Below are 57671 nucleotides of genomic sequence, written 5' to 3'. Positions count from 1 at the left end.
CTGGACTAACAGGGGGGCAGGGCATGCGTCGTCGTCGACACGAAGAGCACGAGAATCACGAACGCTGGCTGGTTTCCTATGCGGACTTCATCACCCTGCTGTTTGCGTTCTTCGTGGTCATGTATTCGATCTCGTCGGTCAATGAAGGCAAGTACAAAGTGCTTTCCGACACCATGGAAGGTGCCTTCAATCAGCCGCAGCGCTCTATGGAGCCCATCCAGATCGGTGAGGAAATACCCCGCGGGCTGAGCCGCAGCGACGCGCCGGGCACAGCCGGTACCGATGCCGCAGCCAGTGAAACGACCGCTGCCGATCCGTTGCAGGAAATCACTGCGGCGATGGAGGCGGCTTTTGGTGAGTTGATCGCAGCCGGTGATCTGGAGCTGCGGGGTAACGAGTTATGGATCGAGATTGAGCTTAATTCCAGCCTGCTGTTTCCCAGCGGCGATGCCTTGCCGCTGGATGCCGGCTTTAATCTTATCGAAAAAATCGCCGGCATTTTGGCGCCTTATCAGAACCCGATTCACGTCGAAGGCTTCACCGATAATGTGCCCATAGGATCGCGGCTTTATCCTACTAACTGGGAGCTTTCGGCCGCTCGAGCGGCGAGTGTGGTGCGTATGCTGGGCATTGGCGGGGTCAATCCGGAGCAAATGGCGGCGGTTGGTTATGGCGAGTTCCGCCCGGTAGCGGATAACACCACCGAGGCAGGGCGCCGCGCCAATCGGCGGGTGGTATTGTTGATTTCCCGTCACCTGGATACACGGCACGAGGCGTTTCGTGGTGGCCAAGATGGAAGCATGGTTGGAAGCGTGGATGGCATGCGCGCCGCGCGCAGTGAGTCTGGCACGGCTCCTGCACAGTAAAGGATTCAATTGGCACCCGTGGGTGCAGCGTCATTTTGTTGTCGTAGGTGGGGTGCGCCGATATGTCGGAAGCATATCCCCGGAGGAAGGTTATGAAAGTCTGGGCAGTGGCCAATCAAAAAGGCGGCGTGGGTAAAACCACGACCGCAGTGGCGTTGGCTGGCCTGCTGGCAGACCAGGGGCAGAAGGTACTGGTGGTCGACCTGGATCCGCACGGCTCGATGACCAGTTACTTCGGGCATGATCCAGACAGCCTGACCAGTAGTGTCTTCAATCTGTTTCAGCACAAGGGTCAGGTTCCCGAAGGGCTGGCACAGGCGCTGCTATTGAACACCAGCCACGAGAATATTCGCCTGCTACCCTCCAGCACCTCACTTGCCACGCTCGAGCGGCAGTCTGCCGCGCAGGGTGGCTTTGGTCTGGTGCTGTCACGTGCGCTGGCGCAGCTCTGGGATGACTACCAGTTTGTGCTGATCGACAGCCCGCCGCTGTTGGGGGTGTCGATGATCAATGCGCTGGCGGCGTGCGAGCAATTGGTCATTCCGGTACAGACCGAATTCCTGGCGATGAAAGGTCTGGAACGCATGGTGCATACGCTGGACATGGTCAACCGCTCACGCAAGCAAGCGTTGCCGTACACCATAGTGCCCACCCTGTTTGATCGGCGTACCCAGGCGTCACTGAGTACCTTGCGGATGTTGCGGCGTGATTATCCAGATCACCTGTGGCAGGCTTATGTGCCTATTGATACCAAGCTGCGCGATGCCAGTCTGGCTGGCCTGGTGCCCTCCAGAGTGGACGCTGGCGCGCGTGGCGTGTTGGCCTACCGCGCTTTGTTGCGCTACCTGTTGGCTCAGGCGGTGCCGCGTCGTGAACAAGTGGCTTGATGCAATTACTGTTAATGCTGAGCGGTTCTCAGCCGATACTCATTGATAGCCTGATAGCAAATACATTTCCGTAAAAGCGAGCCATGACCAAACCCTTGCCCGTACAGCAGTTCAGCCCGCAACAGACCATTCAGAGTTATCTGGATGCACTGTTGCAGGATGCAATTGAGGATTTGAGCCTCGCCGAGGAGCTTGAAGCGCCCACTGCTGCTGCGCCGGTGGAGTACGCTGAACCGCCAACGGCGGAGATCAGCAGGGCGGTTCTTGAAACCACCACGGTCGAGGTTGCGGTGGTAAGCGTCGACGCGGTCGAGCTGCCGGTCGAGGTCGAAAGTGCGCCGCCTCTGGTTGAGCAACCGCAGTGGCGTGAGCAGCCGTTCGAAGCATTGTTGTTCAATGTGGGTGGTTTGACTTTGGCAGTCCCGTTGATTCTACTCGGGACCATTCATCCGCTGGAAAGCGAGATAACCCCGCTGTTCGGCCAACCTGACTGGTTTCTCGGCATCATGCCAACCTCAGCGGGTAACTTGAAAGTGCTGGATACCGCGCGCTGGGTCATGCCCGAACGCTATGTACCTGAATTGCAGAATGATTTGCGCTTTGTTATCTCGGTACAGGGTTATGACTGGGGCCTTGCCGTGCATGATGTGAGCAAGTCCGTAAAGTTGACACCCGAACAGGTCAAGTGGCGCTCGCAGGAAGGCAAACGCCCCTGGCTGGCGGGTACGGTGATTGAACATATGTGTGCGCTGGTGGATGTCTCGGCATTGGCAGGCTTGATTGCCGCCGGTGCAAAGACCCAGCAGGGCGCAAAAGGAGAGCGGGCACTGGCGTGAGCGTCAGGGCCTGATGATAATGAGTGACTTGGTACCGGCGTGTGAGCCGGATCGGCATCAATGAAGATCGGGAAGCTAGAGAATGAAAAACAATACCGCACAGGGCGCTGAAGATCCGATCCTGCAATGGGTGACCTTCCGCCTCGATAACGAGACCTATGGCATCAATGTCATGCAGGTGCAGGAAGTATTGCGCCACACCGAGATTGCGCCGGTCCCAGGTGCGCCCTCTTATGTGTTGGGCATCATCAACCTGCGGGGCAATGTGGTGACGGTGATCGACACGCGTCAGCGTTTTGGTTTGACCCCCGCACCGATCACCGACAATACCCGCATCGTGATCATCGAGGCGGACAAGCAGGTGGTTGGCATTCTGGTCGACAGCGTTGCCGAAGTGGTTTATCTGCGTCAGTCGGAGATCGAAACCGCGCCTAACGTCGGCACTGATGAGTCGGCCAAATTCATCCAGGGCGTGTGCAACAAGAACAACGAACTGCTGATCCTGGTCGATCTGGAAAAGATGATGACCGAGGATGAGTGGGCCGAGTTGCAGGGCTTCTGATCACCATGCTCGAGTCTGGCGCATGGCTTATGTTGTTACTGGGTTTGGGCCTCGGGGTATTGCTCGCGGCCTTCGTAGCTGTGTATCTGCAGCTCAAGCGCCTGGGTGGCAGGGTCATGCAGCAGGATAGCCAGCAGCTCGAACGCATTCAGCAACTTAAAACCGAAGTGCTGACTTACCAGCAAGGCAGTATTCGCATGGGTGAGGAGCTGGTTGCGCTACGCGACCAGCTCAAGCGTATCGAAGACAAACAGATGCGCATCGAACAAACCGACCCCCAGTCCCTGCCGTACAATCAGGCTGCCCGCCTGGTCGGTCTGGGCGCCAGTGTGGAGGACCTCACTCAATCCTGCGGGCTGTCCAAGGCTGAAGCCGAGCTGGTTGCCAAGTTACACGCCGCGCGTAAGCCCTGAGCGGTTCACAATCTCTAGATTTCCTCTTCTGGCTCCACAAAGCCGTCCGGCCTTTTGCCCTTGAGATACCAGGCAAAGGCAATGATCTCGGCAATAGTCCGGTATAGCGCTTCAGGAATCTGGTCGCCGAGCTCCAGCCGCGCCAGGACGCTGGCCAGTTCTGCGTTCTCGTAGATGGGCACTTCGTAGGCCATCGCCAGCTCAATAATCTGCTCGGCCAGATCACCCTCACCCTTGGCTGTCAGGGTCGGGGCCTGATCACCGTCATACACCAGCGCAATGGCTTCACGGGGCTTGTGCATCATGTCACCTCATCAATCCAGCGCTGTTGCAGCGCCTGATTGGGTTGTGGCGGCATGCCCTGGTGGCAACTCAGCTCCCCGACATCCAGCCCTTTCGCCAGCAAGCGGTCACGCAACAGACGCAGTTCGCCGTCTAGCAGGGAGAGCGTCTGTGGCTGTTCGGCCCAGAACTCACTGCTAACCCGCCCCTTGTAGAGCTTGGCGATCGCTTGCAGGCTGCCCAGCTGGTCCAGGTTAAAGGCCAGACGGACCTCCCAATGCGGAGTTTTTTCCACCTGCCGCGCCTCGGGTGCACTGTCATCGCGCTGAATGCGTACCTGTACATGACTGAACTGTTGGCCATCACGCACAGGAATTTCCAACTGCCAGACGGTCTGGCTGCTGCCATCGGAAAAGCTTTGCGACTGACCGAGACTTTGCAGTTGATGGTGCTGGATCCGCGACAGTAACGCCGCGGTCAGGCGCAGCAGGGCGCCGAGATCCGGCGCGTCGGTCATGCCTTGAACCACCCGGCTGGCTACTGGAAAGCTTTGTTCGGTGGCCCCGCCGGCGCCCTGTTTCCAGGGGCTGAAGGGCAAGGCCAGTTCCTTGATCGCGCCAGGTGATAATTGCTGCTGCAGACTGATGGCCAGGTGAATCAACGACGCCTTCAGATCGGCACCCGGTAGCGGCGGAGTAGCAGGGCTGACCGGCAAAGTGGATAGCGCGGCCAGCAACTTGCTCAACGCCGGGCTGGGATTAGTCCCGGCGGGAGCCGCAGCCGTTTCGGCGGCAGCACCCTTCAACAGTCCAGCCAGTTGCGCGAGGTTGGGTTCAAGAAAGGCGCCACTGCGCTGCACAGCCTGTTCCACGCCAGCGGGGGTCATCAGTTGCTGTAACGAAGCGACCTGCTGAAGCACCTGCTGCATGGCACTTTGCACGCTAGCCGGCATGGCTGGCGCCGCTACTCCAGGCGCGGCGCTCTGACCCGGGGTTTGGCCGAGACTCTGACTAAGCTTCTGCAAACTGTTGAATAAAGGCTCGGACGAGCCCTGACGTTGCAGGCTATCTTTCAACCCCTGCAACAACGCCAGGGTCAATTGCTGGCGGGCAGGGTCGGGAATGCGCAGCTCGCCCTGGCTGCCCACCAGCGCGGTAATCAGCGTGCCGGGATCCAGAGGCTTGCTGCTAGTCAGGCTCAGGCTGCTGCCACTGGCCGCGCCTTCCAGCAGCCGGGCAATGATCGCAAAACGTTGCTGCTCACCCTGCGCCAGCACTTGCTGGCTGACCACCTGGGCCTGGACGCTGGAGCCCGGTGGAAACACGGCGGGGTCAAGGCGCGTCAGCATTTCTGCAGCAGGTGCTTTGCCGGAGGGCTGCAGCACGGCCATTAGTTGGGTTTGGCTGATCGCCTGCAGCACCAGCGCTGCGCCGCTGGGTACCGCTCTGGGGCTGGTGGCCACTACCTGTTGTGCCGGCGCCGTAGTGTTTTGCGCTAAGCGCAACAAGAGTTCAAACTCACCTCCCTTTGGCGTACTGGTGAGTACTTCCGCGCGAGTGGTTTGCCCAGGTGGGAACAGCAGTGCGTCAATCGGACGCAGCAGTTGCAAAGCCACGGCGGCGGGGTCTGCCGGCCTGGCTACAGGCCCCGTTACTGAGGGGCTGGGCGTGCTGGGGGGTAGTCTGAAATCGGCGCTCATGTAGTCACATGTTGACGTAAATCACGGTCCTTGTCAGGGGGGCTGTATGTATAATGGCACAGCCTGCCGCAAGTACCCGCCGTTGCGCGTCGGTGCCTGGCCAAGCGGCCCTGTAATAGTTAGCGGCCGATTGTTGGCAAACATGAACATTTCCAGGCTCAGAGCCTGGCTACGTTAGGAATAAGGCTGGAGAACAGTTGAAGACACTGCCCATCACCTTGCATGAACTTGCCTGCGAACGCGATCAGCGTGAGTTGTTTGATGGAGTGTCTGTGCAACTGCAGCCGGGGGAAGTCTTGCAGGTCGCTGGCCCCAATGGGTCGGGCAAGACCAGCTTGCTGCGCATACTGGCCGGTTTGTTACTCCCGGCGGCGGGGGATATTCGCTACGGCGCTGAATCGGTTTTTCAGCCAGTCGGGCGTGAGCGTTGGCGGCATGATCGGTTGTTTATCGGCCATGCGCCGGCGGTCAAAGGTGCGTTGAGCGCTGAAGAGAATCTGGCTTGGCTGTGCGCCCTCAGTCAGCCAGTTGGCACTGCTGCGATCTGGCAGGCGCTGGAACAGGTTGGGCTGCGTGGATTCGAGGACGTGCCTTGCCATCATTTGTCCGCAGGGCAGCAGCGCCGTGTCGCGCTTGCAAGGTTGTATCTGGAGGCGCATCCGGTGTGGATTCTGGATGAACCTTTCACCGCGATTGACCGGGCCGGGGTGGCGACGCTGGAGCAGCATCTGTTGGCGCATGCAGCGCGCGGCGGCACGGTAGTACTGACTACGCATCACAGCCTTGATCACCTACCGGGGTTGCGTACCCTGGATCTGGGTCAGGTGGCTTGATGCGGCAGATCGTCTGGTTACTGTTCTGTCGGGAATGGCGTTTGGCCTGGCGCCGGCCGGGTGACTTGCTGAACCCGCTGGTGTTCTTTGCCATTGTGATCAGTCTGTTCCCGCTGGCAGTGGGCCCCGAGCCCAACATGCTGCGGACTATGGCGCCAGGCGTGATCTGGGTGGCGGCGTTGCTTGCCACATTGTTGTCGCTGGATGGCATGTTCCGCAGCGACTACGAAGATGGTTCGCTGGAACAGTGGGTACTGTCCCCACATCCCCTGGCGGTTATGGTGCTGGTCAAGGTGCTGCATCATTGGCTGATCAGTGGTCTGGCTCTGGTAATGCTCGCGCCGCTTTTCGGTTTGATGCTGTCGCTGCCAGTGTCGGTGCTGCCGGTGCTGTGTCTGAGTCTGTTTCTGGGCACGCCGGTGCTGAGTCTGCTCGGTGCGGTTGGCGCAGCGTTGACGGTAGGACTGAAAACCGGCGGGGTATTGCTGGCCCTATTGATCCTGCCCCTGTACATTCCGGTGCTAATTCTGGGGACCGGGGCGGTCGAGGCCGCCATGCAGGGTTTGCCGGTTGCAGGCTATGCCTTGTGGTTAGGCTGTCTGGCCGTGCTGAGTCTGAGTCTGGCACCGCTGGCCATTGCCGCGGGTCTGCGCATCGGGGTGAGTGAATGAGCGGAGAAGCGGGAAAATGAACTGGAGTTTTTTCCACAAGCTGGGTTCGCCCAAATGGTTCTATGACATCAGTAGTCGCTGGTTGCCCTGGTTCGTTGTGGCGACGGTAGTGCTGCTCGGCGTCGGTGTCGTCTGGGGTCTGGTGTTTGCGCCCCAGGATTACCAGCAGGGCAACAGTTTTCGGATTATCTATATTCATGTGCCTGCGGCTTTCGTCGCCCAATCCTGCTATGTCATGCTCGCCGTTGCCGGTATTGTCGGCCTGGTCTGGCGCATGAAGCTGGCTGACGTGGCACTGCAGTGCGCGGCTCCGATTGGTGCCTGGATGACCTTTCTGGCGCTGGTGACCGGCGCAATCTGGGGCAAGCCGACCTGGGGTACCTATTGGGTCTGGGATGCCCGCCTGACATCAATGCTGATTTTATTGTTCCTGTATTTCGGCATCATCGCCCTGGGCCAGGCGATCAGCAATCGGGAAACTGCGGCCAAGGCCACGGCGGTACTGGCCATTGTTGGCGTGGTGAACATTCCGATCATCAAGTATTCGGTGGACTGGTGGAACACGCTGCACCAGCCCGCCACCTTCAAGATTACTGAAAAACCGGCGATGCCCATTGAAATGTGGTTCCCGCTGCTGCTCACGGTGCTGGGTTTTTATGCCTTGTTCACCGTAAGCCTGCTGATGCGCATGCGCCTAGAGGTGCTGCGCCGGGAGCACAAAACACGCTGGGTACGTGACCTGATGGAGAAATCTTCATGACAAGCTTTGCTCAGTGGCTGGCCATGGATGGCCATGGCCCCTATGTCTGGTCGGCTTATCTGATTACTGCAGTAGTGCTGGCACTGAATGTGGTTCAGCCGATGCTGGCGCACCGCCGGTTGGTTGAAGTGGAAGCGCGTCGTCGGCGCCGGGGAGAGGTGTAATGCATCCGCAGCGCAAGAAAAAACTCTGGTTGATTCTGTTGGTTATGGCGGGGGTCGGCATTGCTGTGGCTTTGGCTCTGACGGCCTTGCAGCAGAATATCAATCTGTTCTATACGCCGAGCCAGATTGCCAACGGAGAAGCGCCGGTAAATGCCCGCATTCGCGCCGGTGGTTTGGTGGTGGATGGCAGCGTCGCTCGCGACCCTGACAGCCTTGCAGTGCAGTTTGCAGTGACCGATGGTGACAAGCAGGTGCTGGTCTCTTATTCAGGCATTCTTCCCGACCTGTTTCGCGAGGGTCAGGGCATAGTTGCGCTGGGCCGGGTGAATACCGATGGCATGCTGATGGCGGACGAGGTACTGGCCAAGCATGATGAGGAATACATGCCGCCGGAAGTGGCGCAGGCGATGGAAAAAGTTAATCAGATGAAGCGGGATGCCGACGCGGCATCCGGCTACTAAGTTGGAGGCAGGATGATTCCCGAGCTTGGCCAGATTGCGCTGATCATTGCCCTGGTACTGGCGGTGCTGCAGGCGACCGTACCTTTGTATGGCGCATGGCGCGGCGACTCCCTGGCCATGGGCTTCGCCCAGCCGGCGGCGATCGCCCAGTGCCTGTTTGTGCTGTTCGCTTTTCTCTGCCTGGTACACGCCTTCGTCACCAACGATTTCAGCGTGACCTATGTCGCACTCAACTCGAATTCGGCGTTGCCCTGGTATTACCGGGTCAGCGCGGTATGGGGCGGGCACGAGGGATCCCTGTTGCTCTGGGCACTGATTCTCGCAACCTGGACACTGGCCGTTGCGATTTTCTCCCGCGATCTGCCCGACGAGATGCTCAGCCGAGTGCTGGCCGTGATGGGCATGATCAGCGTCGGTTTTCTGCTGTTCATGCTGATGACCTCCAACCCCTTCGATCGGCAACTGCCGTTCTACCCGGCGGATGGCAACGATCTGAATCCGCTGCTGCAGGATTTCGGCCTGATCGTCCACCCGCCGATGCTCTACATGGGTTACGTCGGCTTCTCTGTGGCCTTTGCCTTCGCCATCGCCGCGCTGCTCGGCGGTCGGCTGGACGCGGCCTGGGCGCGCTGGTCGCGCCCCTGGACCATTATTGCCTGGGCTTTTCTGACGCTGGGTATCGCGCTTGGCTCCTGGTGGGCCTATTACGAGCTTGGCTGGGGCGGCTGGTGGTTCTGGGATCCGGTGGAAAATGCGTCCTTTATGCCCTGGCTGGTGGGTACGGCGCTGATCCATTCGCTGGCAGTGACTGAAAAACGCGGTGTGTTCAAAAGCTGGACGGTGCTGCTGGCGATTGCCACCTTCTCGCTTAGCCTGTTGGGTACGTTCCTGGTCCGCTCCGGGGTACTGACCTCGGTGCACGCCTTTGCTACCGATCCCGAGCGCGGCGTATTCATTCTCGGTTTTCTGCTGGTCGTCGTCGGTGGCTCGCTGTTGCTGTATGCGCTGCGCGCGCCGGTGGTCAAGAGTCAGATCGGCTTTGCACTCTGGTCGCGGGAAACCTTTCTGCTGATCAATAACGTGATTCTGGTGGTGGCCGCGCTGATGATTCTGCTCGGTACCCTGTATCCGCTGGTGCTGGATGCCGTCAGCGGTACGCTGGTATCGGTCGGCCCGCCGTATTTCAACGCGCTCTTCCTGCCATTGATGGCGCTGCTGATGGCGGCTATGGGCGTGGGCATGCTCAGCCGCTGGAAGGACACGCCGGTGAAATGGTTGTTCAGCCAGCTCAAGTGGGTGCTGGTCGGTGCGGCCATTGCCGCCGTCGCTCTGGCGGTATGGATCGGCGATCACCAACTGGCTGTCGGCAGCATGCTCCTGCTGGTGTTCTGGGTGGTTGGCATGAGCATCAAGGATATACGCAACAAGATTCGCCACAAGGGCACCGTCACCGGCCTCAGGGGCCTTACCCGCAGTTACTGGGGCATGACCTTCGCGCACATCGGCATCGCCGTCTGCGCAGTGGGCGTTGTAGGCGCGAGCCTGTTCGACAGCCAGCGCGACCTGCGCATGGTGCCGGGTGATCAGTTGGAGCTGGGTGGTTACAGCTTTCAGTTTGAAGGTGTGCGCCACCTGGAAGGCTCCAACTGGGAGTCGGACAAAGCGGTGGTCAACGTCTTCAGGGATGGTCGGCAGATAACCACCCTGCGTCCGGAGAAACGCCTGTACACCGTACAGAATCAGCTGATGACCGAGGCGGCGATTCACGCTGGTCTGACCCGCGACCTGTTCGTCGCCATGGGCGAACCGCTCGGCGGTGACGCCTGGGCCATGCGTGTGCACATCAAACCCTTTGTGCGCTGGATCTGGCTGGGCGCGTTGTTCATGACCTTTGGCGGCCTGCTGGCCGCCAGCGACAAGCGCTATCGGTTGCGCGGTCGTCAGCGCAAGGCTGCAGCAGTGGCTGTGGAGGGTAACGCATGAAACGCGCATTGATGCTGTTACCGCTGGCCGTGTTTTTACTGCTGCTGGTTTTCCTGTTCAAGGGACTCTACCTGGATAACGAAGACCTGCCATCAGTGCTGATTGGCAAACCTTTCCCTGCCTTCCAACTGAATTCGGTGCAGGAAGGCGAGGCGGACATCAGCATGGAAGACCTCAAGGGTCAGCCTTCGCTGGTCAATGTCTGGGCGACCTGGTGCGTTGCCTGCCGGGTTGAGCATCCGGTGCTGAATAAGCTGGCTGAACAGGGTGTGGTGATTCACGGCGTCAACTACAAGGATGACACCGAGTCGGCGCGCAAGTGGCTGCAGGACCTGCACAATCCCTACCAGTTGAATATCAGCGATCCCGAAGGGCGTCTGGGGCTGGACCTGGGTGTGTATGGCGCGCCTGAAACCTTCCTGGTCGATGCCGAGGGCGTGATCCGCTACAAATTTATCGGCGTGATCGACGAGCGCGTCTGGCAATCCGAACTGGCGCCACGTTATCAGGCGCTGGTCGATGAGGCTCAACCATGATCCGCCGACTGTTTTTGCTACTGGCCGTGTTGGCGTTTGTACCTGCCAGCCTGGCTGCGATAGATACCTACGAGTTTGATACCGAAGAGCAGCGCGCGCGTTTTTATCAATTGAGTGGCGAGCTGCGATGCCCCAAGTGTCAGAACCAGAACATTGCTGATTCCAATTCGCCGATTGCCAATGATCTGCGCCGCGAGATCTTTCGCATGCTTGATGAGGGGCAGAGCAATGATCAGATTGTCGAATTCATGGTCATGCGTTACGGCGATTTCGTCCGCTATAAACCGGCGCTGACGGCGCAGACCGCGGTGCTCTGGTTTGCCCCGGCGGTTTTTCTGCTCGCTGGTTTTATCGGCCTGGTGGTCATGTTGCGGCGCCGCCAGCGCGCCCTGCGTAGCACCGCCGATCAACATCTGAATGCCGATGAGCAGCAACGGTTGAAATCCCTGTTGGAGAAGAAGTCGCCCCATGACTGATTTTTGGCTATTGAGTGTGGTGTTGCTGGTAGTGGCTGTACTGGCGGTCATCTGGCCGCTGTGGAAACATCGTCAATACAAGCGGGTCGACCGTACTGCGCTGAACGTCGCGCTCTATCAGGAGCGCATGTCAGAACTCGACGCACAGGTGGCCGCTGGTGATCTCACAGTGGCGGCACGCGATTCGGCTCTGGAAGAAGCCAGTCGCCTGCTGCTTGAGGACACGGCGCGGGATGAGAGCGCCGAGCGCCCCCGGCGTCGCGGCGGCCCTTGGCTGCTGATCGTCTCCGCTGGTCTGCTACCGGTTATCGTGGTCGGTTTGTACTTTGCCTGGGGTAACCCGGCAGGCCTGAGCCTCTACCGGGAAATGCAAACCAGCCCGCAGCCGGAGAGTCTGGAAGCGATGATTGATCGCATGCAGCGTATTACCGAGGTCCAGCCGGAAAATGGCGAGGCCTGGTATATGCTCGGCAGGGCGTATCTGTCGGCGCAGCAACCCGATCTGGCAGTAGACGCCTTCGGCCAAAGCCTGGAACGTCTTGGCGAGCGCCCGGAAGTACTTGCGCAACTAGCCCAGGCACGCTATTTCGCCGCCGGTAACGAATTGGACAGCGCCGCGGTAGCGGCTCTGGACAAGGCGCTGGAACTGGAGCCCAACGAGCCCACGGCGTTGGGTCTACTGGGTATCGCGGCGTTTGAAAGCGCCGACTACCCAGGAGCCATCGAATATTGGCAGCGGCTGTTGACCGGCATGCGTCCGGGCAGCGACGGAGCGCTGGCTATTCAGGGTGGTATTGATCGGGCGCGTCAGCGAATCACTGCCGCAGGCGGTGAGCTACCGGCCCAGGCGGAGCAACCAGCCGGTGAGGTGATCACGTTGCGCCTTGAGCTGAGCGCAGAGGTGGCTGAGCAGGCCGATCCAGATGCGGTGGTGTTCGTGTTCGCCCGTGACCCTGCCGGCCCGCCGATGCCTCTGGTAGCGCGGCGCTTCAGCGTGGCGGATCTGCCGGTGGATGTGGTGCTCAGCAGTGCTGATGCGATGCTGCCTGACGTTGAACTCAGCGAAGGGCAGGTGCTGCAATTGACTGCGCGCCTGTCGCCGACCGGCGACGCGCTGCAGGGTACGCACCAGGGTCAGGTAGATGACGTTACCGTAGGTGGCCAGCAGGCAGTGCTGCTGACTATTGATCAAGCCCTGACGCCGGCTCCCTGAAATCCCGATTGCGTCGTGTAATGCACGGCGCAATCGGCCTCTTAATCTACCCTCTCAATCGACCCTCTCTAGACCCCGAATACCCAGCCCACCAGCGCGTAGCCGGCAAAAGTCACCAGCACTATGCCGATCAGGTTTAACGCAAACCCTGCCTTGATCATGTCACTGATATGCATATGCCCGCTGCCAAACACAATCGCGTTCGGCGGCGTGGCAACCGGCATCATGAAGGCGCAACTGGCGGCTATCGCGGCGGGTACGGTGAAGAAGATCGGCGACACGTCCTGGGACATGGCCAGCGCGCCAAGCAGCGGCAGGAAAGCGGCAGCCGTCGCAGTGTTACTGGTGACTTCGGTGAGGAAGATGATCACCGTAACCACCAGTCCGATCATCAACAGTGCCGAGAGCATATCCAGCACACCCAGGCTTTCGGCGATCCAGGTCGCCAGGCCGGAGCTGCTGATCGCACCCGCCAGCGCCAGGCCACCACCGAACAGCAGCAGTACGCCCCAGGGCATTTCCTTGGCCGTCTCCCAGTCCATTAGAAACACCCGGTCTCTTGCCCGTACGGGTATCAGAAACATGATGATAGCGGCGGCAATGGCAATAACGGTGTCGTTCAGCCAGGGAATCAGACTGGCCGACAGCAGTGGCTGGAATATCCAGGCCAGCGCGGTTGAGACAAATACGATGCCCACCAGCTTCTCGCCCAGGCTCATGGGGCCCAGCGCATGCAACTGCTCACGCAGGCCTTGCGAGCTATGCTCGGACTGCTCGCCAAGCCCGAAGTCCTTACGCGCCAGCCAGAACCAGATAGCTACCAGCATGGAAGCTGACACCGGCACGCCGATCAGCATCCACTGGGCGAAACCGATTTCGATGCCCTGATTTTCCGCCAGATAGGCTGCCAGCAGCGCATTCGGCGGGGTACCGATCAAGGTAGCAATGCCGCCCACGCTCGCGGCATAGGCGATCGCCAGCAGCAGCGCGGTGGCAAAACGGCGCACGGCCTCCGGATTGGCATTGCCCATCATGCTGATGACGGAGAGACCGATGGGCAGCATCATGATGGTCGTCGCGGTGTTGCTCACCCACATGCTCAGAAAGGCGGTGGCGATCATGAATCCGGCTATCTGCCGACGGGGCTGGCTTCCCACCGCGAGCAGCGTCATCAGTGCAATGCGCTTGTGCAGGTTCCAGCGCTGCATGGCCAGGCCGAGTACAAAACCGCCCATAAACAGAAATATGATCGGGTTGGCATAGGGTGTGGTAGCGCTGGCGACCGAGCCCAGGCCGAGTGCCGGAATCAGCACGATGGGCAGCAACGCGGTGGCTGGAATGGCGATGGCCTCGGTGGACCACCAGGTTGCCATCAACAGCATCATGCCCAGGGCCAGCCAGGCTTCGTTGGACATGCCACCCGGAGCGGGAAATACCAGGGTGGCGAGCAGGAACAGGGTGCCGAGGATCAGGCCGATGATACGGCTGGCTGGCAGACCCTGAGGGGCATCGGAGGATGCATCGATAGACATGGAAGGCTTCCGCTAACAGAGGTGATGGCGCTCAGGACTGAACGTCGTTAAGGGTAAAGGATAGCAAGGCGCCGGCCAGACCGATGGCGGATAGCAACACCAACATGCCGGCCGCGCCAATCAGCGAGCTGAGCAGGCCAAACAGACCGGTAAAGAGTAACAGCAAGCCGATGATGCTGTTGCCGACGGCGACATAGTCTGTGCGTTTATTGCCACCGGCCATGTCCAGAACGTAGGTCTTGCGGCCGACGCGAACGCCGGCATGGGCAATCCCCAGAACGAAGAAAGCGACCGGGAACAGCCAGGCGTGAATCATCTGCGGCAGCTCGACCCACAGGTGCACCGCCACCACTGCCGGGCCGAGCAGGCTGGCCAGGAAGGCCGCGCGGATCAGCACTTGCTTGCTCGATTTGTCAGCCATGCGCCCCCAGAACATGGCGCTCAAGCTGCTGGCCAGGCCATTGGCGACCAGAAAGGCGCCGAGCATGCCCAGACTGCTGTTCAGTTCCTGCCCGAGCAACACGTAATAGGGCGCGGACAACGCAGAACAGAGCAGCAACGCACGGGTAATCACAAAGCGCCGGAAGGGCGCGTCATCGCGCAGCAGACTGATCTTGCCCAGGGCCTGACGTACGGCGTTCTCACCGCCCTCAGTGGCGCCTGGCGCTTCGTCTATCAATGTGTAAATCAGGCTGGCCGCAACCCAGAGCAACGCCGAAATGACCAGCAAGGCGGCGTAGAACAGCGTGTTGTCGTCGGCAGGCGGCCAGATCATGCAATAGATGCCGAAAGCCAGGGCCAGCCACCCCGACAGGCTGCTGGCCAGGCCATTCAAACGACCGCGGCGGGTCTTGGGCACGGTTTTGCCAATCACATCCTTGCTCGCCACCGAACACAAGCCACGCGCCAGGCTGAACACCACCAGACAGCCGAGGATCAGCAACCCGGCCAGCAAGCCGGTGCTGAGCCATGCGGCAGCGCCCATCGCCAGCAGGGCGGCGGCCTGTATCAGGCTGCCGACGATCCATACCCTCTTGCGCTTCTGCATCTGCCTGACGTAAGCAGCTATGAACAACTGTGGCAGCATGGAACCCGATTCGCGGATCGGTACCAGCCAGGCCACTAGCGCCACGGGTGCCCCGACAATGCCCATCAACCAGGCCAAGGTAGTCTTCGGGTTGGTAAGGGTATCGCCCAGGCTGGTCAGGGTGGTGGCCGCGACCTGACGGAAAAAGTTTTGTGGGACGTTGCTGCAGGCACTCTCGGGGATATCCTTGCAAACGCGGGTATCCTCTTCTTCCATCAGGCTGCTGTAGAGCTGATCCATATCCGCTGGCAAGGGCATGCAGGTGTTCGCTTAACGAGGTAGTCAATGAGATGCTTCGGGATGTCAGCAATTTTGCCGCACCCGGTACTGCTTGACCACCCTTGGCATGACTGCGGGCAGGGTATTTCGGCACTGGGGCTTCTCATTGCCTGGCTTGTGGGTAAAAATGCGGGTTTAAGCGACAATCCTCAAGGACAGATGATTCAATGCGATTGAAATGCATCAAATTGGCGGGGTTCAAGTCCTTTGTGGACCCCACCACGGTGTTCTTTCCGACCAACATGGGCGCGGTAGTCGGCCCGAATGGCTGTGGGAAGTCGAACATCATTGATGCAGTGCGTTGGGTCATGGGTGAGAGCTCGGCGAAGAATCTGCGCGGTGAGTCGATGACCGATGTCATCTTCAATGGCTCAAACTCGCGTAAGCCGGTGAGTCAGGCATCCATTGAGCTGATCTTCGACAATAGCGACGGCACCCTCAAGGGCGAGTATGCCGGCTATAACGAAATCTCCATCCGCCGCAAGGTCACCCGCGAAGCGCAGAATCAGTACTACCTGAACGGCACCAAGTGCAGGCGTCGGGATATTACCGATATTTTCCTGGGTACCGGTCTGGGCCCTCGCAGCTACTCGATTATCGAACAGGGCATGATCTCCAAACTGATCGAGGCCAAGCCCGATGAGTTGCGGCTGTTTATCGAGGAAGCCGCCGGCATCTCAAAATACAAGGAGCGCCGCCGCGAAACCGAGAATCGTATTCGCCGTACCCACGAGAACCTGGCGCGCCTGACCGATTTACGCGAAGAGCTGGAACGTCAACTGGCGCACCTGCAGCGCCAGGCCCAGGCCGCGGAGAAATACAAGGAATTTAAAGCCGAGGAGCGTCAGCTCAAGGCTCAACTGCAGGCGCTGCGCTGGCGCGCGATGGACGCCCAGACGGTGGAGCGCGAGCATCGGGTGCGCGAGCTGGAGATCGGCATGGAGGCGTTGATCGCCGAACAGCGCAATGCCGACAGCGAAGTGGAAAAACAGCGCGACCAACATGCAGATCTGACCGAATCCTTCAATCAGGCGCAGGCGCGCTATTACAGTGTTGGCGCAGATATCAGCCGTATCGAGCAGGTGCTGCAATTCAACCGCGACCGCCAGCGTCAGCTGTATGACGATATGGAGCAGACCGAGCAGGCCTGGCAGGAAGCGCAGAGCCATCTGAGTCAGGATCAGGCCCTGCTCGCTGACCTGCAGAACGAACTGGCTGAAATCGAACCTGAGCTGGAAATGGCCAGCGCCGCGGATGAAGACACCAGCGGTGCGTTGCAGAGCGCCGAAGAAGCCATGCAAAGCTGGCAGTCGGCCTGGGATCAGTTCAATCACCAGGCCGCAGCTCCGCGGCAACAGGCGGAAGTTGAACAGTCACGGATTCGCCACCTTGAACAGGCCATCGAGCGTCTTAGCGAGCGCATTCAGCGGCTTGAGGACGAGCGCAGCGGCCTGACGTCCGGACCTCTCGACGACGAACTGGCCGAGCTCGGGGAGCAGTTGGCCGAACTTGAGTTGCGTAGCGAGAGCGAGCAGCAGCGGCTGGAGGAGTTATCCGAAGGGCTTCAGCAAGAGCGCGAAACCCTGAACGCGCTGCATCAGGAACGGGATATCCGCCGTGGTGAAATCCAGCGCAGCAGCGGTCGGCTGGCATCCCTGGAGGCGTTGCAGCAGGCCGCTCTTGATCATGGACAGGGTGTGCAGCAATGGTTGCAGGAGCAGGGCTTGCAGGGTCTGCCACACCTGGCTGAGCAGTTGCATGTCGAGGCTGGTTGGGAGCGCGCGGTAGAGACGGTGCTCGGTGATGACCTGCAAGCAGTGAGTCTGGACAGTCTCGATAGTCTTGCCGAAACCCTGGGTGCTTTTGATCAAGGCAGTTTGCGCCTGCTGGATGCTCGCCCGAGCACCAAGACTGATGTGAAGAATACGCCGGCCAGCCTGTTTGACAAGGTGCGCTGCCCGGTCGACCTGCGCGCCTGGCTGGGCGCAGTACGCACCGCCGATAGCCTGGAGCAGGCGCTGGGCATGCGCAGTGAGCTGGCCGTGCATGAATCGGTGATTACTCTAGAGGGCCACTGGCTGGGGCCGAACTGGTTACGTTACCAGCGCGGTGAGGCCAACGAGGCTGGTGTATTGGCGCGTCAGCAGGAAATCGAAACTCTGGAAGCACGCACTGCCGAGCAGGAAGCTGCGCTGGAAGAGGACAACAGACGCGTTGACGCCTTGCGCGAACGTATTCGTCAGCTTGAACAACAGCGCGATGGCCTGCAGCAGGGGCTCGCCAGTCAAAGCCGCGAGCAGGGCGATCTCAAAGCCCAGTGGTCAGCACGCCAGGTACGCCTGGAGCAGGTCAACGCCCGGCGCCAGCGGATCACCGACGACCTTGAAGACATCAAGGCGCAGCGCAGTGACGAGCAGGAGCAGATCGGCGAAGCGCGGATGACCTTGCAGGCAGCGCTGGATCATATGGCTGCCGATGCTGGTCAGCGCGAAGAGCTGCTGCGCCAGCGTGATCAGGTTCGCGAGGGATTGGATCATGCTCGCCAGCACGCCCGGCAACACAAGGACAAGGCGCATCAGCTGGCGCTGCGGGTCCAGTCTTTACGCGCTCAGCAGGACTCAACCAGTCAGGGCCTTGAGCGCCTGACCGCGCAGGCCGAACGCCTGGGCGAGCGCCGTGAACAACTGAAAATGACCATTGAGGAAAGCCAGGCTCCCGAGGAAGATCAACGCATGGAGCTGGAAGGGCTGCTTGAGCAGCGTATTCAGGCGGAAAAGGATCTGAGTCAGGCGCGGCAAGCGCTGGAAGCAGTCGATCAACAGATGCGCGAACAGGATCGGCGCCGCGCACAGGCCGAGCAACAGGCTCAATTGTTGCGTGGGCAATTGGACGAGCAGCGCCTGATCGCCCGTGATCTGCAGACTCGGCGCCAGGGGCTACAGGAACAGTTGCTTGAATCAGGCTACGATCTTAAAGCGGTACTGGAATTGCTACCTGAGAACGCGACGGAAGCCGACTGGGAGCAACAGCTGGGCCAATTGGATGCGCGCATCCAGCGCCTGGGCGCAATCAACCTGGCGGCGATCGACGAATATCAGCAGCAGTCCGAGCGTAAACGCTACCTGGATGCGCAGAACGCCGATCTGGAAGAGGCGCTCAGCACGCTGGAGCAGGTGATCCGCAAGATCGACAAGGAGACCCGCAGCCGTTTCAAGGAAACCTTCGACAAGATCAATCATGGTTTGCAGGCGCTGTTTCCCAAGGTGTTCGGCGGCGGCCACGCCTATCTGGAGCTGACCGGCGACGATCTGCTGGACACCGGCGTGACTATCATGGCCCGGCCACCGGGAAAAAAGAACAGCACCATCCATCTGCTGTCGGGTGGGGAAAAGGCGCTTACAGCGATTGCCCTGGTGTTTTCCATCTTCCAGCTCAACCCGTCGCCTTTCTGCATGCTGGATGAGGTGGACGCGCCGCTGGATGACGCCAACGTGGGGCGTTATGCGCGGATTGTTAAAGAGATGTCGAAGCGAGTGCAATTCATTTACATTACGCATAACAAGATCGCGATGGAAATGGCCGACCAATTGCTTGGCGTGACTATGCATGAACCTGGCTGCTCCAGGCTGGTCACAGTAGACGTAGAAGAGGCTGCAGCGCTGGCAGCAGTGTAAAGCTGCACGCGGGCATGTTAATGTCACCGCATCAACTTACTTTAAGGTTCGCGCCCAAGGGCTTGAGCCAGAACAGAATCTGAAGAACAGGGTCAGAATATTCATGGATTTCGGTTTGCGTGAGTGGCTCATCATTATCGGCCTACTGGTAATCGCCGGCATTCTATTCGACGGCTGGCGGCGTATGGGCGGGCGGTCGAAAATCCGCTTCAAGCTGGATCGCAGCGTCAAAGACCTGCCCGATCCCGAAGAAGGCGCCGATCTGCTGGGTCCGCCGCGCGTTGTTGGGCGGCATGAACGCCAGGAGCGTTTCGATCGTGAGGAGCCGTCTTTTGACGAAGATGATTTCGATACGGATCCGGCGCTGCAGATGCCTGCGGAAAAACGCCAGCCAGAACAGGTAGGCCTGGATCTGGAAGAGCCCGTGCCGGTGTTACTTGATCCTCTGGCCGCCAGCGGTGTTACAGGTAAACCTTCCAAGCCGGCGAAGTCACGCGAACCCAAAGCGCCGATTCAGCCGAAAGAGCCAGAACCCGCCAAGGAAGCAGCGCCGGTTGAAGAAGTGCTGGTGATCAATGTCATCGCCCGAGACGAAGACGGCTTTGCCGGCTCGGCGCTACTGCAAAGCATCCTTGAAAGCGGCTTGCGCCACGGTGAAATGAATATATTCCATCGCCATGAAAGCATGAGCGGCAATGGCGATGTGCTGTTTTCCATGGCCAACGCGCTGAAGCCGGGTGTGTTTGATCTGGACGAGATGGATCACACCCGCGTGCGCGCCGTCAGCTTTTTCATGGGCTTGCCCGGTCCGCGGCACCCCAAGCAGGCGCTGGATTTGATGATTGCCGCTGCACGTAAGCTGGCTCACGAGCTGGGTGGCGATCTGAAGGACGATCAACGCAGCGTTCTCACTGCCCAGACCATTGAGCACTACCGCCTGCGCATCGCCGAGTTCGAGCGCAAGCATTACGGCATGCGCCGCTGAAGTAGCTATTTCTCTTCGCGGCGCCTTGCCGCGAAGTCTCCAGCAGAACTGCGCTAACGCCTGACGTCTACTCCGCCATTGGGTACAATCGGCATTCGTTTCCCGACCGATACTCGCCATGACTCAAACTCAGGACCCGGCTGCCCGTGCGATTGAATTGCGTGAGCAGATTGACCTCCACAACCATCGCTATTACGTGCTCGATGAACCTTCGATTCCCGATGCGGAATACGATCGCCTGTTTAACGAGCTCAAGGCAATCGAAGAAGCCCAGCCTGACCTGATTACCCCGGATTCGCCCACCCAACGCGTGGGTGGCGCTGCGCTGTCTGCCTTCGGTACGGTAGCGCATGAAGTGCCCATGCTCAGCCTGGGCAATGCCTTTGATGAGCAAAGCATGCGCGACTTTGATCGGCGAGTTCGTGAAGGGCTGGATCTGCCGGCAGGTGATCTGTTTGGCGCTGGTGAAGCGGTGGAATACTGTTGTGAGCCCAAGCTCGACGGTCTGGCGGTCAGTTTGCTATACGAAAATGGGCAACTGGTGCGGGGCGCTACTCGAGGCGATGGCAGCACGGGCGAGGATATCTCCAGCAACGTGCGCACTATCCGCAATGTGCCGCTGAAACTGCGCGGGCAGGGTTGGCCGGCAGTACTCGAGGTGCGCGGTGAAGTCTTTATCAACAAGGCCGGTTTTGAAGCGCTGAACGAGCGTGCCCGCGAAGCCGGCAGCAAAACCTTTGCCAATCCGCGTAATGCTGCGGCGGGTTCGCTGCGTCAACTGGATCCCAATATTACTCGCGCACGTCCGTTGGAATTCTGCTGTTATGGCATTGGCCGTGTCGACGGCGAACTGCCGGATTCTCAAGTAGGCATTCTGCACCAGCTTCGCGAGTGGGGGTTGAGCATCAGCAAGGAGCTCAAGCTCGCCGCGGGTGTGGATGAGTGCCTGGAGTATTACCGGGATATCGGCGAGCGCCGCGCCGCGCTGGGCTACGAGATTGACGGCGTCGTGTTCAAGGTCAACAAACTGGCTTATCAGCGCGAACTGGGGTTCCGTGCGCGTGAGCCGCGCTGGGCGATCGCGCATAAATTCCCGGCGATGGAAGAAATCACCGAGCTGCTCGACGTCGAGTTTCAGGTCGGGCGCACCGGTGCGGTCACGCCTGTCGCACGCCTGCGCCCCGTACTGGTTGCCGGCGTCACGGTATCCAACGCCACTTTGCACAATATGGACGAAGTCGCGCGGCTGGGGTTGATGATTGGCGACAGCGTCATCATCCGCCGCGCTGGCGACGTGATTCCGCAGGTCATGCAGGTGGTGGCGGATATGCGGCCGGCGGACGCGCGACCTGTAAAGATTCCCGAGCAATGCCCGGTTTGCGGCTCGGATGTTGAGCGTACGCAACTGATCAAACGTGGCCGGGGCCGGGAGACTGTCAGTGAAGGCGCGGTGTACCGCTGCGTCGGACGGCTGACCTGTCAGGCGCAGCTCAAGCAGGCGATCATTCACTTTGTCTCGCGGCGCGCGCTGGATATCGATGGGCTGGGTGAGAAGATTGTCGAGCAGCTAGTCGATACCGGGCTGGTCAGCTCGCCTGCCGACTTGTATCTGCTGACCTACGAGCAGGTGCTAGCGCTGGAAGGCTTTGCCGAAATCTCCACCAAGAACCTGCTTGGCTCAATTCAGGACAGCAAACAACCCACGCTGGCGCGGTTTATCTATGCGCTGGGTATTCCCGATGTCGGTGAGGAAACCGCCAAGCTCCTGGCACGCTCGCTGGGTTCGCTGCAGCGCATCAGTCAGGCCTTGCCTGAGGTACTGGTGTATCTGCCGGATGTAGGGATGGAAGTCGCCCACGAGATTCACGCGTTCTTTGACGACGAGCATAATCAGACGGTGATACGCCAGTTGCTGGAGCGCGGCCTGGTGCTGCAGGAGGAGGGCGAGCTCAATCCGGAACTGGCCGCCAGCGTCAGTCTCGCCGAATTTATCACCCGCCTGGAGATTCCTGGGGTAGCGAAAACCGGTGCAGAGCGGTTGGCCGCCAGTTTTACCAGCCTGGAAGCGATCATGCAGGCTGACTGGCTGGAGCTGAAGCGAGTAGAGCGTTTTACCGAGAAGGCCCAGACCGGACTGCGCGACTACTTCGCCGATGCCCAGCGCCGCGAACGGGTTTTGCAGATTGAGCAGCAACTGAAGGCCTTCGGTATGCACTGGGACAGCCCCCGCGCCGCGCAAAGCGAAGGTATGCCACTGAGCGGCCAGACCTGGGTACTGACCGGCGGCCTGGAAGCCTTCTCACGTGATGTGGCCAAGGATTATCTGGAAAGCCTGGGGGCCAAGGTGGCAGGCAGCGTATCAGCCAAGACCCATTGTGTGGTTGCCGGGCCGGGTGCGGGCAGCAAGCTGGCCAAGGCCGAGCAACTCAACGTTCCGGTGTTAGATGAGCAAGGTCTGCTGGATCTGCTCAAAGACCATGGTATCGAGCCTTGAGCGATAACACTGCGGCTGCGCGGAGCCTGCCACGTATTGTACTGGCACCTATGGAAGGTCTGGTCGATCCACCCATGCGCGATATCTTGACTCGTATCGGCGGCATTGATCGCTGTGTCAGCGAATTTATGCGCGTGACGGATACCGCATTGAATCTCGGCACAGTAGAGCGCTTTATTCCGGAAATGCACCATGGCTGGAAGACCCGCGCCGGCGTACCCGTACACCCTCAATTGCTTGGATCGGATGCCCATTGGTTGGGCGTCAATGCCGCGCAGCTAGCGCAATGGGGTGCGCCTGCGATCGATCTGAATTTTGGTTGCCCGGCGAAGACGGTCAACCGTCACGGTGGTGGCGCCACTCTGCTGCGCGAGCCTGAGCAGCTGGCGCGTATCGTCACCGCTGTACGCGCCGCCACCCCCGCGGGGATTCCAGTGACGGCCAAGATGCGCCTGGGTTACAGCGATACCAGCCTGACCCTGGACTGTGCTCAGGCGCTGGCAGAATCGGGCGCCGCAGAGATCGCCGTACATGCCCGGACCAAGATGGACGGCTACAAACCTCCGGCGCATTGGGAGTGGATTGCGCGTATTCGTGAAGCGGTAAAAGTGCCGGTGATTGCCAATGGCGAGGTCTGGGACCAGGCCGATCATCAGCGCATAGAGGCCATCAGCGGCTGTGACTCGGTGATGATCGGCCGCGGTTTAGTGGTGCAGCCGGATCTGGCGCTGCGGATCAGTCTTGCCCGCGCAGGGCAATTGGTTGAACCGATGGACTGGCAGGCGCTACTGCCGTGGATCGCCGAGTTCTTCACCCAGACCCGCGGGCGCATGATCGACCGGCACTCGCCAGGTAGAATCAAGCAGTGGCTGAGTCTGATGACGCGGCAGTATCCAGAAGCGACCGAGTTATTCGCGCAGTTGCGCCGGGAAGTGCAGGCGGATGTGATCGAGCAGCGGTTATTGGAATTGGCTGATCCACGTCAGGCTGCTTAGACTCGCGTGTCGCTCTGTATAACAGCACGCCCGTATTCTCCTCCCGAACATCAACACCAAGGTCAAAATGGATTCCCGCCTGCGCGGGAATGACGGTGTGTGGGGGAGTGCCGTGATGTTCTCCCCCATGCTCACGAACACGGAATGACTGAGTGGGTATAGAGTGCGGTGGTTTTTCTCGCAGTCATCCTCGCGAGGGCGGGGATCCATTGTTGGGTCTGATCTTGGCGTTGGCTGTGAGGGGTGGTTGGCTCGGTGCAGGAGGCCAAGATCCGCATGGATTCCCGCCTGCCAGGAATGACGGTGCGTGGGATGGAGTGCGGTGGTGCGCTGCCGTCATCCTCGCGAACGCGGGGATCCATTGTTGCGGTTGGGTTCAGGGAGTAGGGCTGACAACAGGAGCCGGTGTGAGCTGGCCTGCACTGCTCTGTTTCTAGCACGTCATTCCCGCGCAGGCGGGAATCCAAGCGGTCTGGCCAACTACACTGCAGCCCAGCTCACACCACCTCCGGACGATAGCCCAACCTGATCCCACCCCAATGCCGTCCTCGCACACGAATCGGCACGGACAGATCATGCATGATCTCCCCGGTATCGCGCTTATAGGTCTGCAGTAGCAGAGTTTTTTCATGGCTACCGCAGCGCGAACCGGTGCGGTCATTGAACAGGCGTTTGGTTCGGCAGTACTGGGTATCGTGCTGCAGATTGCCGTTCGGGCGGGCGCAGAAAGCGCTGTTGTGGGTGGGTACGTAGCCGGCGATGGTGGTGGCTATGGCGTAGACCAGCGCAGGGTTGTCGCGCAGCAGCGGCTCCTGAATCGCGGGTAGTACCTGATCGGTGTAAGCATCGAACTCGCTGGTGTATTGCTGCGGCTGGGTGCCCTGAATGGGCTTGAGCGTTGTATTGAACAACTGCTCCAGGCTCAAATCGCCACTCTGAATATCCGCCTCGAAACGTTCTTCTATCGCCCTGGCCCCTGCCTGCGCCGCTTCGAAACAGCGCTGGTGGTAAGGATCCAGCGCGACCTCGGCCAGCACCTCGCTGACCTGTTCGGCAATTTCCACCAGATGGTTGGCTTCATTGCCGAGCAGGCGTGTCTGCTCATCACTGCCCGCCAGATCTGACCTGACCTGCTCAACCGCCGCGGACAGACTATCCAACTGATCGCGATTGGCCGCGCTGCTGTGGGCAATCAGCGTGGTAGCCTGTTTGACCGCATCGCCTTGTTGATTGATGCCGGCCAATTGTCCGTCAGCCTGCTCAATCAGCTGTACGCCGGCCTGTATCTGCCCGGTCAGGTCATTGATGCTGGCGGTGACGCGTCCGGCTTGCTGGTGCATCTCGTCGATGATGGTGGAGACTTCGGAGGTCGACTGACTGGTGCGGCTGGCCAGTGCGCGAACTTCGTCCGCCACCACCGCAAAACCGCGGCCCATGTCGCCGGCCCGCGCCGCTTCGATGGCGGCGTTAAGTGCCAATAGATTGGTCTGACTGGCAATGCCTTCGATGACCTGGGTCACCTGCACTATCTTGGCCGCGCGTTCGTTCAACTGCGCAAGCATGGTCAGGCTGTCATCGGCCTTGCTCGCCAGTTGCTGCATCAGGGCGGTAGTGTCGTCCAGGGCCTGTTTACCCGAAGCACTGCTGGCTAGTGCCGCTTCTGCGGCATGATCGGCGTTATCGGCGTAGCTTGCAGTTTGTTCTACCTGTTGCGCGATCGCGCCGGCGTTGCTGGCGGCCTGAGTGGTCGCGGCGAGCTGTGAGGATATCCGCCCAGCCAATTGCTCGACCGAGTAGGACACCTCGGCTGCAGCAATGGCGTTACGGCAAGTGGACTGGGATAACTTTCTGGCCAGCTCTTCGAGGCTGTTGGCACTACTCGTGGCTGCGTTGGCGTCTGAGCGTCGCAACTGGGTTAGCCAGGGCAGCACAGACAAGGGCATGGCAAACCAGAGGATCTGCGGGCCCAGGTAGACAGCGCCAGCGACGAGGATCAGCAACTGGGCGATGAGGCAAAATATTTTATTATTCGAACCTTTCAGCATGGCGCTCTTCCTTGGCCAGTACATCATGGTGGCGCCGGTGACTCAGTGCTGTTGTTGCAGCGCGGCCAATCACGGCTCAAAGACTGATTATGCGCGGCACTCAGCCATACTGACCATCCGCCTTTGGTCTACCGCAAACCGTCCCGCGCAGATGGCGTTTATCCCAAACGATGCCGCTTCATGAAACCGATATCCAGCCGGTCCTTCCACCAGCCCAGCACACGCCCTGATGCGCTCCAGCGGCCGTAACTCATCAGTGCGCCACCGTCGGCGCTGGCCAGCAAGGCCAAAGCCTGTGGCTGCGGCTGATAGTCCCGCATCGGCTGGCGTTGGAGTAGGTTGATGATATTGTCAGCGAGAAACGAGCCTTGGCGCACCGCATAAACGCCCGAGCGCAGTGCGCCTGCCAGGCTGGCGCAATCGCCCGAGGCGAAAATTCCGGAGTGGCTGGTGCTCAGCAAGCTCGGACTGATACGCGCAAAGCCGCCACCGTCTACTTCAAGTCCGCTGTCGCGCAGCCACGCGGGAGCACTGGCTCCGGTGGCGGCTATAACCGCCTCACATCGCAGCAAGGGCTGAGCGCCATTGAACAACTGGCCATCCGCGACGCGGCTAACGCTCTGCTGTTCAATCAGCTGGATACCACGCTGCTCCAACAGCCGGCAGGCTCGATCGCGCAACGCGGACGGATGCGTTGCAAGCAAGCTGGACGCGCAGATCAACGTCACCTCGGTAGACGGGAGGCTGGCGCGCACGGCAAGGGCCAATTCGAACGCCGCCGGCCCGCCGCCCAATACGGCGATGGATGTTGGCGCTGTTTCCACGTGCTGGTGCCAGGTTTTCCAGGCCTCATGCAGGGCGGGAAAGGGTTTGGCTGGCAGTACCCTGACACTGTCATCGACTGAATCGGGTAGCGGCGGGATCGAACCGGTATTCAACGACAGCAGGGCAAAACTCGACTGGCTGCCATCGGTCAGCTGCAGGATGCGTTGATCCGCATCCAGCATGCTTAGCTGACCCAGTTGCAATTCAATGCCGCAGGCATGGCAGAGCGGTGCAAGCTCGATAGCACAATCAGCCGCGTCAAACCGGCCGGCTAACAGCCCTGGCATCATTCCCGAGTACCAGGCCGCCGGCGTAGGATTGATCAGCAGCGTGCCCGGGGGCGGGCGAAATCCAATATCTATCCAGCGCCGCAGTGTCACCAGATGCGCGTGACCCGCTCCGGCCAAAACAAGCGGTCGATTCATTGTCTGTCCTGTGTGCAGTGGCGTCAGCTTAGTCTGTTTCCGGATCTTCTACAGCCACTATCGTCTGACGATCGCGGCCACTGGGCGGGCGTTGCCGCAGCGGGGTTATAGCTGGCGCTGATGGACCCGCATGTAACTGGTCAATCGATCGTTTTCGGAATCGACTTTCGCACTGCGAACCTGATAATCTTTTTTGACACTAATTATTCCTCGCCCGGACGGAGTTGATCGTGCCCAACAATAATAGTTTGTACCCAACAACTGCCCGAGCCTGGGGCACCGTCTCCATTCTGTTGTTGTGCTACGTGCTGTCTTTTATTGATCGGCAAATTCTCAACCTGCTAGTTGCTCCGATTCGTCGCGATCTCGATATTAACGATACCCAGATGAGCCTGCTGATGGGCCTGTCGTTCGCCATTTTCTACGTTATTTGCGGTATCCCCATGGGCCGTATTGCCGACAGTAAAAGCCGCAAGGGCTTGATCGGTTTCGGCGTGTTTGTCTGGAGTTTGATGACCGCAGCCTGTGGTCTAGCGCAACAGTATTGGCACTTTGTGCTGTTCCGTATCGGTGTTGGCGCCGGTGAAGCAGCTCTTTCTCCGGCTGCTTACTCATTGATGGCTGACAGCTTCCCGCCGGAAAAGCGCGCCACGGCGATCAGTGTTTATTCCATGGGGATCTACCTGGGCGCTGGTATGGCCTTTCTACTCGGCGGGATGGTGGTGACTTTCGCTTCGGCCAAGGGTGATGTGCTGCTGCCAATCGTTGGCATGGTCCGTCCCTGGCAGCTTATTTTCCTGATTCTCGGCGCGGCGGGCATCGCCTTCTGTTTTGTGCTTCTGGCCCTCAAGGAGCCTGTGCGTAAAGGCGTGGGTGCGGGTGTCGCGGTCCCGCTGAAAGACGTTGGCGCCTATCTGATGAGCATCCGTAAAACCGTGCTCTGCCACAACTTCGGGTTTGCCTGTCTGTCGTTCGCTTCTTATGGCGCCTCGGCCTGGATCCCGACCTTCTTTATCCGTAACCACGGCTTGACCCCTGGCGAAGTGGGTATGTATTACGGCAGTATTGTGATGGTCGCCGGCTCACTGGGTATCGTATTTGGCGGGCGGTTGGCAGATTATCTGGCCAAGCGCGGCTACACTGACTCGAACATGCGGGTCGGCGTGCTCGCTGCGGTACTGACGCTGGCTTGCAACGTGGTTTTCCTGATCGATGATCTGACGATTGTCTGGATCGTGATGTTCTTCAACGTGTTCACTGTCGCCATGCCCTTCGGTGTTGCACCGGCAGCGATCCAGGAGGTCATGCCTAACTCCATGCGCGGTCAGGCCTCGGCTATCTATCTGTTCACCGTCACCCTGATTGGCCTGGGTATTGGGCCAACCGCAGTAGCGATGGTGACCGACTACGTGTTCATGGACGACATGGCCGTACGCTATTCGATATTCTGGGTAGCCAGTATCATCACCATGGCATCGGTCGTGCTCCTGTGGATGGGCTTGAAACCCTATCGTGAAGCCCGCGAAACGTTGGTCCGCTGGGGTGATAAGCAGGCCCAGCCGGCCTGATAACCTGATCTGAATCCGCGCCAGGTTCGCCTGGCGCACTTATTGTCATTTGAATAATCGTCATCTGAATACTTGAGAGGAGCGACATCATGTCTGACGCAGTTATTGTATCCACGGCCCGTACCGCACTGGGCAAATCCTATCGCGGCGCCCTGAACAACACGCACAGTGTCGACATGGCTGGCTATGTTATCGAGCACGCGGTCAAGCGCGCGGGTATCGACCCATCACTGGTTGAAGACGTGATCCTCGGCGCGACTTTCCACGAAGGCGCTCAGGGCAAGAACATGGCGCGTCTGGCCGCGATCCGTGGCGGTCTGCCGGTGACTACTGCCGGTATGTCGATCAACCGTTTCTGCAGCTCCGGCCTGCAGTCCATCGCGATTGCCGCCCAGCGCGTCGTCAGCGAAAAGATTCCGGCCATCGTCGCCGGTGGCGTCGAATCCATCAGCCTGTGCCAGAACGACAAACTGAACAACTTCCACGGTGTTAACCAGTGGATCAAAGAAAACAAGCCTGATCTGTACATGTCCATGATCGAGACTGCGGACATTGTTGCTGCCCGCTACAACATCAGCCGCGAGTCTCAGGACGAGTACGCGCTGATCAGCCAGCAGCGCACTGCGGCCGGTCAGGAAAGCGGCAAGTTCGATGATGAGATCGTGCCTTACCTGGTCAAGATGATGGTTCAGGACAAGGAGACCGGCAACATCAGCGAGAAGGAAGTCAACCTGGTCAAGGACGAGTGCAACCGTCCGAGCACCACGCTGGAAGCGCTGCAAGGTCTGCAGCCGGTCCGTGGCCCTGAGCACTTTGTCACTGCCGGTAACGCCAGCCAGTTGTCTGATGGTGCATCGGTTTGCGTGGTTATGAACAGCACCTCTGCCGAGCAGCAGAACATCGAACCCATGGGCATCTTCCGCGGTTTCAGCGTCGCCGGTTGCGAGCCTGACGAGATGGGCATCGGCCCGGTCTTCGCCATTCCGCAACTGCTTAAGCGCAATGGCCTGACCATGGACGATATCGGTCTGTGGGAACTGAACGAAGCCTTCGCCTCCCAGGTGGTTTATTGCCGTGACAAGCTGGGCATTCCGATGGAAAACCTCAACGTCAACGGCGGCTCCATCGCCATTGGCCACCCTTACGGTGTGACCGGCTCGCGCCTGACCGGCCATGCGCTGATCGAAGGCAAGCGTCGCGGCGCCAAGTTCGTCGTCGTCACCATGTGTATCGGTGGTGGCCAGGGCGCAGCTGGCCTGTTCGAAGTACTGTAAAGCTCAGCGGCTAGCTACAGTCGCAAGCCACAAGCAAGCCCGAGCCCCTGCTCGGGTTTTGCTTTTCTACTTGCCGCTGACATTCCCGAGGAATTTCCATGTCTCAAAAAATCATCAATACCGACGATCTGGCCTTTCTGCTCTACGAGCTGCTGGATATCGAACGCTTTACCCAATTTCCCCGTTATGCCGACCACAGCCGCGACACTTTTGACGCCGCTATCGAGCTGGCACTCAAGGTCGGCGCTGAAACCTTCGCTCCGCATAACGCACTCTGTGATGCCAACGAGCCACGCTTCGAAAACGGCAAAGTCATCATTCGCCCGGAAGTCGCCGCCGCCTTGGTGGTGCTGCGCGATACCGGTCTGATGGCCGCCTCGCAGGATTACGAGCGCGGCGGCATGCAGTTGCCTTCCGTGGTCGCGCAAACCTGTATCGGCATCATCAAAGGCGCTAACGTCAGCACCCAGGCCTACGCCGGGCTGACCATCGCCGCCTGCAACCTGATCATGGCTCACGGCAGCGAAGAGTATAAGCGGCGCTTTGCCGAGCCGATGATGGCGGGACGCTTCTTCGGCACCATGTGCCTGACTGAACCGCATGCGGGTTCCTCGTTGGCCGATATCAAGAGCCGCGCTATTCCGGCCGAGGACGGCAGCTACAGGATCACCGGCAACAAGATCTTCATCTCCGCTGGCGATCACGAGCTGAGCGAGAACATCGTGCACCTGATGCTGGCCAAGCTGCAGGATGCGCCACCCGGCGTCAAAGGCATCTCGCTGTTTATCGTTCCCAAGTTTCTGGTCAATGAAGACGGCAGCCTGGGCGAGCGCAACGACGTGCAACTGGCCGGCCTGATTCACAAGATGGGTTACCGCGGCACCACCTCAACCATGCTCAATTTTGGCGAGAAGGGCGGGGCGGTGGGTTATCTGGTCGGCGAACCGCATCAAGGCCTGGCGCAGATGTTCCATATGATGAATGAGGCGCGCATCGGCGTGGGTCTGGGTTCAGTGATGCTCGGCTACACCGGTTACCTGCATGCGCTGGAATACGCCCGTGATCGGCGCCAGGGGCGGCCTTTGAAAGAGCGTGATCCGGCTTCGCCGATGATTCCGCTAATTGAACATGCCGATGTGCGCCGTATGTTGCTGGCGCAGAAGGCCTTCGTTGAAGGCGGACTGGCGCTGTGCCTGTTTACCTCGACGCTGATCGACGAGAAGAAGCACGCGGATGATCCGTCCGTTCGCGAGGAGGCCGCAGGGTTGAATGATCTGCTCACGCCGATCGTCAAATCCTGGCCCTCGCAGTTCTGCCTGGAAGCCAACAGCCTGGCGATCCAGGTGCACGGCGGCTACGGCTATACCCGAGAGTACCCGGTCGAACAGTTCTACCGTGACAACCGCCTGAATCCGATCCACGAAGGCACCCATGGCATTCAAGGTCAGGACCTGCTGGGCCGCAAGGTAGCCATGCAGGACGGGCGCTTCTACCAAGCGCTGCTGGGCCGGATTCGCGCCACACTGGACAGCTGCGGCTCGGCGACCGAACTGGCTGCGCAGGCCAAACTGCTGAGCGATGCGCTGGCGACCCTTGAAGAAGTGACCGACGCGCTGCAGGCCCTGCGCAAGAGCGATCCGGAACGGGCGTTGGCCAATGCCTATCTGTATATGGAATGCTTCGGCCATGTGGTAGTTGGCTGGCTGTGGTTGCGTCAGGCGGAAACCGCGCTGAAGGGATTGCAGCAGGGCGGAGAGCGGCCAAAGGCGTTCTATCAGGGTAAGCTGGCGGCCTGTGAGTACTTCCTGCGCTACGAACTGCCCAAGCCGCTGGCGTTGGCAGCCGTATTGCGGGATGCCGACCGGACCACGCTGGATATGCCGGCGGAGTGTTTCTAAGCGCACCCCGACCATCGGAGGCTGATACGGGATGATCGAGTTTCACTTGAACAGCGGGTCTTTGCCGACTCCGCAGCTCAGGTTGAAGCTCGGCCATCTTCGTCTGGTGTCAATGGCCTGAATAGTCTCCAAAGCCTGTATAGCTTCGGGTGTCTCAGGTAACCCTTCTAAACGTCAGGTTATAGCGCATCGGGCCCGTCTGCGGATGTTCAGCACGTTTACCCAGTGGCGCAACGCCGTGGAAAAACAACCGGCTTTTTCCACCCCATACCACTACATCCCCGTGCTCAAGTTTCCAGCGCGACGTTTTGTCGGTGCGCGCCAAGCCACCAAACATGAAGCTGATAGGTGCTCCCAGTGATATGGAGACGATAGGGGCGCTGAAGTCCGCTTCATCCTTGTCCTGATGCAAGCCCATTTTCGCACCGGTTTCATAGCGGTTGATCAGGCAGGCGTCAGGATTGAAGTCTTCGTATCCACTAGCGGATGCCGCATCGATCGCAACCTGTCGCAGCAGTGTCGGCATGGCTGGCCAGGGTTGGTCTGTCAGCGGATCCGTGGTGCTGTAACGGTAGCCCTGACGATCAGTCACCCAACCCCATTCACCGCAGCTGCTCATGGCGGCGGACATGCTGTAGCCCCCGGGCGTGATCTGGTGACGGAAGGGCGCCTGGCTGGCGACTTGGCTAATGGCGTCAAGTAGCCGGTCCGCTTCATTCAATACGAAGCCACGCAGTAACCAGGCGCCCTCAGCTATCTGCTCGGGCGCGGCAGGGGTCGAGTCGGCGAACAGGTCGTCGGTGGTAGGCATTAGGGGCTCCGCTTGATTGCTGAACGGGATTTTACCTCGGATGCTGATTGGGCTCACTGAGGGGCCATTGGTTTCATAAACGGAAATGGTGGATTTGGTTGATGCAGCGCTTGGCGAACCACCGCTTGGATTCCCGCCTGCGCGGGAATGACGGGCATAGGGAGGGTGCGGTGAACAGCTAACCCACTTCTCCTTAGACTACTTCGTCATTCCCGCGCAGGCGGGAATCCAAGCGGACTTGTACTCATCACCCAGCCTAACCAAAGCGCCGAACCCCATCATCTCCGGAACCCGAGAGGACGGCGGAGGTTCGGGCCTCAGGTTTCATTGTCAGCGTAGAATCAGACCTTCATGCCCGGCAGGTTGAGCGATGCGGTATTCCCCCCATCCACCGCCAGCGCCTGGCCAGTCACATAGCTGGCATCATCACTAGCAAGGAAGGCGATGGCGCCAGCGATCTCGTCAGGGCGGCCATAGCGGCGCAGTTCGCAGCGAGCACCGAGCTTCTGCTCCTTGTTGTTGGAGCGGGCATAATCAAATACCGGCTTGGTCATGCCGGTCTCGATCAGACCCGGGCACACGGCATTGACACGGATATTGAACTGGCCCAGATCACAGGCCGAGGTCATGGTGAAGTTGATCACGCCGGCCTTGGACGCGCTGTAGGCATTACCACCCGCGCCAGAGCGGATGCCGGCTACCGAAGCGGTGTTGACGATAGCGCCCTGGCCCTGGGTCTGCATCTGGCGCGCGGCGTACTTGGTGAACAGCATCACGCCATAAAGATTCACGCCGATGATTTTCTGCCAGGTCTCCAGGCTTTGTTCGGTGGCGATATTGTAATCACCTCCAGCGATCCCGGCGTTGTTGCACAGCACATCCAACTGGCCAAAGTGCGCGATGGTCTCGTTAACGCATTGCTCTACCGCCGCCTCATCAGCCACATCCACAATGCGCGTCTGAACCTCGGCACCGGCGGGCAATTCATCAACAGTCCCCTTGAGGCCGTCCTCATTGCGATCGACCAACATCAAACGCGCACCCTCAGCGGCCATGCGTTTGGCCGTAGCGCGGCCGATACCACTACCCGCGCCGGTGATCAGTACTACCTTGTCGAGAAATCGTTGCATGGTGTTCTCCTTTTCAGCTAGCCGCTGAGGTTAATGATCAATACTCGGATCCTGCCCAGCACCTGCCAGCTCATCGTCACTCTGGTAGGCAATGCCAAGCTTTTCCGACATGGCTTGATTATCGATCTGCCAACTGGCGATATCGCGTTCGAAGCGTAGCGGCGAGATGCTGATGCGCCCGGCACGCAGGGCGCCCACGTCGGTATCCAGCCCGATAATGCGCTCGGTCTGACGCTGAAAGCCCAGCCAGTAGTAGGGTACGTCGCGGGTATCGCGGCGGCTTTCGATGTTGATCCCGCCAATGCTGCCGCCACGGGCGCGGCAAGTGGCTACACCAGTGACATCCTCGGGCGGGCTGGCGGGAAAGTTGACGTTCATCGCGCAGTCAGTCGGCCAGCCTTTTTCCAGCAGTTGCCGAACAATGCCAGCTCCGAAGTGGCTGGCGGTTTCCCAGTGAATGTCGTTGCCCTTGTGATAAGCCTGGGACAGCGCAATCGCCGGTATGCCCATCAGTGTCGCGGTCAACGCACCGCCAATGGTGCCGGAGTAGGCCACCGAGTCGCTGATATTGGCCCCGGCATTTACGCCAGACAGCACCAGATCCGGCGCTATCGGCATCAGCTCGCCAACGGCCAGCAGCACACAGTCGCTGGGCGTACCGCTGATGCTGAAGCGACGCTCTTCGAACTGGTGCACACGCAGCGGGGAGTGCAGGGTGATGGACATGGATACGCCGCTCTGGTCCAGATCCGGCGATATGATCCAGACCTCATCGGCGATCTGTTCGGCAATGTCTTCCAGGATTTTCAAACCTGGGCCGCGCCAGCCGTCATCGTTGGTGAGCAGCACGCGCTTGATCGGTTTGGACATCGATTTTTCTCCTGAAGTGGTATGAACTCGCGGTTTTCAACCCGAAAATGGATCCCCGCGTTCGCGAGGATGACGGGAAAGGAGCCATTCCCGGGTAGCGTTTCATTCCCGGGGCGCGCGTCATTCCCGCACCACTCTCGTCGTTCCCGCACCCTTCTCGGCATTCCCGCGAAGGCGGGAATCCATTTTGACTCTAGCTTTGAGCTATCTCCCAACCACGCTCGGCCAATAGCCCGGCGCGCTTGCCCACTTCCAATGCATCGGCATTACTCGCATTGCCCTGTACGGCACGGTGATACACGCCCTGCAGAATCGCCGCCAGGCGGAACAACGAGAAGGCCAGGAAGAAATTCCAGTCTGGGATCTCGCTGCGGCCGCTGTACTGGCAATACCATTCCAGCACCTGCTGCTCCTCAGGCAAACCCATGGACTTGAGGTCAGCACCGAGCATGCCTTTGACCCCATTCACCCCGGAAGGCAGATGGTAGGGCAGGCAGCAGTAGGCTAGGTCCGATAGAGGATGACCCAAAGTCGCCAATTCCCAGTCGAGAATCGACACGACCTTGGGTTCGGTCGGATGCAGGATCAGATTACCGATGCGAAAGTCGCCATGGGCGATGGTGGTGTGATCGTCCTTCGGCATATTCTCTGGCAGCCAGGCCATCAAGGCGTCCATGGCCGGCATGTCGCCGGTGCGGCTGGCTTCGAACTGGCCGCTCCAGCGCTTGATCTGGCGCGGAATGTAGCCTTCGGCCTTGCCATAACTTTCCAGCCCGACGGCTTTCCAGTCGACATTATGCAACTGCGCCATGGTCTCGATCATCGAGCGGTAGATCGGCAGGCGTTGGCTTTGCTCAACGTCGCTCAGCAAAGGCTGGGTGTGCACCCGGCCTTCGACGTAATCCATGATGTAGAACGCGGTACCGATTATCTCGGGGTCTTCGCACAGCAGACGCGCGGTGGGCACCGGTACATCGGTGCTGCCCAGGGCGTTGATCACCTGATACTCACGCTCGACCATATGCGCGGATGGCAGTAGCTTGCCTGGCGGCTTCTTGCGCAGCACATAACGGTGCTCGCCGACCGTCAGCAGGTAAGTCGGGTTGGACTGGCCGCCCTGGAACTGCTTGACCTGCATACCCTGTTCGGCGCCGGCCAGGCGGCCATTGAGGTAGGAGAGCAGACGGGCTTCATCAAAACGGTGCGCAGGTAGTACGTCGATCAGGGTTGCTTCGCTCATCTAGAAGGTCCTGTGCTATTGGAATTGTCAGGTTGATAAGCTATCACGCCAGACCGGAGTCTGGCGTGATAGCAAGCCGGTGAATCCATCGCCATCACGCCCGGACGACCGGCGCTTTGGCAAACCACTCAGGCGATGGTATCGCCACCGTCCGCCACGATGGTCTGGCCGGTCACATAAGCGCCAGCAGAGGAGGCCAGGAACAGCGCCACACCGGCGATATCCACCGGATCACCCACACGACGCAGGGGCAATTTTTCTTCTATTTTTTGCAGTCGATCCGGATCTTCCAGCAGCGCTTGGGCGAAGTCGGTACGAATCAGACCGGGCGCGATGCTGTTGACGCGGATGTTCTTCGGGCCCCATTCCAGCGACAGGTTGCGTGCCAGGCCCGCTTCGGCCGCCTTGGACATGCCATAGACGCCGATATTGGCGCTGGCGCGCAGGCCGGCGATGCTCGATAGCAACACGATAGCGCCGCCGCCTTGCTTGACCATCTCGGGGATGACCATATTGCACAGCCAGAACGTGCCTTTGACGTTGGTACCCATGATCTTGTCGAAGGCTTCATCACTGACGTTGTGGGTGGGGCCGTATACCGGGTTGGTGGCCGCGTTGCAGACCAGAATATCGACCTTGCCATAGGCTTCCAGGGTCTTGTCGACCAGATTCTGCAATTGGGCTTTGTCACCGACATGGCAGGCCACCGGGATGGCATCGAAGCCCTGCGCTTTCAGGTCACTGGCGACTTGCTCGCAAACGTCAGCCTTGCGGCTGGAGATAACCACCTTGGCACCCGCCTTGGCGTATTCCTCGGCGATGGCCTTGCCGATGCCCTTGGTGGAACCGGTGATGATGGCGACCTTGCCGGTCAGATCAAACAGTGTGCTCATGGTGTGTATGGTCCTTGGTTTTGTCTGACTGCACGAATTAATAATAGACCGCTTGGATCCCCGCCTGCGCGGGGATGACGAGGGGTGTGGGAGGCACTGTGCTCATGGCCAAATGGATCCCCGCGTTTGCGAGGATGACGGCGAGGTGAATGCAGCGGCCACTGTCACATCGCCGAGCTCTTCACCAAATCGCCACTTTTGCTCAGCCCAGCCCAGCCCAACCCTGTCACTGCGGTGAACCTCGTCATTCCCCCCAACCCCGTCATTCCCGCGCACGCGGGAATCCATTTTGACTTTAGCGGGTTGCCTGCCAACGCCGAGCCCAAACCCGACAATGGATCCCCGCGTTCGCGGGGATGACGGTGAGGGGGAGATAGCCGGTTTGTCACATATCCAAGCCCCCACTAAACCGTCATTCCCCCCAACCCCGTCATTCCCGCGTAGGCGGGAATCCAAGCGGACTTGCCGATTACCAAAAGTCAGCCTTACAGATACCGGCTCATTTCCAGCTTGGCAATCGTGCCCAAATGCACTTCATCCGGACCGTCGGCCAGGCGCAGGGTGCGGGCTTTGGCGTAGGCTGATGCGAGGAAGGTGTCCTGGCATACGCCGGCAGCGCCGTGAACCTGAATCGCCCGGTCCAGAACGTTGCAGAGCATAGTCGGAGCGACAGCCTTGATCATCGCGATCTGCTGACGCGCAACCTTGTTGCCGAACTGGTCCATGCTGCGCGCGGCCATGATGGTCAGCAGGCGTGCCTGGTCGATCTCGCAACGTGACTTGGCGATGTTTTCCGAGGTGCTGCCGTGCTTGTACAGCGGCTTGCCAAAGGCAACCCGGCTGGCGGCGCGGCGGCACATGGCTTCCAGTGCGCGTTCGGCAACGCCGATAGAGCGCATGCAATGGTGAATCCGGCCTGGCCCAAGGCGACCCTGGGCGATCTCAAAACCGCGGCCTTCACCCAGCAGAATATTGGATACCGGCACCCGCACGTTTTCGTATTTGATTTCGGCGTGGCCATGCGGAGCATGGTCATAACCGAACACATGCAGATCACGCACGATGGTTACACCGGGGGTGTTGAGCGGCACCAGGATCATGCTCTGCTGCAAGTGTTTGGGCGCGTTGGCGTCAGTCTTGCCCATGACGATGGCGATCTTGCAGCTGTCGGCCATGGCTCCGGAGGACCACCACTTGGTGCCGTTGATGACGTACTCGTCACCATCGCGGCGGATTTCGCACTCGATATTGGTCGCGTCGGAGGAAGCAACATCGGGTTCTGTCATGGAGAAGCACGAGCGAATCTCGCCGGCCAGCAGCGGCTTGAGCCAGGTTTCCTTGTGCTCTTCGCTGCCGTAACGCTCGATGGTTTCCATATTGCCGGTGTCCGGCGCGCTGCAGTTGAACACTTCCGGCGCGATGGAAGAGCGGCCCATGATCTCGCACAGGTGGCCATACTCCTCATTGTTCAGCCCGGCGCCACGCTCACTGTGCGGCAAAAACAGGTTCCACAGACCCATGCTCTTGGCCTTGGCTTTCAGTTCTTCCTGAATCGGCGGCGCGCCCCACTTGTTCTCTTTTACCTGTTGGTAAAACAGCGCTTCGTTCGGATAGATATGCTCGTCCATAAAGGCTTCGATTTGCTGTTTCAGGTCTTGCACGCGCGGGCTGAGTTCAAACATGGGACATTCCTTGCTGATTCTGGTGATAGGTCAGGCAGCTGTTGCTGCATGGATGTGACCATATAGTCAGCCGAACGCAGGCGAAACTATGTCGCCAAGATGGAATGGATCTGCATAAACAGCTGTGATGTTGCCCGCATGGCACTATAAGTGGGGAGTGACCGGGCTCGCATTTTTCGCCCGTGGAGAGGAATGTGGAAAGCCCTGCGCTAGAGCGGAAGGAGCGTTATTGAGTCAAGGCGGGGTAGATCTTCCGGCTCATCCAGGTCCCACAGGGTAGCGCCTTCCCATAGGCTTTTGCCGGCAGCCTCCAGCCGCAGTCGGGTGTCGGCCAACACCTGAGAATGGCTCCAGGTCATGCCGGCGAACGCGGCCGGATCAGGCTGGCGCTGGCCTATCATTACGTAGCCGCCGTCTTCGCTGGGGATGATGGCGGTGTCATGCCTTTGCAGTGCCTGATCCGCTTCGCGCAATACTGCCGTGCTGATCAGCGGGCAATCGGTGCCGATCAACAACGCACCGTCAGCGTGTTCGGCCAACGCCTGTGCCATGCGCGAACCCAGGTCATCGCCGTGCTGTTGGCGCAGTTGCAGATGGTGCTCCGAGGCCAGGCGAGCGAAGAATGGATGGGTGGTATCCGGTGCGCAGTACAGGTAGCGCGGCCCCGGCCAGTCTTGCGTCTGATGTAGGGTATGCAGTAGTAACTGTTGGTACAGACTGCAGGCCCCGTCAGCGCCAAGCGCGGGTATCAGGCGGGTTTTGACGGTGCCGGGGATCGGTGCTTTGGCGAATATCAGTAGCGGGCGTGTTGTCTGCGGCAGTTGAGCGGCCTCAGATTTATCGCCGTAGTACTGGCGCACCAGTCGGTCCGGCGAGACGCCGGCCCAGTATTGCAGACGGATCCACCACATCAGGCCGATGGTTCGGCAAACGCCGTGTTTTTGCCATTTGCGGCTGGAGGTGGTTAATGGCGTTTGCAGGCAAGCGGGGCGGGATAGTTTAAGCAGGCGACGGCTGAGCTCGATATCTTCCATCAGTGGAATATCTGCATAGCCACCTAACCGTTCAAACAGATCGCGGCGCACAAAGATGGCCTGGTCGCCGGTGCAGATGCCGGTCAAACGCGAGCGCTGGTTCATCATCCAGGCGACCAGATTCAGGGTCGGAGAGGAGGGCGAGAGCCGCACATCGAAGCGTCCCCACGGGCTTTGAGCGGGTAGGTCAAAATGGATTCCCGCTTTCGCGGGAATGACGGAGCTGTGAGTATGAATATCGGTACTGCGCACCCCCGCGACAGCAGGAATATCGACCCCTTGCTCGTCTGTGACGTCATCCTCGCGAACGCGGGGATCCATTGTCGGGTTTAACTTAGGTGCTGTTTTACCTTTAACGTTTGACCTGCTGGCATGCGCACTCCCCAAGGCCTCCCGAATCAGCTCGTCAAACCCAAGCGGCAACCGCGTATCCGCATGCAGAAACAGCAATACATCCCCGGTCGCCACAGCCGCCCCGGCATTCATCTGTCGCGCTCGTCCCGGCGCAGAGGTCAGCACCTGGTCGGCCAGAGGTCGAGCCAGCTCGCAGGTGTTATCGCGACTGCCACCATCCACCACAATTATTTCAACTCGGTCGCGCACGGACTGCAGCGGCAGCAGGGCATCAACTATCCCCGCGGCCTCATTCAGTACCGGCAACACCACCGACAACCGCATCGACTAGCGGCCCAGACGCCAACGGTGCAGGCGTTCAACCCAACGCAATACGCCAGCCGGAGCATGCGCACGCTTCCATTCGCCGGCCGCATATTTATTGGCTTCGGCCATGGTCGGATAGCTGTGAATGGTACCCAGAATCTTGTTCAGCCCCAGGTTGTGCTTCATCGCCAGCACATACTCAGCCAACAACTCACCCGCATGCTGGCCAACAATGGTCACGCCGAGAATGCGATCCTTGCCTGGCACGGTGAGCACTTTGACGAAGCCCACCGCAGCCTGATCGGCAATCGCCCGATCCAGATCGTCGATGCCGTAGCGGGTCACTTCAAACTCAATTTCCTCCGCCCGCGCGTCGGCTTCGGTGAGCCCGACGCTGGCGACTTCAGGATCGGTAAAGGTCACACGCGGAATCACCCGGTAATCAACCTTGAAGCGTTTGAAGGTGCCGAACAGAGCATTCACCGCCGCATACCAGGCTTGGTGTGCGGACACATGGGTAAACTGGTACGGGCCGGTTACATCGCCAACCGCATAAATATTCGGAAAGCGCGTCGCCAGATATTCATTGGTCTGCAAGGTACCGTTGTCACGCAGCGTCAGTTCCAGCTCCTCGGCGCCGTAGCCGGTGGTATTGGGTTTGCGCCCCACCGCGACCAGCACGGCGTCGAACGGGATAACCGTGTATTCATCGTCGTCCAGCTGCTTGGCAATCAACTGCTGCTGGCCGTCTTCGAGCATCTCGAAACGCTCGGCCTGATGCCGCAGGCGCAGATCAACCCCTTCGTTGCGCAGATGCTGCATGACGATATCGCTGGCATCGCTATCTTCCCGGGCCAGCAGGCGAGAGCTCATCTCCACCTGAATAACCTGACTCCCCAGTCTTTGGAAGGCTTGAGCCAGCTCGCAGCCGATAGGCCCGCCGCCCAGTACCAGCAAACGCTTGGGTTGCTCGCGCAGGCTCCATAAAGTGTCGGAATTGTAGGCAGTGACCTGATCCAGCCCGGGGATGTTCGGCATCAGCGGCTTGGCACCGGCGGCGATAATGATATTGCGCGTAGTCAGCGCCCGGCCATTGACCTCGATTTGCCATGGGCTGGTAATCCGCGCTTCGCCCTGAATCACTTCCACCCCCAGCTCGGTGTAGCGCTCGACCGAATCATGCGGCTCAATATCACTAATCACTCGCTGAATGCGATCCATCACCCGCGCAAAGTTGACCTCGGCGCTGGCGGTATTGAAACCCAGTTCATGCGCCTTGTTGACCTCTGCCGCCAACTTGGCCGAACGAATCAATGCCTTTGAGGGCACGCAGCCTGTGTTCAGGCAGTCGCCGCCCATCGCGTGCTTCTCGATCAGCGTGACATTGGCTTTTACCGCGGCGGCGATATAGGCGCTGACCAGTCCGCCGCTGCCGGCGCCGATCACCACCAGATTGCGGTCGAAGCTCTCCGGCTTGTTCCAGCCTTTGTAAACCCGCCGAGCCTTGACCACATCAAGGATCTTGCGCGCAATCAACGGGAATACACCAAGCAACACGAAAGCACCAATCAATCCGGGAGACAGAATGCCACCCAGGGAATCAAGCTGGCCAAGCTCGCGCCCGGCGTTCACATAGACAAACGTGCCAGGCAGCATACCGATCTGGCTGACCCACCAGAAAGTGCTGACCTTCAACCGCGTCAGACCCATCGCCAGGTTGATCAGGAAAAACGGAAATACCGGTACCAGGCGCAGAGCGAACAGGTAGAACGCGCCTTCGCTGTCCACGCCCTGGTTGATGGCTTTCAGGCGTTTGCCGAATCGTTTTTGCACCCAGCTCTGCAACAGAAAGCGGCTGATGATCATCGCCACCGTGGCGCCCATTACCGAAGCAAAGGACACCAGCAGCAAGCCCCAACCCAGGCCGAACAGCGCACCGCCGACCAGCGTCATCAGCGCTGCGCCGGGTAACGACAGGGCCGTTACCACCACATAAACGCCGAAGAAAATCGCCGCCGCCAGATAAGGGTTCGCCGCTACCTGGGCATTGAGGTTTTCCTGCTGGCTCTTCAACCATTCCAGACTGAAGTACTGGTTAAGGTCGAACACAAAGAAGCTCGCTACCAGCGCAGCGATCAGCAGAATAACGATGATTTTTCCGGCTTTCATGGTGCCAACTACTCCAGTGTCAGGTCTTAGCGGTTGTACAGCTCGGTCAGGCGCTCGTAACGCTTGCGATTCAGACCCAGGTCCGATTTGCCGGCGCGGCTGGCCGAACGGAAATGCACCTCTTTTGTCTGTGCATCCAGATAGAACTCGGCATCGTCGCGAAAGCGCATTTTCTCGGTAACGAATACATAGCGCAGGTAGTCCGCGTCTTCGCTTACCAGCTCGGCGCCGCCATAGGCTGCTACCGCATCCTTGATCGCACTCAGGGTCGTGGCCTGGTCCGCTTTGAACTGCCAGGGCATCACCAGCTTTTCCGGGTCGGCCGTCTGGGTTGAAACCCCATTTGGCTTATCGCTCAACGGCGTAAGTTGGCCAGCTTGGTGACCCAATTCGGGCACCTGGCTGTTCTGCCAATAAATAAAGGCAAATCCGGCGATCACCAGCGCAAGAATGACGATAAATATGGTTTTCATGGTGCGACTTCCTTGAATGCAGTAGTAATGGAAAATACTTTGTGCGCAAGATAGTAGGTGCGACCGCTTGACGGGTCAATACCTTGTGCGCAAAATAAACCTTCACTGATTTGCCGAGTACGGTTATGTCCCAGCCCCCTTCGTCGCCTTCAACCGCGACTGATCCCAGCATGCAGCTGTTGCTGCGTAACCAGCTATGCCACTCGTTATACAGTGCCAGCAACGCGATGGTGCGCGCTTATCGGCCGTTACTTGAGCCGCTGGGTCTGACTTATCCGCAATACCTAGTGATGCTGGCGCTCTGGGAGCATGACGGTGTGCCGATCAAGCAACTGGTCGAGGACACCCGCCTGGACTCAGGCACCCTGACACCCATACTCAAACGCCTTGAACAAAAGGAGCTGGTCCGCCGCCGCAAGGGCGTCGAGGATGAGCGCCAATGGCTGATTGATCTTTCCGTCGCCGGTCTGTCGCTGCGTGAACAAGCCAGCGATATTCCGCTGAAGCTGTTCTGCATGACCAGCCTGACACTCGAACAAGCCCAGGCTTTAAAAGTCGCGGCTGAGCAGATCTATCAGGATGTTCTGCGTCAGGCGCCCAGCTCTGACAGCATCAATCAATAGCGCCCATCGCGCACAAGGTTTGCGCTAAAGCAAAGCCACCCAGCAGCGCTGCCTGAGGCGCGTCTCCGCCACCGCGCATTACTCGCTCTCGGTAAGAAAGGGCGGCCGGGCTATCGGCAGGCCATTGGCGGTCGAATTCGTCAATAAACTGCGCGTGGTTATAGTTCAGCGGCACCGCTTCGATCACCAATCCGTCCAGCTCTGCACGATATAACGCCGAGGGGTGCGCCTGTGTGGCGATGCGCGTTACCAGCCCATAGCGGCCGTTATTGAAGTTCGGCATACCGGCGGCGCCATTGTTGATCACTGCAAAGCCGGATCTGCAAAAGGCTGCAGCCGCGCAGGTGTGGCTGGTGGCCAATACGCTTAGTGCGTGCGCCGCCATCCAGTCTTGCAATGCCTGCTGCCGGGCAGCAGTGGCAAGTGCAGTCCGCGCACATTGCCAGCCTGCCAGCGACTCTTCATCGCCATGGGTAATAGCGATGCGGCGCCCGGCAACGCTGACCAGCGCAGTCGCAGGTCGGTCAGCCAGCTGTGCGGCCATTCCAGGTAATTGCGCCACGGTACCGCTGAGCCGGGCATGGATCTGATTGGAGCGCGCCACCGTTTGATCGTCGACGCTGTCCGGGTAGGCGCAGCCGCAACCGGCATCGTCATTGCCTGGGCGACCGAGTTCAGTCTCAACATTGCCGCGCAACACGGTATGCGCCGCCAAGCGCGCTTCGATATCGGCAAATACGTCTGGGTCCAGGTCGAACCAGTGCGCGTCGCCATTGAATACAGCTCTGGCACCAGGCTCGGCGGCCAAGCGCTTTTCCAGCGCGTGCAGGGCCTGGCGATTGCCGTAAAGGCCGCCCACCACATAAAGCGTCTGGCAGTCGAATAGCGGCTCGCCGGCAAAACTGTCAGCGCGCAGCCGATAATCCAGTGGGCAATTACGGCCTGCTTGCATGGAGCTCGCTCCGATTCAGCAATCCGGCGCCAACGTAACCTGCGGTGCAAAGCATCAGGCCATAAAGATTGGTACCCAGTAGCAGCGCGTACTTGCCATCGCCGATTGCCCAGCTTGCGGGGATCCAGCCGAGGGTCAATGCTATGCCTAGCGCCAGGCCGGTCCAGAAGCTCAGATGAAAGCCCAGGCGGGTAGGGGTGACCAGGCCGTGCAACAGGAACACTGGCGCTATGCCAATCACCATGGTGCCGCTGATGGTCGTCGCCTTGAGAATATCGGTGCCCGCCAGCATCGGCAGATTGCCGAACAGGGCGAAGATCACCATGGTCGCCATGCCGATACCGATGGCTTTCTTGCCCAGATCCTTGCCCGCCATAGCCGGCAGTTCGCGGCCGACCAATTTGGCCAGGCTGGAAAAAGTCGAATCCAGTGTCGAGCCAGCCGCGGAGATCATCACGATGGTCATCACCAGCAATGCGCCGATACCCAGGGTTTTCGCCAGTGCGGCAGGGACGTTGCCCGATACGCCGACGCCGACCAGGTCTGCATGCACCCCAATCAGGCTGAATGCGAGTATCGCCACAAAGCCCAGCACTCCAGCCAAGGTGAATGCCTTGACCATGCTGCGCTCCTCGGTAATAAAGCCACGATCCGTGAGTACCGGATCGTGAAACGGGTAGCTGACCATCTGCAGCGCGGCGACCAGCAACAGGTCCACCCCGGCGTCCATTGCCCAGCTGCTGGTGCTCATCAGCTCCGCGGGCGAATGCTGGGGTAAGACCAGACCCAGCACCCAGACCAGCGCAATAACAAAGATCGCCGCTTGCGCAGCATCAGTCAGAATCGAGCTGCGCAGCCCGCCGCGCAGGCTGTACGCGAGGGTGACGGCGGTGAACAGCAGCGCAGAACCAATAAAGGCCGGGGTGCCGGTATCGCCATAATAACCACCGACCACTGCGGTATTGCTCCACACCTCGTTGAACAGACGAATCAGGATAGCGGCAGAAAATGCCAGCGCCGCGGCGCGGCCATAGTGCGAGGTGAGAAAACTGACCAGTCCGGTCGCGCCGAAGCGCCGGCGCAGGCGGTAAATAACCAGGCCGCAGAGCGGAATGGATAACCAGTAAGTGGCATAGGCCAGGCCACCGACCAGGCCATATTCCGCCCCCAGGTTGGCCGCATTGGTGACCGACTTGGCAAAGATCCAACTGATGAAAATACTCGTGGTCAGGAGAAACGGGGAGGCCTTGCGGCCTCGGCTGTCCTCGCCCTGGAAGAAGCTGCCGAGCGTAACGGTGCGCGGTGAAAGGCAATACATCATCAGGCCGTAGAGCACCAGGAAGCCCCAGAAAAACGCGCCCATCCAACTGGTTACTTGCATGTCCATCTCTTCTGAGTGAGTTGTTGAAACCAACGCCATGTCGGCCGGCTGGCCGCGAACAACCGAGCTAAAGTATCAACCCAGTGCTCCGCCGCAACTCGATCCCTGGCCCGCAGTACAGGCAAAGCAATGATCCCGGGTCACAATCGGGTTGTTTTCCAGGTGCGCGCCAAGCAAATCCCGCAGATGGCTGCGATCCTTGGCCAGCACGCTCATCGGCAGGTCCAGCATCTGGTTGAAGTCGCAGTCATACAGATAGCCCTGCCAGTCCACGCTGACCATGCTGCGGCACATCAAGCTCGCCATATTGGCTTCGCTGAAACTGTCCCTCAGAAGCGCCATATAATCGTTGAACTGACCCTTGCTCACCAAGGTGCTGCCAAAGCGCGCAATCGGCTGATTGGTAATGGTGTGCAGTTGATTGAAGACGATGCCGAAGTCTTCCGCCAGGTGGCTCTTGTAATCCGCCTGCAAAGCGGCCTGGGGTGGTGGCAGGTTGGGGCCCTGGGGGTTGTAGACTAGATTCAGCTCAAGCTCTGAACCGGGCTGGCCATAGCCCAATTCGTTGAGCATCTGCAGGCCCTGAATACTGCGCACAAAAACGCCATCGCCACGTTGTTTGTCGACATTGTCGCGTGAGTAGCAGGGCAGGGACGCCGACACGTGCACCCGCTGCTCAGCCAAAAACTCGGCTAGACCTTCATAACCCGGTTCGCTGAGAATGGTCAGATTGCAGCGGTCGATCACCTCCAATCCCTGCTCTCTGGCGTGCATGACGATCTCGCGAAAGCGAGGATGCATTTCCGGCGCACCGCCAGTCAGATCCAGTATTTGAACCGAATGAGCATCAATAACGTCATACAAAGTGGCCAATACTGCATCGCTCATCGCTTCAGTGCGCGTGGGTCCGGCATTCACATGGCAATGCAGGCAGCGTTGATTGCAGGTATAGGTAAGGTTGACCTGCAGGGTTTGCAGCCCGCTGCGTGCAATGGCAGGGAACGACAGATTGTCCAGCAGGGGTAGGGTATCGCGCACAGTAGGCGTCCTCTCTGGCTATTTGCTGATTTGAGTCAGGCAAAGGTTGATTGTTACAGCTTGCCGAGAAAAAACCCATCAAGAACATGACCCTTATGTGTCCAACTGTTAGGGTAATGTCAGATTTTTATCAACGTGAGGAGAGGCCATGCGCCGTTTGTTGATTGGAGTTGCCTGCCTGGCTGCGGCCTGTGCAGCCCATGCGCAGGTTGCGCCCGACTCGGAGACCGCACCGCCGGTACTTGAGTATGAAGAGCAGGAAGTCATTCGCCAGGCCGTGGCCAGTTCGTCGCGGACAATCTCCAGCATCATGCGCGATGCCCACCGCAATCCGGCACAAACGCTCAGTTTCTTTGCATTGGCACCGGATCAGACGGTCGTCGAGATCTGGCCTGGCGCGGGTTGGTACACCGAAATTCTTGCCCCGTTGCTCCGCGAGGACGGCAAACTCATCGCCGCCCATTTCGATCCGGAGGGTGGCCCCGATTACTTCGCCAAATCGCGCAGCGACTATGAGCGCAAGCTGCAAAACCGCGCCAACGTCTATGACCGCGTCGAGATGGCCACCCTCAACTACGACCCAGAGCAACCTATTGCTGCAGCCAACTCGGCCGACCGGGTAGTGACCTTCCGTAACGTGCACAACTGGCTAGCGGATGGGATGGATGAAACCAAAGTGGTGTTTGCCAAGATGTACGCGGTACTCAAACCCGGCGGCATGCTCGGCCTGGTAGAGCACCGCGCACGGCCCGGGACGTCGCTGGAGGAGATGGTCAAAACTGGCTATGTCGATGAGCCGCTGATCGTCGATCTGGCGGTGGAAGCTGGTTTCGAACTGGTCTCCCGCAGCCCGGTTAACCAGAACCCGCAGGATCTCGCCGACCACCCGCACGGCGTCTGGAGCCTGCCGCCGACCTTGCGCGGCGGCACTGAAGACCGTGCTCGGTATATGGGTATCGGTGAAAGTGACCGGATGACGTTGTTGTTTGTGAAGCCGGAGTAGTGGGGCGGGTGTTCTGGGGAAGGCTTAGCTTCAGCTCTGAGTGCTGAGTCTGCTCTAGCCGAGAATGGATTCCCGCCTTCGCGGGAATGACGGGGTGAGGGCAGCTCCCGCTTGCTCTGATCGTCATTCCCGCGAAGGCGGGAATCCATTCTGACTTTAAGAACTCACTCGGATCCCTAAGGCTTTCCCAACTGGCGTTTAAACGCAGTCGGGCTCATATCCGTCCAGCGCCGAAAAGCCCGAGTAAAGCTACTGGGATCCAGAAACCCCAGTTCATAAGCAATACTGGTCAACGACAGCTGGCCCTCACCGATCATGCGAATGGCTGATTCACGCCGCACCTCGTCAACCAACTGCTCGTATGAGGTGCCCTCCTGGCTCAATTTACGCCGCAAATGGCGCGGGCTGATGTTCATCGGCCCGGCCACCCGGTCCTCGGACATGTCGCCCGAACCGAGCAAAATATGAATGCGACGCTTTACCTGCTCAACCAGATCATGGCTGGGCATATTGGCCAGCAGGTCCTGCATGGCTTCGGTGAAACGTGGCAGCAGAAAGTTGTCGGCAGTCGCGAGTGGCTTGTCCATCAGGCGGCGTTCCAGTTGCAAGCTGTAGTGCTCGCCCACACTGACGGACGGTACATCCAGGACTCGAGCGTAAAACTCTGGGTCCAGATCCGGCCGGCACAGCGTCACGTTCTTCAACAGCCCCTCATCGTCCAGATCCAACTGGTTGAGCAGCTTGCTCATGTAGCCAGTCAGAGCCTCGAAGTGTTGTATATGAGGCGAGCCTTGGGGCTTGAGAACGATCTCGACCAGGTCATCCAGCGCTCGCACTTCAAGCTTCACCTGCGTGCTGACGATGGAAAAGAAGCGGGTCATATTATTCACCGCGGCCCCCAGATTCGGGCAGGCCTGGGCAGTGAGTGCAATAGCATTCAAAGGTGTTGGACAGAACAGCCGATGTAACCGCAGCCCAAAAAACGGATCGTCGGATAGTCGGGCAGCTTCATCCCAGAGCAGAGAGCAGGAAGCCTGATCTATAAAGCCGCTGCCCGGCTGATTGCTGCCGAGCAGGTTTTGTATCAGATTCGAGTGGTCCAGGCTGCGCTCGTATTGCTTTAAAGCCTGATTGATCACGGGGACCCAGAAAATCCGTTCGCCAAGCCGCGAACCGGTTACCGATTTGAAACCTTCAGTCTTCATTGACTACCTGGTACATGTCAGGATCCGACCTTTTATAGGACGTTGTATTGTTGCGAGCCGCCAAAAATCCTTTTGACGGAAAGCTCTGATAATTCATGAAACGGGATTTCGCAGTGCGATACATAATACAGCAGACGATTATGTGAAGGTTATTACTCACCCATTTGGGTGAGGGCGCTGCAGCAACCTTTGGAGCCCATCTGCGAACCACCAACATTGCGCAAGATAATATTGAAGGTTTGGAGGATAATGCCGGAATAGACGCTCTTCTGCATTGCGCGTAAGAAACCTCATGTAACAGAGTTTGTCCGCTGCCCTCCGTATTTCCAACTGACAAGATAACCATAATGCGAATTCATGTCCTGAATGGCCGGAAAAGTTAATTAAATTGGCCTTCTGGGGCAAGTCTTGACTGTGGAGTGCGTGCCAGACTGCCGCTGTCCTGAACGTGTCTTCAGATACACAGGTTCACGTCACCCAAACGGAGCAGCACAATGACAAAAAAAATGCATGCTTGGTCGCTCGCGGCCTTGCCACTGGCTATCGGCCTGGCCAGTTTCACAGGTTCTGCAAACGCAGCTAACTTTAATATCGGCGAAATACAGGGTCAGTTTGATTCGCAGATGTCGATTGGCGCCAGCATGTCGACCACCGATGCGGACAAGCGATTCATCCATTACGGCACTTCTATCGATGGTGTGAACCAAGGTGGGCAGGCAGTTGCTCGTACTTCAGATGACGGTCGTCTGAACTATGAAAGCGGCGATATCTTCTCCAAGATTTTCAAAGGCTCGCATGATCTGGAGCTGCGCTACGGCGAATCCGGTGCATTCTTTCGTGGCAACTACTGGTACGACTTTGAAACCAAAGACGGCAGCCAGCGTTTCTATGATATCGACGATTCCGGTCGTAACCCGTTGCAGAAAGGTGCCGGCGTAGAGCTGCTGGACGCGTTCGTTTATCACAACTACAGCATCGGCAATAACCCAGGCAACGTGCGTTTGGGTCGTCAGGTCGTGAGCTGGGGTGAAAGTACTTTCATCCAGAACTCAATCAACTCCATCAACCCGGTAGACGTGGCAGCGTTCCGTCGTCCTGGCGCGGAAATCAAGGAAGGTCTGATCCCGGTTGAGATGCTGTATTTTTCTCAGGGCCTGACAGACAACCTGACCATGGAAGCTTTCTATCAGTTGAAATGGGCTCCTACGGTTCTGGATAACTGCGGTACCTTCTTCGGCTCAGATACTGTCGCCAAAGGCTGTAATGACCGTCTGGTTGTGTTTGGCGCTGACCAGCCTTCAGGTTCTCCTGCGCTTGGTACCGGTGGCTTTGGCCAGCCAGCTCTGGCTGACTATATCGTGCGCGCAGAGAAAGATCGTGATGCCAGCGATGATGGTCAGTTCGGTGTAGCGTTCCGTTATTATGCAGCCGCGCTGAATGATACCGAGTTCGGCTTCTATGCCATGAACTACCACAGCCGTACGCCGAGCTATAGCAACATCGCTGGTGGCCCGCTGCAAGGTGGCGCGCCTGTTATCGGTCTTGATGGTGCCGTAGGTCAAGCGGGTTATTTCTTCGATTACCCGGAAGATATCCGCCTCTACGGTGTGAGCTTCCAGACCATGGTTGGGCCAGCGTCGGTAAGCGGTGAAGTCAGCTATCGTCCGAACATGCCGATGAACCTGAACACAGGCGACATGAGTCGTACAGCTCTGTTGGGCTCCAGCGGTGCCGCGTCGACCAACAACATCCACCGTGACCGTGTATACGCTCCAGGTGACGAGATCCAGGGCTACGACCGCAAGGAATATATTCAGGCGCAAGTCACTGCCATTCACTTTATCGACCGCGTATTGGGCGCAAGCCGTCTGTCGCTTGCTGGTGAAGTTGGCGTAGCGCACATCGGTGGTATCAGCAACGATCCAGGCGAGACCAAGTACGGTCGTGATTCCCTGTTCGGTCAAAGCCCCTTTGCCGATGGCACTTGTTCCTCCCAGGCCGATGCAGCGAACACTCCGAAAGCCAACAGCTGGTGTGAAACTGACGGTTTTTATACCGACTTTTCCTGGGGTTATCGCGTACGTGCCTCTTTGGATTATTCGAACGTGATTGCCGGTATCAATCTTAGCCCCAACGTCGCGTGGTCCCATGACGTTGAAGGTTACGGTCCTAGCTTCCAGGAAGACGCCAAGTCAGTCAGCCTGGGTGTGAATGCCGATTACGGCAACAAGTACAACGCCAGCCTGAGCTACACCAACTTCTTTGATGGCAAGTACAACACCCTGGTTGACCGCGACTTTGCCGCCGTCAGCGTTGGTATGAACTTCTAAACAGGCAACAGGAGATAAAAATAATGATCCGTATGCAAAAAACGCTATTGGGTGCTGGTGGTCTGGCGTTAAGCCTGCTGGCGTCCAGCGTTATGGCCCAGAGCCTGACGCAAGAAGAAATCAACAGCCTGGGTAATACCCTGACTCCAATCGGTGCCGAAAAAGCCGGCAACGCGGCTGGCACCATTCCCGAGTGGACTGGCGGTCTTGGCCCTGATTCCGGCCGAGATCTGGCCGATGGTTTCCAGGCCAACCCGTTTGCTGAAGAGCAGCCCGAGTTTGTGATCACCGCTCAGAACTATCAGGAGCACAGCGAGAACCTGACCCCAGGCCAGATCGCCTTGTTTGAACGCTATCCGGAAACTTTCCAGATGCCGGTCTACAAGTCACACCGTACCGTGGGCTACCCACAGTCTGTGTATGACCAGGTCAAGGAAACCGCTGGCCAGGCCAAGCTGGTTAACGGCGGCGACGGTATCGAGAACTTCTCCCACGGTACCTTTGCTTTCCCGATTCCAAAGTCTGGCGCCGAAGTGGTCTGGAACCACAACACTCGTCACCGTCTGAACGTTCGCCGCTGGTACATGCAGGCCATGCCTCAGTCGAATGGTTCTTACACGCTGATCAAGATGGAAGAAGAGGCAGCTTATCCCGCACAGATGGACGATGTTGATGCCTCCACCGTGCCGAACACCCTGCTGTACTTCAAGCAGCGGGTAAATGCTCCCTCGCGTCTGGCGGGTAACGTGCTGCTGGTACACGACTCCCTGGATCAGCTGAAAGAGCCGCGCATGGCGTGGGTTTACAACGCTGGCCAGCGCCGCGTTCGTCGCGCACCGCAGGTAGCTTATGACGGTCCGGGTACTGCTTCCGACGGCATGCGTACTTCTGACAACTTCTCCATGTATAACGGCGCACCTGACCGTTACAACTGGAAGCTGGTTGGCAAGAAGGAAGTCTACATCCCTTACAACAGCTACAAGATGGCTGACCGTGAAGTGAAGTATGAGGATGTGTTGAAAGCCGGCCACATCAATCCCGAGCACACCCGTTTCGAGCTGCACCGTGTATGGGAAGTGCAGGGCAACGTGAAAGACGGTCAGCGCCATATCTACGCCCAGCGTAACTTCTTCGTTGACGAAGACACCTGGATGATCAGCCTGGCTGACCATTATGACGGTCGTGGCACCCTGTGGCGCGTAGGTGAAGGTCACCTTGCCTACAACTACAAAGAGAAGATCCCTGGCTACACCATCGAAACCCTGTATGACCTGCTGGCCGGGCGTTACATTGCCTTGGGCATGTACACTGAAGAGCAATCTGCTCCACAGTATGACTTCAGCCCCAGCTACAACCAATTCACTCCAGCAGCCCTGCGGGCCTCTGGCGTGCGTTGATCTGATCACCTTCGGGTAATCACAAAAAAAGGAGCCCTCGGGTTCCTTTTTTTATTCCCCCACCGTTATTCCCGCCTCCCCACAAACATTTCCGCCTCCTCACCGTCATTCCCGCGCAGGCGGGAATCCAAGCGGAGTCGACTACACCCTTGACGATTATCGGTGTACTCGACCTATATAGTTAAAGCGCCGTGCTCTCACTCTGCCGAAACTGATCGCGGAACGCGGTCGGGCTCATATTGGTCCAGCGCCGAAATGCTCGGGTGAAGCTGCTCGGATCCAGGAATCCCAGTTCAAAGGCAATACGCCCCAGATTCAACTTGCCATCCTGGATGAGGCGAATCGCCAGCTCCATGCGCACTTCATCCAACAGCTTTTCATAAGTAGTTTGGGTTTCGCTGAGCTTCCGGCGCAGATGCCGCGGGCTCATATTGAAAGGCGTTGCCACCAGCTCTTCGGAGACTTCACGTTCTGCCACCAGAACACGAATACGCTGCTTCACCTGTTCGGCGAAATCAACGTTGGGCATTTCGTTCAGCATATCTTCCAGCGAAGCATCCAGACGTTTGCGCAGAAATGCATCCGCACTAGGCAGGGTAGTGGCCATCGCCTGACGATTCAGACGTACAGCAATGCGCTTGGCGCCCAGGCGCACACGCTTGCCGAACAGTTGCTCGCAATGCGATCGAGTTTTTTCATGGTCCGCAATCAGGCGCGTTTCCAGAACCAGGGGTATTGTCCCGGTTTCCAGCGCCTGCCAGATGTTGCGGCAGTGGGCGACCAGTGCTTCCATATGCAGCGGGTGCGGTGAGCCCTTGGGTTGAAAATACACCGTAATGTGTTGTTCGTCTTCGACCGAATAGATCTGCACCTGGGTGCTGAAAACCGGGAAGTAACGGATGATGCGTTGCACTGCCTGGCCAACCGTTTCGCTGGAAATGGCCGCCAGTGCCAATACCTTGAGCGTATTGGAGCAGTAAACTTCACCCATCTTCAGGCCAAAACAATCATCCTGGGAAAGCTGAGCTGCAGCATGCCAAAGCCGGTTCATGTCAGTCTGGCTGATTTTCGACATGCTAAGGTCGGCGGGTGAGCAAAAAGCTTGAAGTTCAGTGGGTAGATCGCCGACTGACTTACCGTATTCTTTAAGCGTCTCGCCGATTCCCTGGGCCCAAAAAGCTCGTTCTTGCAACCGCGCACAGGGCAGCGGATAGAGTATCTGGTTCATGTGGCAGAACTCTCTCTGTATTTATTCTTTTTATTGAGTGCGGAAATCTGTCTCGCTTGAAGACAACATAATTCAAAACAGCCTATTATGCAAAACCGTGCAACAGATAATTGCGACCAGTAGATAGTGGCCATTCAGCCTATGAATGTCCTACACGGTCAAAGCATTCGTCCTTTTCGGACAAATCAAAATCATTCTCCGTGACAGACTTATCCCCGATGCCAGACGCCTCCCGGCCTGCTGGTGTCCATGATTCAATCTAACGGAGCAGCACAATGACAAAAAAAATGCATGCTTGGTCCCTCGCGGCATTGCCGCTGGCCATCGGACTAGCCAGCTTCGCTGGTTCAGCTAACGCAGTAAGTTTCAATATCGGTGATGTTCAAGCCCAATTTGACTCCCAGCTTTCGGTAGGCGCCAGCATGTCGACCCAAGGCGCTGACAAGCGCTTCATTGGTGTTGCCAATGGCGGCGAAGCCGCAGCCAGGACGTCAGATGACGGTCGTCAGAACTACGAAGCCGGTGACGTTTTCTCCAAAATTTTCCGTGGTGTTCATGACCTTGAACTGAGCTACGGCGACTCGGGCGCGTTTTTCCGTGGAAAGTACTGGTACGACTTTGAAACCAAAGACGGCAGCCAGCGTTTCTACGATATCGACGATTCCGGCCGTCCACCGTTGGTAAAAGGTGCGGGCACTGCTTTGCTTGATGCTTTCGTCTATCACAACTACACCATCGGTACTAACCCAGGTAACGTTCGTTTGGGTCGTCAGGTGGTGAGCTGGGGTGAAAGTACTTTTATCCAGAACTCTATCAACTCGATCAATCCTGTTGACGTAGCGGCTTTCCGTCGCCCGGGCGCAGAAATCAAGGAAGGTCTCCTGCCTGTCGAGATGCTGTATATCTCCCAGGGCCTGACAGATAACCTGTCGATGGAAGCGTTCTATCAATTGAAGTGGCACCCCTTCGCCATCGACAACTGCGGTACCTTCTTTGGTTCAGATACTCTGGCAACGGGCTGTAATGATCGCCTGGTAGTAGCCGGTGTGGATAACCCTCAGGGTGAGCAACCTTCGCAGCTGACTATCGTTCGCGCGCAAAAAGACCAGGACGCTAGCGATAGTGGTCAGTTCGGCGTTGCATTCCGTTATTACGCGGCTGCTCTGAATGACACCGAGTTCGGCTTCTATGCCATGAACTACCACAGCCGGGCCCCGTTCTATTCCAGCATCGCCGGTCTACCGCCGGGCGTGGGTAACCCGATTGCCGGTTATGACGGTCAGGGCTCTGGTCCTGCAGGCTATTTCTTTGAGTATCCTGAAGATATTCGCCTGTACGGTGTTAGCTTCGCCACCAACATTAGCGGTACTGCAGTAAGCGGTGAAGTCAGCTATCGTCCAAATCAGCCAATGCAAATCAACACCGGCGACCAAAGTCGTCTGGCTCTGGTTAACGCGGCTACTGGTCAAGACAATACGCACCGTGGCTTGTCAATCGGGCCTGCCGGTATTGGTTCTGAGATCCCTGGTTACTTGCGTAAAGAGTTGTACCAAGCTCAAATTACAGCAATCCACTTTGTTGAGCGCGTGCTCGGTGCTAGCCGTCTCTCGTTGGTGGGTGAAGCCGGTGTGAACTACATTGGCGGGCTGGGCGATACTACCAAGTTCGGTCGTGACTCTTTGTTTGGTCAGAGCCCTTATGTTGAAGGTGATACTGGACCTGGTGTAGTAGCGGGTCAGTGTTCCTCCTTCCAGGGAACCCCGGTTGGCGGATCGCCGAACGCGGCTAGCTGGTGTGAAAACGATGGTTTCTACACTGAATGGTCTTCAGGCTATCGGCTGCGTGCCTCCCTTGATTACAGCAACGTATTCGCTGGGATCAACCTGAGCCCGAACGTAAGCTGGTCACACGATGTCGACGGCTACGGTCCGAACTTCACTGAAGATGCCAAAGCTATCAACATTGGTTTGAACGCTGATTACGGTAACAAATACAGCGCCAGCCTGAGCTACACCGACTTCTTCGATGGTAAGTACAACACCAACGTAGATCGCGACTTCCTGTCGGCAAGCCTCAGCGTCAACTTCTAAGACTGGCAACTGGAGAATAAAAATTATGATGCGTATGCAAAAAACCCTATTGGGTGCTGGTGGTCTGGCTATAAGCCTGTTGGCATCCAGCGTCATGGCTCAAACCCTGACGCAAGCCGAAATCGATAGCCTGGGCAACTCTCTTACGCCGATTGGCGCCGAGAAAGCCGGTAATGCTGCTGGCACCATTCCTGAGTGGACCGGTGGTATCGGCCCAGACGCAGGTCAGGACCTGGCTGATGGCTTCTCAAGCAACCCCTTCGCGGATGAGCAGCCCGAGTTTGTCATCACCGCACAGAACTATCAGGAATACAGTGACAACCTGACTCCTGGCCAAATTGCCCTGTTTGAACGCTATCCGGAAACTTTCCAGATGCCGGTCTACAAGTCACACCGTACTGTGGGCTATCCGCAGGCCGTGTATGACCAGGTCAAGGCCACTGCAGGCGAGGCCAAGCTGGTTAACGGCGGCGACGGTATCGATAACTTCTCCCATGGCACCTTTGCCTTCCCGATTCCAAAGTCGGGCGCGGAAGTAGTCTGGAACCACAACACTCGGTACCGTATCAACACCAAGCGTTGGTACATGCAGGCCATGCCGCAGACCAATGGCTCCTACACCCTCATCAAGCTGGAAGAGGAAGTGGGCTACCCACAGCAAATGGATGACGTCGACGAGTCGACTATTCCTAACACCCTGTTGTTCTTCAAACAGCGTGTAAATGCGCCTTCGCGTCTGGCGGGTAACGTACTGCTGGTACACGACACCCTGGATCAGCTGAAAGAGCCGCGCATGGCGTGGGTTTACAACGCCGGTCAGCGTCGCGTACGTCGCGCACCTCAGGTAGCGTATGACGGCCCAGGTACTGCTTCGGATGGTATGCGTACTTCTGACAACTTCGCCATGTACAACGGTGCACCTGACCGTTATGACTGGAAACTGGTTGGCAAGAAGGAAATCTTCGTACCGTACAACAGCTACAAGATGACTCAGCGCGAAGTGAAGTATGACGACGTGCTGAAAGCTGGCCACATCAACCCCGAGCACACCCGCTTCGAGCTTCACCGTGTGTGGGAAGTCCAGGGCAACGTGAAAGCCGGTCAGCGTCACATCTACGCTCAGCGTAACTTCTTCATGGACGAAGATTCGTGGATGATCAACCTGGCTGATCACTACGACGGTCGTGGCACCCTGTGGCGCGTTGGTGAAGGTCACATCGCCTTCAACTACAACGTCAAACTGCCAGGCTACGCTATTGAAACGCTGTATGACTTGTTGGCTGGTCGTTATATCGCCCTGGGCATGTACACCGAAGAAGTCTCTGCTCCGCAGTTCGACTTCCAGCCGACCTACAACCAGTTCACTCCTGCCGCGCTGCGCGCATCGGGTGTTCGTTAAGTCATAGTGCTGCTCAAGTAATTGTTTGGGTTTTAAGGGGCATCCTCGGATGCCCCTTTTTTTATGCCTGACTCTTACCCGCGCATCCCTTGATCCCCGCGTGCCAAGTTACTACCGCGTCCTGCCACCATTCCCACTCTCTTTTCCATCATTCCCGCTCCACTCCATCAGGCCCGTTCCCACCGTCACCCCCCGTCCAACACCGTCATCCCCGCCACCCCCTCCGTCATCCCCGCCACCCCCTCCGTCATTCCCGCGCAGGCGGGAATCCAAGCGGACTATCAAATCCAAGAAGTGCTACCCAAACCCAAAGTCAAAATGGATTCCCGCCTGCGCGGGA

The 57671-nt window shown here is 58.6% G+C and carries 48 protein-coding genes (1 of these 48 running past the window's edge); 28 read left to right on the top strand and 20 right to left on the bottom strand.

Annotated features, from left to right (window positions below):
• The 6 genes from DT594_RS06850 to DT594_RS06825 form a co-directional block, all read left to right on the top strand.
• Positions 1–9, top strand: partial view of a flagellar motor protein gene (locus tag DT594_RS06850; protein WP_149332015.1) — the final stretch only. Its footprint begins 732 nt before the window's first position; only the last 9 of its 741 coding nucleotides appear in the window; its start codon lies off the left edge, out of view; it ends in the stop codon at positions 7–9.
• 14 nt (positions 10–23) lie between these two features.
• Positions 24–866 (top strand): flagellar motor protein MotD, encoded by an 843-nt coding sequence (gene motD / locus DT594_RS06845; protein WP_149332014.1) that lies wholly within the window; start codon positions 24–26, stop codon positions 864–866.
• 92 nt (positions 867–958) lie between these two features.
• Complete coding sequence (locus tag DT594_RS06840; RefSeq protein ID WP_096348182.1) at positions 959–1753, top strand: ParA family protein; 795 nt, start codon at positions 959–961, stop codon at positions 1751–1753.
• Between the two features lie 83 nt (positions 1754–1836).
• Positions 1837–2589: a chemotaxis protein CheW gene (locus tag DT594_RS06835; RefSeq protein ID WP_149332013.1), complete on the top strand. Its 753-nt coding sequence runs from the start codon at positions 1837–1839 to the stop codon at positions 2587–2589.
• 82 nt (positions 2590–2671) lie between these two features.
• Entirely contained in the window at positions 2672–3151 is a 480-nt protein-coding gene (locus tag DT594_RS06830; protein ID WP_096348180.1) for a chemotaxis protein CheW, read from the top strand.
• A 29-nt stretch (positions 3152–3180) separates the two neighbouring features.
• Entirely contained in the window at positions 3181–3564 is a 384-nt protein-coding gene (locus DT594_RS06825; RefSeq protein WP_246164581.1) for a DUF2802 domain-containing protein, read from the top strand.
• 14 nt (positions 3565–3578) lie between these two features.
• Here the strand turns inward: DT594_RS06825 and DT594_RS06820 are convergent, their stop codons facing one another.
• Together DT594_RS06820 and fliK are read right to left on the bottom strand one after the other, a co-directional pair.
• Positions 3579–3869 (bottom strand): EscU/YscU/HrcU family type III secretion system export apparatus switch protein, encoded by a 291-nt coding sequence (locus DT594_RS06820; RefSeq protein WP_394241935.1) that lies wholly within the window; start codon positions 3867–3869, stop codon positions 3579–3581.
• Positions 3866–5461, bottom strand: coding sequence for a flagellar hook-length control protein FliK (fliK, locus tag DT594_RS06815; protein ID WP_178091474.1), 1596 nt, complete (start codon positions 5459–5461; stop codon positions 3866–3868). Before fliK ends, DT594_RS06820 begins: the two co-directional genes overlap by 4 nt.
• 281 nt (positions 5462–5742) lie before the next feature.
• On the opposite strand from fliK, the gene ccmA reads away from it, so the two are divergent.
• From ccmA to ccmI, 9 genes are read left to right on the top strand one after another with little or no spacing between them, the layout of a single operon-like run.
• Positions 5743–6378 carry a cytochrome c biogenesis heme-transporting ATPase CcmA gene (ccmA, locus tag DT594_RS06810; RefSeq protein ID WP_149332011.1) on the top strand — a complete coding sequence of 212 codons (636 nt, stop codon included), beginning with the start codon at positions 5743–5745 and terminating at the stop codon, positions 6376–6378.
• Entirely contained in the window at positions 6378–7049 is a 672-nt protein-coding gene (ccmB, locus tag DT594_RS06805) for a heme exporter protein CcmB (RefSeq protein ID WP_149332010.1), read from the top strand. Before ccmA ends, ccmB begins: the two co-directional genes overlap by 1 nt.
• 16 nt (positions 7050–7065) lie before the next feature.
• A complete protein-coding gene (locus DT594_RS06800) occupies positions 7066–7809 on the top strand; it encodes a heme ABC transporter permease (RefSeq protein ID WP_149332009.1) in 744 nt (247 codons plus the stop codon).
• On the top strand, positions 7806–7973 hold the full coding sequence (gene ccmD / locus DT594_RS06795; protein WP_394241942.1) for a heme exporter protein CcmD: 168 nt from the start codon (positions 7806–7808) through the stop codon (positions 7971–7973). Before DT594_RS06800 ends, ccmD begins: the two co-directional genes overlap by 4 nt.
• Positions 7973–8434: a cytochrome c maturation protein CcmE gene (gene ccmE / locus DT594_RS06790; protein ID WP_149332007.1), complete on the top strand. Its 462-nt coding sequence runs from the start codon at positions 7973–7975 to the stop codon at positions 8432–8434. The genes ccmD and ccmE overlap by 1 nt, the downstream gene beginning before the upstream one ends.
• A 12-nt stretch (positions 8435–8446) precedes the next feature.
• On the top strand, positions 8447–10417 hold the full coding sequence (locus DT594_RS06785) for a heme lyase CcmF/NrfE family subunit (protein WP_149332006.1): 1971 nt from the start codon (positions 8447–8449) through the stop codon (positions 10415–10417).
• Entirely contained in the window at positions 10414–10953 is a 540-nt protein-coding gene (locus DT594_RS06780; RefSeq protein WP_149332005.1) for a DsbE family thiol:disulfide interchange protein, read from the top strand. Before DT594_RS06785 ends, DT594_RS06780 begins: the two co-directional genes overlap by 4 nt.
• Entirely contained in the window at positions 10950–11429 is a 480-nt protein-coding gene (locus tag DT594_RS06775) for a cytochrome c-type biogenesis protein (protein ID WP_149332004.1), read from the top strand. The genes DT594_RS06780 and DT594_RS06775 overlap by 4 nt, the downstream gene beginning before the upstream one ends.
• Positions 11422–12642 carry a c-type cytochrome biogenesis protein CcmI gene (gene ccmI, locus DT594_RS06770; protein ID WP_149332003.1) on the top strand — a complete coding sequence of 407 codons (1221 nt, stop codon included), beginning with the start codon at positions 11422–11424 and terminating at the stop codon, positions 12640–12642. Before DT594_RS06775 ends, ccmI begins: the two co-directional genes overlap by 8 nt.
• A gap of 68 nt (positions 12643–12710) precedes the next feature.
• Here the strand turns inward: ccmI and DT594_RS06765 are convergent, their stop codons facing one another.
• Together DT594_RS06765 and DT594_RS06760 are read right to left on the bottom strand one after the other, a co-directional pair.
• The gene (locus DT594_RS06765; protein WP_149332002.1) at positions 12711–14174 is read right to left on the bottom strand and encodes an SLC13 family permease; all 1464 of its coding nucleotides are present in this window, start codon (positions 14172–14174) and stop codon (positions 12711–12713) included.
• A gap of 31 nt (positions 14175–14205) precedes the next feature.
• Positions 14206–15519, bottom strand: a complete 1314-nt coding sequence (locus DT594_RS06760; RefSeq protein ID WP_149332001.1) for an MFS transporter — start codon at positions 15517–15519, stop codon at positions 14206–14208.
• Between the two features lie 188 nt (positions 15520–15707).
• On the opposite strand from DT594_RS06760, the gene smc reads away from it, so the two are divergent.
• The 4 genes from smc to DT594_RS06740 all read left to right on the top strand — a co-directional run bounded on the left by smc (position 15708) and on the right by DT594_RS06740 (position 23688).
• Positions 15708–19214 (top strand): chromosome segregation protein SMC, encoded by a 3507-nt coding sequence (smc, locus tag DT594_RS06755; protein ID WP_149332000.1) that lies wholly within the window; start codon positions 15708–15710, stop codon positions 19212–19214.
• A 103-nt stretch (positions 19215–19317) separates the two neighbouring features.
• Positions 19318–20199 carry a cell division protein ZipA gene (gene zipA / locus DT594_RS06750; protein WP_149331999.1) on the top strand — a complete coding sequence of 294 codons (882 nt, stop codon included), beginning with the start codon at positions 19318–19320 and terminating at the stop codon, positions 20197–20199.
• A 118-nt stretch (positions 20200–20317) separates the two neighbouring features.
• Complete coding sequence (gene ligA / locus DT594_RS06745) at positions 20318–22693, top strand: NAD-dependent DNA ligase LigA (RefSeq protein WP_149331998.1); 2376 nt, start codon at positions 20318–20320, stop codon at positions 22691–22693.
• Between the two features lie 50 nt (positions 22694–22743).
• Entirely contained in the window at positions 22744–23688 is a 945-nt protein-coding gene (locus tag DT594_RS06740) for a tRNA dihydrouridine synthase (RefSeq protein ID WP_149332622.1), read from the top strand.
• A gap of 497 nt (positions 23689–24185) precedes the next feature.
• On the opposite strand, the gene DT594_RS06735 is transcribed toward DT594_RS06740, so the two are convergent.
• Together DT594_RS06735 and DT594_RS06730 are read right to left on the bottom strand one after the other, a co-directional pair.
• Positions 24186–25733, bottom strand: coding sequence for a methyl-accepting chemotaxis protein (locus DT594_RS06735; RefSeq protein ID WP_246164580.1), 1548 nt, complete (start codon positions 25731–25733; stop codon positions 24186–24188).
• A 158-nt stretch (positions 25734–25891) separates the two neighbouring features.
• Positions 25892–26983, bottom strand: coding sequence for an FAD-dependent oxidoreductase (locus tag DT594_RS06730; protein ID WP_149331996.1), 1092 nt, complete (start codon positions 26981–26983; stop codon positions 25892–25894).
• A gap of 230 nt (positions 26984–27213) precedes the next feature.
• Between DT594_RS06730 and DT594_RS06725 the strand changes: the two genes are divergently transcribed.
• The 3 genes from DT594_RS06725 (at position 27214) to DT594_RS06715 (ending at position 31723) form a co-directional block, all read left to right on the top strand.
• Positions 27214–28551 (top strand): spinster family MFS transporter, encoded by a 1338-nt coding sequence (locus DT594_RS06725; protein WP_149331995.1) that lies wholly within the window; start codon positions 27214–27216, stop codon positions 28549–28551.
• Between the two features lie 89 nt (positions 28552–28640).
• Positions 28641–29825, top strand: coding sequence for an acetyl-CoA C-acyltransferase (locus tag DT594_RS06720; protein ID WP_149331994.1), 1185 nt, complete (start codon positions 28641–28643; stop codon positions 29823–29825).
• A 98-nt stretch (positions 29826–29923) separates the two neighbouring features.
• A complete protein-coding gene (locus tag DT594_RS06715) occupies positions 29924–31723 on the top strand; it encodes an acyl-CoA dehydrogenase (RefSeq protein ID WP_149331993.1) in 1800 nt (599 codons plus the stop codon).
• Positions 31724–31877: 154 nt separating this feature from the next.
• On the opposite strand, the gene alkB is transcribed toward DT594_RS06715, so the two are convergent.
• The 9 genes from alkB to DT594_RS06665 all read right to left on the bottom strand — a co-directional run bounded on the left by alkB (position 31878) and on the right by DT594_RS06665 (position 42685).
• Positions 31878–32534 (bottom strand): DNA oxidative demethylase AlkB, encoded by a 657-nt coding sequence (gene alkB / locus DT594_RS06710; RefSeq protein ID WP_149331992.1) that lies wholly within the window; start codon positions 32532–32534, stop codon positions 31878–31880.
• Between the two features lie 341 nt (positions 32535–32875).
• Positions 32876–33664 carry an SDR family NAD(P)-dependent oxidoreductase gene (locus DT594_RS06705; RefSeq protein ID WP_149331991.1) on the bottom strand — a complete coding sequence of 263 codons (789 nt, stop codon included), beginning with the start codon at positions 33662–33664 and terminating at the stop codon, positions 32876–32878.
• 30 nt (positions 33665–33694) lie between these two features.
• Positions 33695–34534 (bottom strand): 5'/3'-nucleotidase SurE, encoded by an 840-nt coding sequence (surE, locus tag DT594_RS06700; RefSeq protein WP_149331990.1) that lies wholly within the window; start codon positions 34532–34534, stop codon positions 33695–33697.
• Positions 34535–34727: 193 nt separating this feature from the next.
• Complete coding sequence (locus DT594_RS06695; RefSeq protein WP_149331989.1) at positions 34728–35774, bottom strand: phosphotransferase; 1047 nt, start codon at positions 35772–35774, stop codon at positions 34728–34730.
• Between the two features lie 128 nt (positions 35775–35902).
• Positions 35903–36667 carry an SDR family NAD(P)-dependent oxidoreductase gene (locus DT594_RS06690; RefSeq protein ID WP_149331988.1) on the bottom strand — a complete coding sequence of 255 codons (765 nt, stop codon included), beginning with the start codon at positions 36665–36667 and terminating at the stop codon, positions 35903–35905.
• Positions 36668–37152: 485 nt separating this feature from the next.
• Complete coding sequence (locus DT594_RS06685) at positions 37153–38349, bottom strand: acyl-CoA dehydrogenase family protein (protein ID WP_096348153.1); 1197 nt, start codon at positions 38347–38349, stop codon at positions 37153–37155.
• A gap of 209 nt (positions 38350–38558) precedes the next feature.
• Positions 38559–40061: a TIGR04282 family arsenosugar biosynthesis glycosyltransferase gene (locus DT594_RS19010; protein ID WP_218574492.1), complete on the bottom strand. Its 1503-nt coding sequence runs from the start codon at positions 40059–40061 to the stop codon at positions 38559–38561.
• 3 nt (positions 40062–40064) lie between these two features.
• Positions 40065–42212: an FAD-dependent oxidoreductase gene (locus DT594_RS06670; protein ID WP_149331987.1), complete on the bottom strand. Its 2148-nt coding sequence runs from the start codon at positions 42210–42212 to the stop codon at positions 40065–40067.
• 26 nt (positions 42213–42238) lie between these two features.
• A complete protein-coding gene (locus DT594_RS06665) occupies positions 42239–42685 on the bottom strand; it encodes a DUF1499 domain-containing protein (RefSeq protein ID WP_149331986.1) in 447 nt (148 codons plus the stop codon).
• Between the two features lie 125 nt (positions 42686–42810).
• Between DT594_RS06665 and DT594_RS06660 the strand changes: the two genes are divergently transcribed.
• Entirely contained in the window at positions 42811–43308 is a 498-nt protein-coding gene (locus DT594_RS06660) for a MarR family winged helix-turn-helix transcriptional regulator (protein ID WP_149331985.1), read from the top strand.
• On the opposite strand, the gene DT594_RS06655 is transcribed toward DT594_RS06660, so the two are convergent.
• From DT594_RS06655 to arsS, 3 genes are all read right to left on the bottom strand, one after another.
• Positions 43298–44260 carry a hypothetical protein gene (locus DT594_RS06655; protein WP_149331984.1) on the bottom strand — a complete coding sequence of 321 codons (963 nt, stop codon included), beginning with the start codon at positions 44258–44260 and terminating at the stop codon, positions 43298–43300. The two genes, DT594_RS06660 and DT594_RS06655, sit on opposite strands and share 11 nt — an antisense overlap.
• Entirely contained in the window at positions 44244–45641 is a 1398-nt protein-coding gene (locus tag DT594_RS06650) for an SLC5/6 family protein (RefSeq protein WP_149331983.1), read from the bottom strand. Before DT594_RS06650 ends, DT594_RS06655 begins: the two co-directional genes overlap by 17 nt.
• A 75-nt stretch (positions 45642–45716) precedes the next feature.
• Positions 45717–46679 (bottom strand): arsenosugar biosynthesis radical SAM (seleno)protein ArsS, encoded by a 963-nt coding sequence (gene arsS / locus DT594_RS06645; RefSeq protein ID WP_149331982.1) that lies wholly within the window; start codon positions 46677–46679, stop codon positions 45717–45719.
• 148 nt (positions 46680–46827) lie between these two features.
• Between arsS and DT594_RS06640 the strand changes: the two genes are divergently transcribed.
• Positions 46828–47682: a class I SAM-dependent methyltransferase gene (locus tag DT594_RS06640; RefSeq protein WP_218574491.1), complete on the top strand. Its 855-nt coding sequence runs from the start codon at positions 46828–46830 to the stop codon at positions 47680–47682.
• A gap of 176 nt (positions 47683–47858) precedes the next feature.
• Here the strand turns inward: DT594_RS06640 and DT594_RS06635 are convergent, their stop codons facing one another.
• Positions 47859–48887: an AraC family transcriptional regulator gene (locus tag DT594_RS06635; protein ID WP_149331981.1), complete on the bottom strand. Its 1029-nt coding sequence runs from the start codon at positions 48885–48887 to the stop codon at positions 47859–47861.
• A gap of 494 nt (positions 48888–49381) precedes the next feature.
• Here DT594_RS06635 and DT594_RS06630 point away from each other — a divergent pair, with 494 nt between their 5' ends.
• The gene (locus DT594_RS06630; RefSeq protein ID WP_149331980.1) at positions 49382–51217 is read left to right on the top strand and encodes a DUF1302 domain-containing protein; all 1836 of its coding nucleotides are present in this window, start codon (positions 49382–49384) and stop codon (positions 51215–51217) included.
• Positions 51218–51249: 32 nt separating this feature from the next.
• Positions 51250–52614 carry a DUF1329 domain-containing protein gene (locus tag DT594_RS06625; RefSeq protein WP_149332619.1) on the top strand — a complete coding sequence of 455 codons (1365 nt, stop codon included), beginning with the start codon at positions 51250–51252 and terminating at the stop codon, positions 52612–52614.
• A gap of 181 nt (positions 52615–52795) precedes the next feature.
• Here the strand turns inward: DT594_RS06625 and DT594_RS06620 are convergent, their stop codons facing one another.
• A complete protein-coding gene (locus tag DT594_RS06620; RefSeq protein WP_149331979.1) occupies positions 52796–53842 on the bottom strand; it encodes a helix-turn-helix domain-containing protein in 1047 nt (348 codons plus the stop codon).
• A gap of 275 nt (positions 53843–54117) precedes the next feature.
• Between DT594_RS06620 and DT594_RS06615 the strand changes: the two genes are divergently transcribed.
• Both DT594_RS06615 and DT594_RS06610 read left to right on the top strand, forming a co-directional pair.
• Positions 54118–55932, top strand: a complete 1815-nt coding sequence (locus DT594_RS06615; RefSeq protein WP_149331978.1) for a DUF1302 domain-containing protein — start codon at positions 54118–54120, stop codon at positions 55930–55932.
• A gap of 34 nt (positions 55933–55966) precedes the next feature.
• Complete coding sequence (locus DT594_RS06610; protein WP_149332618.1) at positions 55967–57331, top strand: DUF1329 domain-containing protein; 1365 nt, start codon at positions 55967–55969, stop codon at positions 57329–57331.
• Positions 57332–57671 lie beyond the last annotated feature (340 nt).

Source organism: Halopseudomonas laoshanensis (genome assembly GCF_008365385.1).
GTDB lineage: Bacteria > Pseudomonadota > Gammaproteobacteria > Pseudomonadales > Pseudomonadaceae > Halopseudomonas > Halopseudomonas laoshanensis.
The sequence above is the reverse complement of the archived record's forward strand: the minus strand, read 5'-3'. Positions and strand labels throughout refer to the sequence as shown.

Bases quoted from the DNA above. Each gene is read 5' to 3' on its own strand.
- DT594_RS06705 (WP_149331991.1), bottom strand. From the start codon at position 33,664: ATGCAACGATTTCTCGACAAGGTAGTACTGATCACCGGCGCGGGTAGT.
- DT594_RS06740 (WP_149332622.1), top strand. From the start codon at position 22,744: ATGGAAGGTCTGGTCGATCCACCCATGCGCGATATCTTGACTCGTATC.
- DT594_RS06690 (WP_149331988.1), bottom strand. From the start codon at position 36,667: ATGAGCACACTGTTTGATCTGACCGGCAAGGTCGCCATCATCACCGGT.
- DT594_RS06615 (WP_149331978.1), top strand. From the start codon at position 54,118: ATGACAAAAAAAATGCATGCTTGGTCCCTCGCGGCATTGCCGCTGGCC.
- DT594_RS06620 (WP_149331979.1), bottom strand. From the start codon at position 53,842: ATGAACCAGATACTCTATCCGCTGCCCTGTGCGCGGTTGCAAGAACGA.
- surE (WP_149331990.1), bottom strand. From the start codon at position 34,534: ATGTCCAAACCGATCAAGCGCGTGCTGCTCACCAACGATGACGGCTGG.
- DT594_RS06640 (WP_218574491.1), top strand. From the start codon at position 46,828: ATGCGCCGTTTGTTGATTGGAGTTGCCTGCCTGGCTGCGGCCTGTGCA.
- DT594_RS06720 (WP_149331994.1), top strand. From the start codon at position 28,641: ATGTCTGACGCAGTTATTGTATCCACGGCCCGTACCGCACTGGGCAAA.
- ccmI (WP_149332003.1), top strand. From the start codon at position 11,422: ATGACTGATTTTTGGCTATTGAGTGTGGTGTTGCTGGTAGTGGCTGTA.
- DT594_RS06695 (WP_149331989.1), bottom strand. From the start codon at position 35,774: ATGAGCGAAGCAACCCTGATCGACGTACTACCTGCGCACCGTTTTGAT.
- DT594_RS06715 (WP_149331993.1), top strand. From the start codon at position 29,924: ATGTCTCAAAAAATCATCAATACCGACGATCTGGCCTTTCTGCTCTAC.
- DT594_RS06835 (WP_149332013.1), top strand. From the start codon at position 1,837: ATGACCAAACCCTTGCCCGTACAGCAGTTCAGCCCGCAACAGACCATT.
- DT594_RS06630 (WP_149331980.1), top strand. From the start codon at position 49,382: ATGACAAAAAAAATGCATGCTTGGTCGCTCGCGGCCTTGCCACTGGCT.
- zipA (WP_149331999.1), top strand. From the start codon at position 19,318: ATGGATTTCGGTTTGCGTGAGTGGCTCATCATTATCGGCCTACTGGTA.
- ligA (WP_149331998.1), top strand. From the start codon at position 20,318: ATGACTCAAACTCAGGACCCGGCTGCCCGTGCGATTGAATTGCGTGAG.
- motD (WP_149332014.1), top strand. From the start codon at position 24: ATGCGTCGTCGTCGACACGAAGAGCACGAGAATCACGAACGCTGGCTG.
- alkB (WP_149331992.1), bottom strand. From the start codon at position 32,534: ATGCCTACCACCGACGACCTGTTCGCCGACTCGACCCCTGCCGCGCCC.
- DT594_RS06825 (WP_246164581.1), top strand. From the start codon at position 3,181: ATGTTGTTACTGGGTTTGGGCCTCGGGGTATTGCTCGCGGCCTTCGTA.
- DT594_RS06650 (WP_149331983.1), bottom strand. From the start codon at position 45,641: ATGCAAGTAACCAGTTGGATGGGCGCGTTTTTCTGGGGCTTCCTGGTG.
- DT594_RS06800 (WP_149332009.1), top strand. From the start codon at position 7,066: ATGAACTGGAGTTTTTTCCACAAGCTGGGTTCGCCCAAATGGTTCTAT.
- ccmB (WP_149332010.1), top strand. From the start codon at position 6,378: ATGCGGCAGATCGTCTGGTTACTGTTCTGTCGGGAATGGCGTTTGGCC.
- DT594_RS06730 (WP_149331996.1), bottom strand. From the start codon at position 26,983: ATGAATCGACCGCTTGTTTTGGCCGGAGCGGGTCACGCGCATCTGGTG.
- DT594_RS06670 (WP_149331987.1), bottom strand. From the start codon at position 42,212: ATGAAAGCCGGAAAAATCATCGTTATTCTGCTGATCGCTGCGCTGGTA.
- DT594_RS06775 (WP_149332004.1), top strand. From the start codon at position 10,950: ATGATCCGCCGACTGTTTTTGCTACTGGCCGTGTTGGCGTTTGTACCT.
- DT594_RS06830 (WP_096348180.1), top strand. From the start codon at position 2,672: ATGAAAAACAATACCGCACAGGGCGCTGAAGATCCGATCCTGCAATGG.
- DT594_RS06610 (WP_149332618.1), top strand. From the start codon at position 55,967: ATGCAAAAAACCCTATTGGGTGCTGGTGGTCTGGCTATAAGCCTGTTG.
- DT594_RS06625 (WP_149332619.1), top strand. From the start codon at position 51,250: ATGCAAAAAACGCTATTGGGTGCTGGTGGTCTGGCGTTAAGCCTGCTG.
- DT594_RS06765 (WP_149332002.1), bottom strand. From the start codon at position 14,174: ATGTCTATCGATGCATCCTCCGATGCCCCTCAGGGTCTGCCAGCCAGC.
- DT594_RS19010 (WP_218574492.1), bottom strand. From the start codon at position 40,061: ATGCGGTTGTCGGTGGTGTTGCCGGTACTGAATGAGGCCGCGGGGATA.
- DT594_RS06635 (WP_149331981.1), bottom strand. From the start codon at position 48,887: ATGAAGACTGAAGGTTTCAAATCGGTAACCGGTTCGCGGCTTGGCGAA.
- DT594_RS06785 (WP_149332006.1), top strand. From the start codon at position 8,447: ATGATTCCCGAGCTTGGCCAGATTGCGCTGATCATTGCCCTGGTACTG.
- DT594_RS06660 (WP_149331985.1), top strand. From the start codon at position 42,811: ATGTCCCAGCCCCCTTCGTCGCCTTCAACCGCGACTGATCCCAGCATG.
- DT594_RS06685 (WP_096348153.1), bottom strand. From the start codon at position 38,349: ATGTTTGAACTCAGCCCGCGCGTGCAAGACCTGAAACAGCAAATCGAA.
- smc (WP_149332000.1), top strand. From the start codon at position 15,708: ATGCGATTGAAATGCATCAAATTGGCGGGGTTCAAGTCCTTTGTGGAC.
- ccmD (WP_394241942.1), top strand. From the start codon at position 7,806: ATGACAAGCTTTGCTCAGTGGCTGGCCATGGATGGCCATGGCCCCTAT.
- DT594_RS06665 (WP_149331986.1), bottom strand. From the start codon at position 42,685: ATGAAAACCATATTTATCGTCATTCTTGCGCTGGTGATCGCCGGATTT.
- DT594_RS06780 (WP_149332005.1), top strand. From the start codon at position 10,414: ATGAAACGCGCATTGATGCTGTTACCGCTGGCCGTGTTTTTACTGCTG.
- DT594_RS06760 (WP_149332001.1), bottom strand. From the start codon at position 15,519: ATGCCCTTGCCAGCGGATATGGATCAGCTCTACAGCAGCCTGATGGAA.
- DT594_RS06735 (WP_246164580.1), bottom strand. From the start codon at position 25,733: ATGCTGAAAGGTTCGAATAATAAAATATTTTGCCTCATCGCCCAGTTG.
- DT594_RS06840 (WP_096348182.1), top strand. From the start codon at position 959: ATGAAAGTCTGGGCAGTGGCCAATCAAAAAGGCGGCGTGGGTAAAACC.
- ccmE (WP_149332007.1), top strand. From the start codon at position 7,973: ATGCATCCGCAGCGCAAGAAAAAACTCTGGTTGATTCTGTTGGTTATG.
- DT594_RS06655 (WP_149331984.1), bottom strand. From the start codon at position 44,260: ATGCAAGCAGGCCGTAATTGCCCACTGGATTATCGGCTGCGCGCTGAC.
- DT594_RS06820 (WP_394241935.1), bottom strand. From the start codon at position 3,869: ATGATGCACAAGCCCCGTGAAGCCATTGCGCTGGTGTATGACGGTGAT.